The 57,671-nt window shown below is 73.9% G+C and carries 27 protein-coding genes and 2 pseudogenes (2 of these 29 cut by a window edge); 15 read left to right on the forward strand and 14 right to left on the reverse strand.

Translation table 11 applies throughout. The features are described from left to right. Positions 1–76, reverse strand: the beginning of a protein-coding gene (locus tag ACFUUZ_RS00580) for a TIGR03086 family metal-binding protein (RefSeq protein WP_378690715.1). 551 nt of this gene lie to the left of the window's left edge; 76 of the gene's 627 nt are visible here — the first part of the coding sequence; it begins with the start codon at positions 74–76; its stop codon lies beyond the left edge, outside the window. Between the two features lie 78 nt (positions 77–154). Between ACFUUZ_RS00580 and ACFUUZ_RS00585 the strand changes: the two genes are divergently transcribed. The 5 genes and pseudogenes from ACFUUZ_RS00585 (at position 155) to ACFUUZ_RS00605 (ending at position 3,869) form a co-directional block, all read left to right on the forward strand. Next, complete coding sequence (locus ACFUUZ_RS00585) at positions 155–586, forward strand: MarR family winged helix-turn-helix transcriptional regulator (RefSeq protein ID WP_378690717.1); 432 nt, start codon at positions 155–157, stop codon at positions 584–586. Between the two features lie 75 nt (positions 587–661). Continuing rightward, a pseudogene (locus ACFUUZ_RS00590) lies at positions 662–757 on the forward strand (LysR family transcriptional regulator); the annotation flags it as partial. A gap of 448 nt (positions 758–1,205) precedes the next feature. Then, positions 1,206–1,565 (forward strand): LysR substrate-binding domain-containing protein, encoded by a 360-nt coding sequence (locus ACFUUZ_RS00595; RefSeq protein ID WP_378690719.1) that lies wholly within the window; start codon positions 1,206–1,208, stop codon positions 1,563–1,565. A gap of 57 nt (positions 1,566–1,622) precedes the next feature. Next, positions 1,623–2,759, forward strand: coding sequence for a TDT family transporter (locus ACFUUZ_RS00600; protein ID WP_378690721.1), 1,137 nt, complete (start codon positions 1,623–1,625; stop codon positions 2,757–2,759). Between the two features lie 165 nt (positions 2,760–2,924). Then, entirely contained in the window at positions 2,925–3,869 is a 945-nt protein-coding gene (locus tag ACFUUZ_RS00605; RefSeq protein WP_378690878.1) for an alpha/beta hydrolase, read from the forward strand. Here the strand turns inward: ACFUUZ_RS00605 and ACFUUZ_RS00610 are convergent. From ACFUUZ_RS00610 to ACFUUZ_RS00620, 3 genes are all read right to left on the reverse strand, one after another. Then, positions 3,866–5,029 (reverse strand): SpoIIE family protein phosphatase, encoded by a 1,164-nt coding sequence (locus ACFUUZ_RS00610; RefSeq protein WP_378690881.1) that lies wholly within the window; start codon positions 5,027–5,029, stop codon positions 3,866–3,868. The genes ACFUUZ_RS00605 and ACFUUZ_RS00610 overlap by 4 nt on opposite strands. Positions 5,030–5,097: 68 nt before the next feature. Further along, entirely contained in the window at positions 5,098–5,928 is an 831-nt protein-coding gene (locus ACFUUZ_RS00615) for an alpha/beta fold hydrolase (RefSeq protein WP_378690722.1), read from the reverse strand. Between the two features lie 100 nt (positions 5,929–6,028). Further along, entirely contained in the window at positions 6,029–6,676 is a 648-nt protein-coding gene (locus ACFUUZ_RS00620; protein ID WP_378690724.1) for a TetR/AcrR family transcriptional regulator, read from the reverse strand. A 75-nt stretch (positions 6,677–6,751) separates the two neighbouring features. On the opposite strand from ACFUUZ_RS00620, the gene ACFUUZ_RS00625 reads away from it, so the two are divergent. Then, positions 6,752–7,240, forward strand: a complete 489-nt coding sequence (locus tag ACFUUZ_RS00625; RefSeq protein ID WP_378690726.1) for a nitroreductase family deazaflavin-dependent oxidoreductase — start codon at positions 6,752–6,754, stop codon at positions 7,238–7,240. Here ACFUUZ_RS00625 and ACFUUZ_RS00630 read toward each other — a convergent pair. Together ACFUUZ_RS00630 and ACFUUZ_RS00635 are read right to left on the reverse strand one after the other, a co-directional pair. After that, positions 7,231–8,181, reverse strand: a complete 951-nt coding sequence (locus ACFUUZ_RS00630) for an adenylate/guanylate cyclase domain-containing protein (protein ID WP_378690884.1) — start codon at positions 8,179–8,181, stop codon at positions 7,231–7,233. The two genes, ACFUUZ_RS00625 and ACFUUZ_RS00630, sit on opposite strands and share 10 nt — an antisense overlap. Before the next feature lie 139 nt (positions 8,182–8,320). Continuing rightward, positions 8,321–9,355, reverse strand: a complete 1,035-nt coding sequence (locus ACFUUZ_RS00635; protein ID WP_378690727.1) for a helix-turn-helix domain-containing protein — start codon at positions 9,353–9,355, stop codon at positions 8,321–8,323. 94 nt (positions 9,356–9,449) lie between these two features. Here ACFUUZ_RS00635 and ACFUUZ_RS00640 point away from each other — a divergent pair, with 94 nt between their 5' ends. The 4 genes from ACFUUZ_RS00640 to ACFUUZ_RS00655 all read left to right on the forward strand — a co-directional run bounded on the left by ACFUUZ_RS00640 (position 9,450) and on the right by ACFUUZ_RS00655 (position 14,756). Further along, complete coding sequence (locus ACFUUZ_RS00640) at positions 9,450–10,346, forward strand: alpha/beta hydrolase (protein WP_378690728.1); 897 nt, start codon at positions 9,450–9,452, stop codon at positions 10,344–10,346. Next, on the forward strand, positions 10,343–12,040 hold the full coding sequence (locus ACFUUZ_RS00645) for an ABC transporter ATP-binding protein (protein WP_378690730.1): 1,698 nt from the start codon (positions 10,343–10,345) through the stop codon (positions 12,038–12,040). The genes ACFUUZ_RS00640 and ACFUUZ_RS00645 overlap by 4 nt, the downstream gene beginning before the upstream one ends. Beyond that, positions 12,037–13,737 carry an ABC transporter ATP-binding protein gene (locus ACFUUZ_RS00650; RefSeq protein WP_378690733.1) on the forward strand — a complete coding sequence of 567 codons (1,701 nt, stop codon included), beginning with the start codon at positions 12,037–12,039 and terminating at the stop codon, positions 13,735–13,737. Before ACFUUZ_RS00645 ends, ACFUUZ_RS00650 begins: the two co-directional genes overlap by 4 nt. A gap of 377 nt (positions 13,738–14,114) precedes the next feature. Next, complete coding sequence (locus ACFUUZ_RS00655; protein ID WP_378690735.1) at positions 14,115–14,756, forward strand: MspA family porin; 642 nt, start codon at positions 14,115–14,117, stop codon at positions 14,754–14,756. On the opposite strand, the gene ACFUUZ_RS00660 is transcribed toward ACFUUZ_RS00655, so the two are convergent. Continuing rightward, on the reverse strand, positions 14,749–15,321 hold the full coding sequence (locus ACFUUZ_RS00660; RefSeq protein ID WP_378690738.1) for an NAD-dependent epimerase/dehydratase family protein: 573 nt from the start codon (positions 15,319–15,321) through the stop codon (positions 14,749–14,751). The two genes, ACFUUZ_RS00655 and ACFUUZ_RS00660, sit on opposite strands and share 8 nt — an antisense overlap. Positions 15,322–15,432: 111 nt before the next feature. On the opposite strand from ACFUUZ_RS00660, the gene ACFUUZ_RS00665 reads away from it, so the two are divergent. Beyond that, positions 15,433–16,695 (forward strand): KasA/KasB family beta-ketoacyl-ACP synthase, encoded by a 1,263-nt coding sequence (locus ACFUUZ_RS00665; protein WP_378690741.1) that lies wholly within the window; start codon positions 15,433–15,435, stop codon positions 16,693–16,695. A 54-nt stretch (positions 16,696–16,749) separates the two neighbouring features. On the opposite strand, the gene ACFUUZ_RS00670 is transcribed toward ACFUUZ_RS00665, so the two are convergent. From ACFUUZ_RS00670 to ACFUUZ_RS00695, 6 genes are all read right to left on the reverse strand, one after another. After that, entirely contained in the window at positions 16,750–22,212 is a 5,463-nt protein-coding gene (locus ACFUUZ_RS00670; protein ID WP_378690744.1) for a carboxyl transferase domain-containing protein, read from the reverse strand. A 318-nt stretch (positions 22,213–22,530) separates the two neighbouring features. Beyond that, complete coding sequence (locus tag ACFUUZ_RS00675) at positions 22,531–23,166, reverse strand: hypothetical protein (protein WP_378690746.1); 636 nt, start codon at positions 23,164–23,166, stop codon at positions 22,531–22,533. Further along, on the reverse strand, positions 23,163–23,621 hold the full coding sequence (locus ACFUUZ_RS00680; RefSeq protein WP_378690748.1) for a hypothetical protein: 459 nt from the start codon (positions 23,619–23,621) through the stop codon (positions 23,163–23,165). The genes ACFUUZ_RS00675 and ACFUUZ_RS00680 overlap by 4 nt, the downstream gene beginning before the upstream one ends. Positions 23,622–23,637: 16 nt before the next feature. Continuing rightward, complete coding sequence (locus tag ACFUUZ_RS00685; RefSeq protein ID WP_378690751.1) at positions 23,638–30,318, reverse strand: alpha/beta hydrolase; 6,681 nt, start codon at positions 30,316–30,318, stop codon at positions 23,638–23,640. A gap of 7 nt (positions 30,319–30,325) precedes the next feature. Then, the gene (locus ACFUUZ_RS00690; RefSeq protein WP_378690754.1) at positions 30,326–30,832 is read right to left on the reverse strand and encodes a YbaB/EbfC family nucleoid-associated protein; all 507 of its coding nucleotides are present in this window, start codon (positions 30,830–30,832) and stop codon (positions 30,326–30,328) included. Between the two features lie 10 nt (positions 30,833–30,842). Next, positions 30,843–31,163 carry a hypothetical protein gene (locus ACFUUZ_RS00695; RefSeq protein ID WP_378690756.1) on the reverse strand — a complete coding sequence of 107 codons (321 nt, stop codon included), beginning with the start codon at positions 31,161–31,163 and terminating at the stop codon, positions 30,843–30,845. Positions 31,164–31,379: 216 nt separating this feature from the next. On the opposite strand from ACFUUZ_RS00695, the gene ACFUUZ_RS00700 reads away from it, so the two are divergent. Beyond that, positions 31,380–32,060: a sensor domain-containing protein gene (locus ACFUUZ_RS00700; protein WP_378690758.1), complete on the forward strand. Its 681-nt coding sequence runs from the start codon at positions 31,380–31,382 to the stop codon at positions 32,058–32,060. Here ACFUUZ_RS00700 and ACFUUZ_RS00705 read toward each other — a convergent pair. Beyond that, positions 32,035–32,289: a hypothetical protein gene (locus ACFUUZ_RS00705; protein WP_378690761.1), complete on the reverse strand. Its 255-nt coding sequence runs from the start codon at positions 32,287–32,289 to the stop codon at positions 32,035–32,037. The two genes, ACFUUZ_RS00700 and ACFUUZ_RS00705, sit on opposite strands and share 26 nt — an antisense overlap. A 756-nt stretch (positions 32,290–33,045) precedes the next feature. On the opposite strand from ACFUUZ_RS00705, the pseudogene ACFUUZ_RS00710 reads away from it, so the two are divergent. The 3 genes and pseudogenes from ACFUUZ_RS00710 to ACFUUZ_RS00720 all read left to right on the forward strand — a co-directional run. After that, positions 33,046–34,104: pseudogene (locus tag ACFUUZ_RS00710) on the forward strand (polyketide synthase); the annotation flags it as partial. Positions 34,105–34,203: 99 nt separating this feature from the next. After that, complete coding sequence (locus ACFUUZ_RS00715) at positions 34,204–45,144, forward strand: type I polyketide synthase (protein ID WP_378690887.1); 10,941 nt, start codon at positions 34,204–34,206, stop codon at positions 45,142–45,144. A gap of 72 nt (positions 45,145–45,216) precedes the next feature. Beyond that, positions 45,217–57,671, forward strand: the 5' portion of a protein-coding gene (locus ACFUUZ_RS00720) for a type I polyketide synthase (RefSeq protein ID WP_378690763.1). 7,888 nt of this gene lie beyond the right edge of the window; the window shows 12,455 of its 20,343 coding nt (coding positions 1–12,455); its start codon is at positions 45,217–45,219; the stop codon falls past the right edge of the window.

Below are 57,671 nucleotides of genomic sequence, written 5' to 3' on the forward strand. Positions count from 1 at the left end.
CCGCGCGGTGGTGCGCGAGCAGGTCGGTGCGGGTGGCGAGGGCGTCGCAGGTGTCGAGCGGGTTCGTCATGGTCATGGCGATCCTTCCGGTAATAATAAGCGCACGCCTATCGTGTGCGTACGCTTACGATCTGTCAACCGCTATTTTCGAACGGTGCCCGACCGCCGCCCCGACCTCGCCGCCATGATCGTCCCGCTCGGCCGCGCTCTCATGGCCGCCGAGCAGCCGGTGCTCGACCGGCACGGCATCTCCATGTGGGGCTACGCGGTGCTGCTCGGGCTCGGCGCCGAGCCGGTGTACACGCAGTCCGCCCTGGCCAGGCAGATCGGCGCGGACAAGACCCGGATCATTCCGGTGCTGGACGAACTGCAGCGGCAGGGGCTGATCCGGCGCGACTCCGACCCGGCCGACCGCCGGGTCAACCTGGTCGCGCTCACCGACGCCGGGCGCGCGACCCGCGACCGGGTGCAGGGCGACATCCAGCGGGCGGAGGAGTCGGTGCTCGCCCCGCTCACCGCGGCGGACCGGACGGCGCTGATCCGGGCGCTGCGCGTGCTCTACGAGGCGACCAGGGACCCGGGCTGAGCACCCTTCTGCTTCTAGGATGCTGAGGTGCCGCTACCACCCCATGTCGCCGACCTGACCAGCCTGGAGCTGCTGATGTCGGTGGCCGAGCTCGGGAGCATCGGCGGCGCCGGGCGCGCGCACGGGATGTCCCAGCCCGCCGCCAGCGCCAGAATCAAGGCGCTGGAGAAGCGGGTGGGCGGCCCGCTGGTCACCCGGGGCAGCCGCGGAACGGCGCTCACCGAGCTCGGCGTGCTGGTGTCGAGCTGGGCCGAGCCGGTGCTGCGCGCCGCCGCCGATCTCGCCACCGGAATGGCCGCGCTGCGCGCCGACCGCGCGGGCAGGCTCCGGCTCGCCGCGAGTCTCACCGTGGCCGAATACCTGCTGCCGCGCTGGCTGGTCGAGCTGCATCGGCGCCACCCCGCGCTCGCGCCCGCGCTGGTGGCGGGGAACTCCGCGTTCGTCGCGGACCAGGTGACCTCGGGGCAGGTGCAGGTCGGTTTCGTGGAGAGCCCGGAGCTGCCCGCGGGAACCACGGGCAGGCGGGTCGCGCGCGACGAGCTGCTGCTCGTCGTCGCGCCCGGCCACCCGTGGGCGCGCCGCCCGCCCACCACGGCCGAGCTGGCGGGCAGCGCGCTGGGTGAGCCGGGAGCACGGGTCGGGCACCCGTTCGGCCTACGAGCGGGCGATGACCGCGGCCGAGCCTGCGACCGAACCCGTCGCGCCGATGCTGGAGCTGTCCTCGACGACCGCGATCAAGGCCGCGGTGGAGAACGGGATCGGCGCGGCCGTGCTGAGCTCGCTGGCGGTGACGACCGAGCTCGCCCGCCGCTCGCTCGTCGCGGTCCCCGTCCCCGGCCTGCGCATCACCCGTGCGCTCACCGCCATCTGGCCCACCGGCTCCGAGCCCGCCGGGCCCGCCGCCGACCTGATCCGCGCCGCGCTCGCCGATCCGGGCGACCGGAGCTCGCCCTCCGGCCGGGCCATAACCTCCGCCTAGGGATCCCCAGGCATCCTGGCCTACCGGCTCCGGACCGGCGAGCGAACAGTGGAGACCATGACCGCCACGCTGAACCGGGACCTCGCCGCCGCAGCGCACCGCCCGTCCCCGCCGCCCGGTCCAGGCCTGCTGTTCGAGCACATCACCCCGAATTGGTTCGCCGCGGTGATGGGCACCGGCATCGTCGCCAACGCGGTCGGCACCCTGCCCGCTCGGATCCCGGGGCTGCACGGGTTCGCCACCGCGATCTGGGGCGTGGCGGCGACCGCGCTGGTCGTGCTCACCGCCGCGTTCGGGGCGCACTGGGCCGGGCACCGCGCCAGGGCGCGGGAGTATGCGGCGCACCCGGTGATGGTGCAGTTCTACGGCGCACCGCCGATGGCCCTGCTCACGGTCGGGGCGGGCACCGAGTTGCTGGGCCGGAACCTGCTCGGCGCACACGTCGCGACCGCGCTCTTCGCCGCGCTGTGGACCGCAGGCACCGTGCTCGGGCTGCTGACCAGCGTGCTCGTGCCGTACCTGATGATCACCGCACACGACCACGACACGGCGGTCGCGCTGCCCGCCTGGCTCATGCCCGTCGTCCCGCCGATGGTGTCGGCGTCGACCGGCGCGCTGCTGCTCCCGCACCTCGCGCCGGGGCAGTGGCGGCTGACCCTGCTCGCGGGCTGCTACGCCATGTTCGGGCTGTCGCTGGTCATCGGCATGGTGACCACGACACTGATCTACGGCCGCCTGGTGCACGGCGGGCTGCCGCCGATCCAGGCGGTGCCGACCGTGTGGATCACCCTCGGCATGATCGGCCAGTCCGTCACCGCGGCGAATCTGCTCGGCACGAACGCCGCCCTGGTGTTCACCGGGCGAGACGCAGGCATCGCGAGCGGGCTGCATGTTTTCGGCGTGGGCTACGGGCTGGTCCTCGGCGGGTTCGGGGCCATGGTGTTCGCCCTCGCCGCGGCGCTGACCGTGCACGCGGCCAGGCGCGGGCTGGCCTTCTCGCTGACCTGGTGGTCGTTCACCTTCCCGATCGGCACCTGCGTCACCGGCGCCTCCGCGCTGGGGGCCGCCATCGGATCGGCCGCGGTAAACGCCGTGGCGATCATGCTGTACGCGGTGCTGCTCGCCGCCTGGGCGGCCGTCGCCGCGGGCACCATTCGCGGGGCCGCGCGCGGCCCGCTGCTCCGGCCCGCCTGAGGTCGCGGGCGCCGCGGCTTCCGCACCCGCACCCAGCCGCCCCCGCGGGCCAGCCGAATCCCCTCGCGATTCAGCAGCGAACGAGAGGGGACCTCGACCGTGATCTCACCGCGATCGGCACTCATCCGCCTCGCCCTGGCGGGCGCGCTCGGCGCCGCCGGGCTGATGGGCACCGCGGGCACCGCGGGCGCGGCGCCCGGCGCCCGCGTCGTCGGCGCCGAGCAGGTGAACGACCGGCAGCAGAACGTGCAGGTCTTCTCGCCCGCCATGAACCGGCCGATCACCGTGCAGGTCATCCGCGCCGCGAACACCGGCGCCCCGCGGCCGACGCTGTACCTGCTCAACGGCTCCGGCGGCGGCCCGAACGGCAGCGGCTGGGACGCCCAGACCGACGCCGTCGGCTTCCTCCGCGACCGCGACGTCAACGTGGTCACCCCCTACGGCGGCAGCAACTCCTACTACACCGACTGGATCCGCGAGGACGCCGTCCTCGGCTACAACAGGTGGCAGACCTTCCTCAACGAGGAGCTGCCGCCGGTCATCGAGGCGTACCTGAACGCCGACGGCAACCGCGCGCTGGCCGGGGTCTCCATGAGCGGCACCTCGGTGCTGAACCTGGCCATCGCCAAACCCGGCTTCTGGAACAGCGTCGCCTCCTACAGCGGCTGCGCCCAGACCTCCGACCCGATCGGCCACGAATTCGTCCGGATCACCGTGGAGAACTGGGGCGGCGGGCAGAGCGTCGAGAACATGTGGGGCCCCGCCTCCGACCCGCTCTGGCGCGCGAACGATCCGCTGCTCAACGCCGAGGGGCTGCGCGGGACCGCCGTCTACCTGAGCACCGGCAGCGGCCTGCCCGGCCCGCACGACAACGCCGCCGACCCGCGCGTCCGGGACGGCCGCATCCCGCTCCCGGTGCAGCTCGCCTTCGGCGGCCCCATCGAGGCCGCCATCCGCTACTGCACGATCAACCTGACCAACCGGCTGCGGGAGCTGAACATCCCGGTCACCCTCGACGACCGCCCCACCGGCACCCACTCCTGGGGCTACTGGGAGGACGACCTCCGCACTTCGTGGCCGTTCCTGGCCGGGAGCATCGGAACGCGCTAACCAGCGTCGGCGGGGAGCAGGTGCAGGGCGAGGAGGGCGGTGTCGTCGACGACTCCGGCGCCGAGCGCGGCGACCAGGTCGCGCAGGGCGGCGACGACCTCGGTGGCGCTCGCCGGGGCGAGGTCGCGGACGAAGGCGAGCAGCGCCTCCTCGCCGTAGACCTCGGCGGGCCCGGTGCGGGCCTCGAGCAGCCCGTCGGAGTAGAGCAGCAGGGTGTCGCCGGGGAGCAGCATGGTGCTGACGGTGGTGATGTCGGCCTCCGGCAGCACGCCGATGAGCTGCCCGCCCGCGGTGGGCAGGAAGTCGGCGCTGCCGTCGGCGCGCAGCAGCAGCGCCGCCGGGTGGCCGCCGCCCGCGAGCGCGATGTGCGCGGCGTCCCGGCCGAGCGTGAGCTGGCCGTAGAGCACGGTGCAGAAGCGCGGGTCTTCGGGGTGGTGCGAGTCGAGCATCACCCGATTGAGCCTGCTGAGCACCGAATCCGGCTCCGGGTCGTGGATCGCGGCGCCGCGCAGCGTGTACCGGACCCGGGAGGTGAGCGCGGCGGCTCCGGCTCCCTTGCCGCAGACGTCGCCGAGGAAGAAGCCCCAGCGCCCCGGTGCCAGCGGGAACAGGTCGTAGAAGTCGCCGCCGACCTCGTCCCGCGAGGCGATGTGGTAGTGCGCGGCCACGTCGAGGCCGGGCACCGGCTCCAGCGCGGGCGGCAGCAGCGTGCGCTGCAGGATGGTGTTGACCCGCTGCAGCCGCGCGCGCTCCCGGTCGGCCTCGCGCCGGGCCCGGAGCAGCTCGGCCTCGTAGGCCCGGCGGTCCCTCCCGTCGAAGACGGTGGTGCGGATGAGCTGCGGCTGGCCGTCCGCCCCCGACTTCACCACCGAGCTGAGCAGCACCGGCAGCCGCCCGCCGTCGGCGGTGCGCAGCTCCAGCGCGATGCCGGAGACCTCGCCCCGCATCCGGAGCAGCGGTGCGAAGTGGGTTTCGTGGTAGAGCCGCCCGCCGACGGTCAGCAGGTCGTTGAAGTGCCGCCGCCCGACCAGCTCCGCGCGGTCGTAGCCGAGCCAGTCCAGCAGCGTCGTGTTGACCTTGGCGATCTGCCCGTCCAGCAGCGTGGAGAGGTAGCCGCACGGTGCGTTCTCGTACAGGTCCTCGGTGCTGTCCTCCAGCAGCGCGGAGAACTCCGCCGCGTCCGCGGCGTCCCGCGTGGGGCGGGCACCGGACTCGCCGGCGGCGTCGATCACGACGGCTCGCCCCCCGGCCCGGTCACCCGGTGCACGAAGGCGCGGATGGCCGCCGCCGTCTCCTCCGGCGCGGCCAGCTGCGGGCAGTGCCCGGTGGCGTTCAGCGTGACCAGCGTGCTGCCCGCGATCTCGGCGTGCACGAAGGCCCCGACCTCGGGCGGGGCGATGGCGTCGTTCCTGCACTGCACCACCAGCGTCGGCACCCGCACCGCGGCCAGGTCGCCCCGGTTGTCGGAGAGGAAGGTGACCCGGGCGAAGACGCTCGCGATGGCCGGGTCGGTGCGGCAGAAGTGGCCCTCCAGCTCGGCGGCGAGCTCCGGCCGGTCCGGGTTGCCCATGATCATCGGGGCGGCCGCGCCGGACCACCCCAGGTAGTTGGCGTCCAGCGATTCCAGCAGCTCGTCGATGTCGGCGGCGCTGAAGCCGCCGCGGTACCCGGTGGCCGGATCGTCGAGGAAGCACGGGCTCGGGGCGAGCAGCACCAGTCCGGCGAACAGCTCCGGCGCCTCGGCGGCGGCCAGCACGCCCATGGAGGCGGCCACCGAGTGTCCGACGAAGACCACCGGACCGGGCCCGATCTCGCGGCACACCTGGAGCACGTCCTCGGCGTAGCCGCGCATCTCGCCGTAGCGCTCGGCGCTCCACGCGGAGAGGTCGGAACCGCCCGCGCCGACGTGGTCGAACTTCACCACGGTGAACTCCGGCTCCAGCAGCGGGGCCACCAGCCGCCACATGTTCTGGTCGCAGCCGAAGCCGTGCGCCAGCACCACCACCGGGGCGCCGGTGCGCCCGGAAACCGCCACCCGGTTCCTCGCCACCACGTTCATCCGTCCATCCTGACAGACCGTGCCGCGCCATCCGGCCGCACCGGAGCAACTGTGGGGAAATCATTCGCAGTCAAGCGTTTTCGATCATGCGCGTGTTCGCTCACGGCACTGCGCGGCTTCGTATACCGTCCAGGATGAGCTCCAGGCCGTAGTCGAACTCGTCGCCGTGGTCGTACCCCGCGCGCAGCACGTGGTGCTTGGCGAGCTCGGCGAAATAGGGGTAGTCCCCGGTCGGCACGGCATCCATGATCCGGCCCGCCACCGCGGCGGTCTCGTCCGGGCCGTCGAAGGGCAGCCCGGCCTCCTGCAGCGCGAAGCCGTAGACGTAGCTGTCCAGTACCGAATACGCGTGCGCGGTCAGCTCCAGCGAGAAACCGGCGCGGCGCAGGCAGCCGATGACCGCGTCGTGGTGCCGCAGCGTGGCCTGGCCCGGCGTCGCCCGCGACTCCATCAGCCCCACCGCCCAGCGGTGCCCGGCCAGGGTCGCCCGCGCCGAGCGGGCCCGCCTGCGCATGGCGTCCTGCCAGTCCTCGTCCGCGCTCGGCAGCTCGATCTCGGCGAAGACCAGGTCGACCATGCCGTCCAGCAGGTCGCTCTTGCCGCGCACGTGGTTGTAGAGCGACATCGCCTCGACGCCGAGCAGGGTGCCGAGCCTGCGCATGGTCAGCGAACCGATGCCGTGCTCGTCGGCGAAGGCGACGGCGGTGCGCAGGACGTGCTCGCGGGTGAGCGGTGTGCGTGGGGGCATCGACACCTCGGGATTGACGGTACTTACGGTGTAAGCCTACGATACTTACGATGTAAGTCCGATCCTGGAGGAACCATGAAGGTCGTGCTCGTCGTCGTGCTCGCGCTGGTGGCGGTGGTGGTGCTGCTGCTCGCGGTGCTGTGGGCGGGGCTGCGCTGGCAGATCCCGCCGGTGGTGAAGGGGGTGCGGCAGCTCAACAAGCGGGTCACCAACCGCAGGGTCGTCGGCACGGCGGGCAGCGAGAGCTCGCACACCGCGCTGATCGTGCACGTCGGCCGAAAGTCCGGGCGCGAGTACGCCACGCCGGTGGATGTCGTGCCCGCCGGTGACGACTTCCTGATCGCGCTGCCCTACGGCACCACCGCGGACTGGCTGCGTAATGTGTTCGCCGCCGGGTCGGCGACCGTCGGCGTCCGCGGCGAGCGGATCGCGGTGGACCGGCCGGAGCTGGTCGAGACCGCCGAGGTGCGCGCGCTGCTACCGCGCGGCGCGCGAGCGATGCTCGGGGTGTTCGGGGTGCGGCAGTGCCTGCGGGTGAGCCGGGTGGTCCCCGTTCACGGCTGACCCGGGTGCAGCACGTGCGGGCGCAGCCGGTCGAAGTCGCGCACCCGGACGCTGCGCAGGTTCTGCGTGCGGAACTCCGGCTCGCCGTCCAGCTCGGCGGCCGCGGCGTCGTCGAGCAGGGTGGTGCCGGGGCGGGCGACGCCGGTGAGCCGGGCGGCGGCGTTCACCGTCGAGCCGTAGAGGTCGCCGAAGCGCTGCAGCACCGGCCCGTAGGCGATGGCCACCCGGAGGTCCGGGGTGCCGCCGACCATCATGGTCGACTCCTGCATCGCCACCGCGATCCGCGCCGCCTCCAGCACCGTCTCGGCGGCGAACATGACCTCGTCGCCCACGTTCTTGATCACCCAGCCGCCGTTGTCGGTGACCGCCGCGGCGGTGGTCGACTCGAAAGCCTCCAGCAGCGTGGACAATTCGTCCGGATGCAGGTGGCGGGTGAGCCGGGTGTAGCCGACCATGTCGGCGAAACCGACCGCGAGCGTGCGGATGTGGTCCGCGCCCGCGCTGCCGTCCAGCGAGCGGGTGACCGCGGCGGCCAGGTGCCTGCGCCAGGTGTAGCGCTGCAGCTCCTCGAAGGCATCCAGGGTGGATTCGGTTGCCGTGCGCAGGGATTCGTCCGGCTCGCCGTCCGTGCGCGCGGCCCTGGCCAGGATCTCGGTGGCGACCAGGTCGGCCTGCCACTCGGTGAGCCTGGCCATGCTCTGCCCGAGCGTGCGGGCCGCCGCCGCCACCACCCTGGGGTCGGCCGACTGGAACACCGTCAGGTCGCGGAACAGCCGGACGGCGGCCACGTCCAGCCCGGTGTACTCCACCTCGTCGTCCGAGCCCGCCGGGAAGCCGAGCGCGCTCCAGAGCTTGCGCGACGTCTCCGGCGTCACCCCCGCCTGCTCGGCCACCTCCGCCCTGGTGAAGCGGCGCTCGGCACCGAGCAGATACGACTCCATGATCGAGCGCACCAGCTCGGAGACCTCGGTCGATACCACCCCGACCACCTTACGGTGAACCGGATGGTTTGGGAGCGGGCCGGTTCCACCCGGCGAGATCGCGGGCTCGATCGCCACCCGCGACGGCGCGCCGCGCCGGTCAGCCGTCGAGCAACCGCCACGCCGCGAGCGCCATGCGGGCCCGGAGCAGGCCGTCCGGGTCGGTGAGCCGGATGCCGACGGCGGCCCCGAGCTGCTCGACCCGGCGCGCGACGCTGCTGTGGTGCAGGTGCAGCAGCTCGGCGGCCCGGCGCACCGAGCCGGTGCGGCAGTAGGCGTCGAGGGTCTCCAGGTCGGCGGGGGTGGTCGCGAGCAGGGCGACGGCGGCGACGTCGGGGTTGGCGCGCAGCCGCTCCGGGGCGATCTCGGCGAGCAGCGCGACCGCGCCGAGGTCGGCGTACCGCACCACCGGCCGCCCCGCGGTCGCGAACCGCAGCGCGACCCCGGCCTCCCGCCAGCAGCGGTCCGGCGCCGCGGCGGCGCCGACGCCCGCTCGCACGTCAGCGGGGAGCGCCGCCGGGTCGACGGCCGCCGCCAGCACCACCCCGACCCCGCCGACCGGCGCCGCCTTCGCCGGGCGCCCCGGGCACAGCAGCGCCGCCAGCCGGTCCAGCGGGCGCTCGGAACGCACCGCGACGACGTGCAGGCGCGTGTCCGGGGCGAAGCCGAGCAGCCGCAGCGCGCGCTCCCTGGCGGCGTCCTCGGTGCTCGCGCTCACGACCAGCTCGACCAGGGCGGGGTCGGCCATGGTGGTGCGGGCCGGGCCGTACCGCTCGACCACGGCGGCGACGGCGATGGCGAGCCGGTCGAGCAGCAGCTCGTCCAGCGGGCGCGGCGGGCCGGGGCGCTCCAGCCAGACCGCGCCGATCTCCTCCCCGTCCAGGACGACCGGAACCGCGGTGGAGCGCGGCTGCTCGGTGCCGCTCGCCTCGCGCCCGTCGGCGCCGAACCGGGTGGTCCGGCCGGTGCCGTGCAACAGGATCCCCGCCGCGCACCCGGCCAGCCCGGCGGAGGCGCGGGCCAGCGCGGGCAGGTCGACGCGGCGGCGCATGAGCGTGTCGTAGAACTGCACCACCCGCAGCGCGCCCGCCGCTTCCACATCCAGCTGGGACAGCCGGACGACGAGAGCGTCCATGAATCGACTGTAGGCGCCGATCGTCGCCCGCGCGGCCGGGAGCGCGCGACGGATGGCGGCTGTTCCGCGGCCCTCCGGCCGCGACCATGAATGCATGGACCCCGAACTGGAACCCTTCCTCCCGCTCTTCCCACCCTCCGACCTGAGCGATCCGGCCACCGCGCGGGCCCAGCTCGCCGCGCTCGCCGCCGCGATCCCGGTCGAGCCGCCCGCCGACATGGTGATCGAGGACCGCGCGGTGCCGGGCGACCCGTCGGTGCCGGTGCGGCTCTACCGCCCGCGGGATGCCCGCGGCGCCATCGTCTGGCTGCACGGGGGCGGCTTCGTCATGGGCGACCTGGACACCGAACACCCGTGGGCCACCCGGCTTTCCGCCGACTCCGGCGCGCTGGTGATCTCGGTGGCCTACCGGCTCGCGCCGGAGCATCCCTTCCCGGCCGCCCACGACGACGTGCGCCTGGTGCTGAACTGGGCCGCGGCGAACGCCGCCGAACTCGGCGTCGACCCGGGCCGCATCGCGATCGGCGGGCACAGCTCCGGCGCCGGGATCGCGGCCGCCGCGGCACTGCGGGCGCGGGACGAGGGCGGCCCCGCCCCCTGCTTCCAGCTGCTCAACCAGCCGGGGCTCGACGACCGGCAGCAGACGTGGTCGGCGCGGACCTTCACCGACACCCCGTTCGTGACCAGGGCCAAGATCGCCCAGATGTGGAGCCACTACCTGGGCGGCGCCACCGCTACCGCCTACGCCGCGCCCGCCCGCGCCACCGAGCTCGCGGGCCTGCCGCCCGCCTACATCGCCACCGCCGAGTTCTGCCCGAACCGGGACGAGGACATCGACTACGCGGCGCGGCTGCTTCGGGCCGGGGTGCCGGTCGAGCTGCACCAGTACCCCGGCACCTTCCACGGATCGCAGGCGATCCTCTCCGCCGAGGTGTCGCAGCGGCAGAACGCCGAACTCGCGGCCGCGCTGCGCCGGGCGGTGGCGGGGTGACCGTCGCCGCGGCGGGCAGCCCGGAGCTCGTCCTGCGCCCACACCTCCCGGCCTTCGCCGCGGTGGTGCTGCTCCGGATCGTCGCCGCGGTGGCCGGGCTGGCGCCGCTGCTCGCGGTGGCCGAGATCGGCCGCGCGCTGCTCGCTCCCGGCCCCGCCGACGCCGGGCACCTCCGATCGCTCGTCCTGCTCGGCGCGGCCGGACTCCTGGTGCGGCTCGCCGCCACCGCCGCGTCGTCGGCCGTTGCCCACCTGCTCGACCTCCGCGTGCAGCTGGAGCTGCGCCGCGCGCTCGCCGTCCACCTGGGCCGGGTGCCGCTCGGCTGGTTCGCCGACCGGCGTTCGAACGAACCCGCGCAGGTGGTCGGCCCGGACGTGGCCGCGCTGCACCCGGTCACCGCGCACGCGCCCGCCGAACTGGTCTCCGCCTTCGTGGTTCCGCTGATCTCGCTGAGCTACCTGTTCGCGGTGGACTGGCGCCTCACCCTGATCACCCTGATCCCGGTGTTCGCCGCGGTCGCGCTGGTGCCGCTGCTGATGACCCCCGCCCGCACCCGCGAGCAGGCCGAATTCGACGCCGCGCTCGGGCGGATCGCCGACGCCGTGGTCGAGTTCGTGCGCGGCATCGCCGTGGTCAAGACCTTCGGCGGCGCCGGGCGTGCGCACCGCCGGTTCACCGACGCCGCCGACGCCTTCGTCGCGGTCTTCCTGCGCTGGGTGCGCGCCGTCGCCGCCGTCGCCGCCGGGATGCAGCTGGCGCTGGCGCCGCCGGTGGTGCTGCTGACCGTGCTGGCGGGCGGGGCCGCGTTCGTCGCGAACGGCAGCATGGCACCGGCCGACATCCTGCCGTTCCTGCTGCTCGGGATCGGGCTCACCGCGCCGGTCGCCGCGCTCGGGCACGGCTTCGATGACCTGACCGCCGCGGGCCGCGCGCTGGACCGGATCAGGGCGGTGCTCGCGGTGCCGCCGCTGCCCGAGCCGGACCGGTCGAGCCTGCCCGCGGACAACCGGATCGAGCTGCGCGGCGTCCGGTTCGGCTACGAACCGGAGCACGAGGTGCTGCGCGGCGTCGACCTGGTGCTGGAGCCCGGGACCGTCACCGCCGTCACCGGTCCATCGGGCAGCGGCAAATCGACGCTGGTGCAGCTGCTCGCGCGCTTCCTCGAGCCCACCGCCGGGACCATCACCCTCGGCGGCGTCGGGCTGCGCGACCTCGGCAGCGCCGAGCTGTACCGGCGGGTGTCCTTCGTCTTCCAGGACGTGCGCGTGCTGCGCGCCTCGGTGGCCGAGAACATCGCGCTCGCCGTGCCGGACGCCTCCCGCGCCGCGATCGAGCGGGCCGCCGCGGCGGCCCGGCTGCACCGGCGGATCCTGGCGCTGCCGCGCGGCTACGACACCGTGCTCGGCGCGGAGGCGCAGCTCTCCGGCGGGGAGGCGCAGCGGCTCGCGCTCGCCCGCGCCCTGCTCGCCGATGCTCCGGTGCTGGTGCTCGACGAGGCGACCGCCTTCGCCGACCCGCGCACCGAGCGGGCCGTGCGGGACGTGCTGGCGGCAAGGTCGGGGGCGCGCACCGTCCTGGTGATCGCGCACCGGCCGGAGACCGTGGCCGCGGCGGACACCGTCGTCGCGCTGGCGGACGGGCGCATCGCGTCCCGCGACACCCTCGAAGCCGTTGCCGTGGAGGAGCTCCGATGATCCGAACCCTGCTCCGGGTGCTCGGCCCCGGCTACGCCGGGCCGCTGCGCCGCACCCTCGCCCTGGTGCTGCTCGCCGCGGTCGCGGAGGGCGCCGTCTGCGCGCTGCTGGTCCCGCTGCTGCGGGCGCTGTTCGGCGACCGGCCCGGCGATGCCGGGCCGTGGGTGCTCGCCCTCGCCGCCGCGGTCGCCGGGTACGCGGTGCTGCGGTACGCCGCGGACCTCTCCGGATTCAAGGTCGGCGCCACCATGCTGCGCGGCCTGTACCACCGCTTCGGTGACCACCTCGCCCGACTGCCGCTGGGCTGGTACGGCCGCGGCCGGGTCGGCGAGGTGTCGGTGCTGGCCGGTCCCGGTGTGCTGCAGGCGATGAGCGTGGTCGCCCACCTGCTCGGGCCGCTGGTCTTCGCGATCGTCACCCCGCTGACCGTCCTGGTGACCCTCGCCGTCGTCGACTGGCGGCTCGGGCTCGCCGCCGCGGCCGCCGCCCCGCTGCTCGCCGCGGTGCGGATCGGCACCGATCGCGCCGAGACCGCCGCCGACGCCGAGCGCCTCGCGCGCGACCAGGCCGCCGCCGACCGGATCGCCGAATATCTGCACGCGCAACCGATCCTGCGCACCGCGGGCCGCACCGGCGCGGGTTTCGACCTGCTCGACGCCGCGCTGCGCGAGATCGCCGCGGGCGGGCGCCGGGCAGCCGGGGCCGCGCTGCCCGCCGTCGCAGGGACGGCGCTCGCCGTGCAGGCCGTCTTCACCGCGCTGCTCGCCCTCGGCGTCCACCTCGCCCTCGACGGCACGCTCGGCGCGGCCGACCTGCTGGTGGCGCTGGTGCTCGCCGCCCGCTGCGCGGAGCCGCTGCTCTCGCTCGCCGAACTCGGCAGCAAGCTGCGCGGCGCCCGCACCGTGCTGAACGCGCTCGACGCCGTGCTGCGCACGCCGCCGCTGCCGGAGCCCGCCCGGCCGCGCACCCCGGCCGGGCACGCGCTCGCCGTCGAGCACGTCACCTTCCGGTACGACGGGCACACCGTGCTGGACGACGTCTCGCTCACCGTCCCGCAGGGCGGGCGGCTCGCGATCGTCGGCCCGTCCGGAGCGGGCAAGAGCACGCTGCTGCACCTGCTGGCCCGCTTCCACGACGTCGACGCGGGCGCGATCCGGATCGGCGGGGCGGATCTGCGCGACGTTGCCGCGGAGACGCTGGCCGCGCAGTTCGCCGTCGTCTTCCAGGACGTGTACCTGTTCGACGGCACGCTGGAGCAGAACGTGCGGGTCGGCCGCCCCGGCGCCACCGACGCCGAGGTGCGGGCCGCCGCCCGCGCGGCCAGGGTCGACGCGGTGGTGGCGCGGCTGCCCGGCGGCTGGTCGACCCGGGTCGGCCCGGGCGGCGCCCGGCTCTCCGGCGGCGAGCGGCAGCGCGTCTCCATCGCGCGCGCCCTGCTGAAGGACGCCCCCGTCGTGCTGCTCGACGAGGTGTCCGCGGCGCTCGACGCGGAGAACGAGTCCGCCGTGCACGCGGGCATCGAACGCTTGGCGGCGGGGCGCACCGTGGTGACGGTGGCGCACCGGCTCGACACCGTGCGCACGGCCGACCACATCGTGTTCCTCGACGGCGGCCGGATCGCGGAGCAGGGCAGCCACGACGAGTTGCTGCGGCTCGGCGGACGCTACGCCGACTTCTGGGCGGTGGCCGGAACATAGACCGCCGTCACACCGTGGCCCGGCTCACACCGCACCGGCTCGGCCCGGAAACGCAGACCCCGCCCCCATGATCTGAAACACGGGTCTCCGATTTACTCCTTACGCCGGCCCGGCGGGCCCGACCTGGGTGAACGAAAGCGTTCGGCAATCACCCGGCGAGCGCGGGTTCCGCTCCTGTGGAAGGGTGATCGCCCGGCGCACCGCGTGGTCGCGCGCACCGTTTCCGAGCCCCGTTCGGGCCGGTGCGGCGTGCGCGGACGGCCGGATTTCGGCACGCTGCCTGTGGTGATCGCACTCCGCGAACTCCGGGCAAGCCGGCTCGGCGCTGCCGCCTCGGTCACCGCACCGCGCACGACGAAGAACGGATACGACAACTCATGACACGAGTCACCGCGAACTCCACCCACCGGGCCGGGCTGCTCGCCGCGGGCACCGCCGCGGCGCTGGCCATGACCTTCGGGGCGGGCACCGCCTCGGCCGAGGTGGACAGCACCGACCGGGTGATCGACGGCAAGGACCGCACGATCAGCGCCATCCAGGCCGACACCGTCATCCGCGGGGTGCCGCCGCTGGACCGCAACCCGCTCACCCGGCAGTGGTTCCACGACGTGACCGCCGAGTTCACCGTCGAGGGCGACGCGGCCGACGAGTTCGCGGGCACCATCAAGATCGGGTACCTGGTCGGCTTCCCGGCCACCGTCGACGGCCGGATCCGCTTCGGCTACACCTCGCCGCGGGTCGGCATCGAGACCGACAACGGCATCCCCGGCCCCAAGCTCGACGTCGACCTGGTCCCGACCGTCACCGGTGAGATCGAGACCGGCTTCGGTCCGGGCGTGCGGCAGATCGAGGCGGTCAGCGGGCGGATCACCGGCAGCGAGGGGAGCGTCCGGCTCACCAACTCGGTCGGCACCGTCACCGGCGTGATCGGCACCGCGACCGTGCAGCCGTACGTGACCGTGGTCAGCGACACCGGCGACTCGGTCACCACCCTCGGCAAGCCCTACGAGGTCAACTGACCTCGGTGAGCAGCACGATCCCGGACGGGGCGGCGAGCAGCGCGGCGGTGCGCGCCGCGGCCTCGTCCACGTGGATCCGCGGGTGCGCGGGCGGCTCGGCCTCGTAGTAGGTGCCCGGCCCGTAGAGCTGCCCGTACCGCAGCACCACGCCGCCGGCCTCGAGCACCGCCCGCTCGTGCCCGGCGATCACCGCCGCCCGCCCCGCCGGGGTCCAGGCGATGCTCTGGGCCATAACCCGGGCCTGCCCCGCGGCGGCAACCAGATTGGCGGTGCCCTCGGTGCGCATCCGGTCGTTGGCCGCCGCGCTCGCCGGGAGGTCGGCGGCGGCGTCCGGCAGGTCGGTGAGCTGGTGTAGCACCAGGTCCGGGTGGAACCCGGCGACCGCGGCGGCGAGCGCGGCCGCGTCGTAGACGTCGACCACCACCGGCTCGGCACCCGCCGCCGCGATCGGCGCGGTGCGCGCCGCCGACCGGGTGGTGCCTGCGACCTCGTGCCCGGCCGCGATCAGCAGCGGGAGCAGCCGGATGCCGAGCACGCCGGTGGCCCCGGCGAGGAAGATGCGCATCGCCCCACCCTAGAACTCCGCCGCATACCGGATGCGCCGACCGGTGCGCGGAGGGTGCGCGCCGCGCGTGGGCGTCCGTAGGGTGGCGGGGGTCGGGTGGGAGAAGGGGAGTTGACTGTGACGGTACGCAATCCGTTCGCCGCGGACGGCAGCTGGCCGGACGTGGTCGTCACCGCGGTGGCGGCGACGACCTCGCTGGCGGGCACCGCGGACGAGACCTGGAGCAGGCTGCTCGCGGGCGAATCCGGGATCACCGAGCTGGACCGGCCGTGGCTGGCCGAGCACGAGCTGCCGGTGCGGATCGGCGGTTCGCTCAAGGTGCCGCCGGAGACCCAGCTCTCCCGGGTGGAGCTGCGCAGGCTGGCCTACGTGGAGCAGCTGGCGACGGTGCTCGGCAGGCAGGTGTGGGCGGCCGCGGGCAGCCCCGAGGTGGATCTCGACCGGCTGGCGGTGGCCATCGGCACGGGGCAGGGCGGCGGCGACGCGGTGGTCGCCGCGCGGGACGCGCTGGAGCAGCACGGGTATCGCAAGGTCTCGCCGCTGGCGGTGCAGATGATGATGCCGAACGGGCCGTCCGCGGTGGTCGGGCTGGAGCTGAAGGCGCGGGCGGGGGTGGTGACGCCGGTGTCGGCCTGCTCGTCCGGGTCGGAGGCGATCGCCAACGCCTGGCAGATGATCGCCATGGGCGATGCCGACATCGTCGTCACCGGCGGCGTCGAGGGGTACATCGACCCGGTGCCGATCGCGGCCTTCTCCATGATGCGGGCCATGAGCACCCGCAACGACGACCCGGCGGCGGCCTCCCGGCCGTTCGACGCCGACCGGGACGGTTTCGTCTTCGGCGAGGCCGGGGCGCTGCTGGTCCTGGAGACCGAGGCGCACGCCCGCGCGCGCGGGGCCACGATCCTGGCGCGGCTGCTCGGTGCGGGCGTCACCTCGGACGGCTTCCACCTGGTCGCCCCCGACCCGGAGGGCGCGGGCGCGGCGCGCGCCATCACCAGGGCGCTGCGCCGGGCCGGGCTCGCCGGGTCCGACATCGGGCACGTGAACGCGCACGCCACCGCTACCCCGATCGGGGACACCGCGGAGGCGGCGGCGATCGCGCGCGCGGTGGGCACGCACCCCGCGGTGTACGCGCCGAAATCGGCGCTCGGCCACTCGATCGGCGCCTCCGGCGCCCTGGAGTCGGTGCTGACCGTGTTCAGCCTGCGCGACGAGATCATCCCGCCGACGCTGAACCTGGAGCACCAGGACCCGGCGATCGACCTGGACGTCGTCGCGGGCGCGCCGCGCCGCGGCCGCTTCGACTACGCGGTGAACAACTCGTTCGGGTTCGGCGGGCACAACACGGCCCTGGTCTTCGGCCGGGCCTGAGAACGACCGAGGGCCGCCCGCTGGAGTCAGCGGGCGGCCCTCGGCGTCGGCGGGTCAGCCGTTCAGCTTGGCCTCGATCGCCTCGATGATCTTCGGCCGCAGCTCGGCGGCGGAGATGATGGCGTCGACCGAGCCGACCTGCACCGCGCGCTGGATGCTGTGCACCCCGTCGAACTCCGAGGCCACCTCACCCAGCTTCTCGGCGCGCACCGAGGAGCGGGTCTCGTCCAGCTCGGCGGCGAGCGCGGCGCGCTCGGTGCCCGCGAGCGCGCCGAGCTGCTCCTCGCGCTCGCGCACCCGGGAATCGGCGGCGGTGCGCTTGTTCACCTCGTGCGAGAACACCACCGCCGCGGCGGGGGCGCCGCCGAGCACGGAGGCGAAGGAGCCCTCCAGCGCCAGCACCGTCATGTTCGGGTTCAGCGTCTTGGAGAACACCACGAACGCGCCGCCGTGGTAACGGGAGATCACGGTGAAGACGATCGGGCCGTCGAAGTTGACGATGGCCCTGCCGATCTCGGCGCCGTACTCCAGCTGCAGCTTGCGCATGGACTCCGGGGAGCCGTCGAAGCCGGAGAGGTTGGCCAGCACCACCAGCGGCCGGTTGCCGCTGGCCGCGTTGATCGCCCGCGCGGTCTTCTTGGACGACCGCGGGAACAGCGTGCCCGCGGTGTAGGTGTCCGGCCCGTCGGTGGACGGGAAGCCGCGCCGCGGCACGCCGTGCGACTCGATGCCGATCAGGCACACCGGGATGCCGCCGATCCGCGCGTCCTGCACCACCGAGGTCTCGGCGTCGGCCATGCCCGCCCAGCGCTCCAGCACCTCGTGGTCCTGGTCGGCGAGGGCCCGCATGACGGTGCGGATGTCGAACGGCTTCTTGCGATCCGGGTTCTTGGCCGCCGAGAAGATCTCGCCGACGGTCGCGAAGTCGCTGTCCGCCGCGGTGTGCGGGAAATCGGAGATGTCGCGGCCGATCGGGTCGGTCGTCGGCACCCGCCGCGGGGACTGCTCGCCCGGCGCGATGTAGGTGTGCTCGTAGTGCGCCATCAGGATGTCGCGGGCGGCGGTCAGGTTCGGCGCCCAGTACTGCGCCTGGCCGTTCGGGCCCATGACCCGGTCGTAGCCGCCGATGCCGAAGTTGTCCTCGGCCGAGACGCCGCCGGAGAAGTCCAGCGACTGCTTGCCGGTGAGCACCATGGCCGAGTCCGGCGTCATGATCAGCACGCCCTTGGTGTGCATGAGCATCGTGGCCTCGGCGTTCCAGTACGGCTGCGCGCCGACGTTGATGCCCGCGACCACGATGTTGATCTCGCCGCCGTCCTGGGTGAACTCGACGATCCGCTTGAGCGCGGCCGCCACCCAGTCCATGTTCTCGGTGCCGGAGTCCATCGAGATCCGCGCGCCGGAGGAGAGCGCGTACCACTCCAGCGGCACCCGCAGCTGCTCGGCCAGGTCCAGCGCCGCGATCACCCGGCGGCACTCCGGCTCGGAGAGCGCACCCAGCGACTTGGTCGGGTCGCCGAGCAGGACCACGCGGGTCACGCCGTCCGGGTGCTGCTCGGTCCTGGTGCTGACCACGCCCGCCACGATGGCGGCCCTGTTGCGGCCCTTCGGGCGCTCGACCGGGACCAGCGCGTGCGCGGCGTCCAGGTCGTACTCGGCGAACTCGCCGAGCAGCCCGGTGAGCTCGTACGGGTAGACGGTGTTGCGGCTCGCGGCGCGCAGCACCTTCTGCCGGTACTCGTCCAGCGGCTCGACCGCCTCGTCGGTGCGCTCGCCGATGCTGACGGTGGTGCCGGTCTGGTCGAAGCCGATCTGCACCGCGACCTTGACCAGCTCGCCGGTCTTCGCCGACCGGTGCCGCGCGATGACCAGGATCTCCTCGATCCCGGCGCCCGCCGCGGTGGGCTGGATGCGCTCGACGATGGTGTCGAACTCGGCCCTGGTCAGGTCGACCGGCGGCCAGATGTACATGACGATCCGGTTGGTGTTGAACTTCGACGCCGAACGGCGCAGCGCGTGCGCCCTGCGGATCGAGTCCAGGCAGGCGGCCACGGTGTTCTCCACGGTGGGCAGCGCGAGCAGCCTGCCGTCGTGGTCGCGCAGCGCGGTGAGGTCGCGCACCTGGGTGAAGGCGACCAGCCGCTCGTCGGCCGGGTTCTCCTTGGCCACGCAGCGGAACAGGTACACCTCCTCGTCGGAGGAGGGCTGGCGGGTCAGGTCGAACTTGCGCAGCCTGGTCATCTGCATGCGCTGCGCGATGTAAGGGTGCAGGCCGCGGATGAGCCGTTCCTCGGTCATGCCGGTGGCCGACGGGCGGAACGTGAAGTGGTGGTGCATGACCGCACCGCCGCTGCCCGCGACGGTGAGGGTGATCCGGTGCACCTGGTTCGGCAGCGCCCGCCGGGAGAGCACGTCCTGCAGGACGGCGGCGGTGGCGTCGAAGTCCTCCGGCTGCCCCTCCCAGCTCAGGTAGACGTCGGCCTCGATGGAGGCGGCGCCGCCCGCGAGCTCGGTGAGCCCGGCCAGCGCGGCGTCCAGCGCGTCGAACCGCACCGCCGCCGAGACCAGGCTGAGCCCCTTGCGCTCGGCGACCACGAAGGTGCTGCCGCCCGCCTGCTCGGTGCGGACCCCGGTGAGCCCCTTGTTGCCGTAGTAGCGCCTGGTCAGCACCTCGAGCATGACGGTGTTGTCCAGATCGCCGCGGACCAGCCGCTGGCCGAGCAGCCGGACCAGCGGCTCGGTGCTGCGCACCATCTCGGCGATCCGGTCGGCGCGGTCGGCGGCGGCCGGGTCGGCGTCCAGGTGCCGCAGGTGCTTGCGCACCTCGGTGTAGACCTCGGCGCGGTTGCGGCGCAGCAGCGGCTGGCCGTACCAGGAGTAGACCAGGCCGCGGGCCAGGTCGGCGATGACCGGGAAGCGCACCTGGGTGGCGCCGACCAGCCGCTCCAGCGCCAGCCCGACCGGCTCGCGCAGCGCGCGCTCCGGGGTGGGCTCGGCCAGCCACTCGCGCAGCAGCGCGGTGACCACCTCGACGGTGTCGGCCGGGCGCTGCTGGGCCAGGAAGATGCGGAAGACCGCGGCCTCCAGGTCCGGCGTGCGGTCCAGCTCGGCGACGCCGTAGTGGCCGAGCGCCTTGGCCAGCTTGACCCGGTACGGCTCGGGCAGCCCGGCGCGCTCGACGTCCAGGCTCTGCATGTAGGTGTGGAAGTACTCGCGGGCGCTGTGCACGTGGCTGTGCCCGCCGCCGTCCTCCTCCCAGGACCGGTTGTGCCCGAGCTCGGCGATGTCGGCGAAGACGTCGATGAGCTCGACCTCCTCCGACAGCGGGCGCCGGTTGTCGGCGACCGCGGCGCGGCGGGCGGTGAGGTACTCGGCGAGCACGCGGCGGTCGTCGTGCGGGTCGACGTCGAAGCCGAGCAGCAGGCTGCGCAGATCCTGCAGCCCGCGGCCGACCCGCTCGTGCGGCGCGGCCGGGACCGGCTGCGCGGGCAGGTCGAGCTCGACGGTCTGCTCCTCGACGGCCTCGGCCTCGTCGCCCTCCTCGGCGAGCGGCTCCAGCCGCAGCAGCGGCGCGCCGGTCTCGACCTGGGTGCCGACGCTGACCGATGACTCCTTGAGCCGGGCCCGGAACGGCGCGCGCAGCACCGTCTCCATCTTCATGGACTCCAGCACCAGCACCGGGGCGCCCGCCTCGACCTCGTCGCCGACCTGCAGCGGGGTCGCGACGACCAGCGCGGGCGCGGGGGAGCGGACGATGCCGCCCTCGGCCCGGCTGATCCGGTGCGTGACGCCGTCGACGTCGACCAGGTGCACGGGGCCGTGCGTGCCGGTGGTGAGCCGGTAGCGGGTGCCGTTGACCACGATCTGGCCGGTGTGGTGGTCGAAGCGCTCCAGATCGACGTCGGCGGTGCGCAGGTCGTCACCGGCCTCGACGCCGACCCGGAAGCGGTGCGCGCCGATCCGCGCGACCCGCACCCGGTAGGCGACGCCGCGCAGCTCGAGATCGTGCGGGCGGCCGCTCTGGTGCTGGACCTGCGGGCGCCCGCCCGCGGCGGTGGAGAGCAGCCGGTCGCGCTCGACCCGCTCCTCCTCCTCGTAGGCGTCGATCGCGGCGGCCGCGACGGCGACGGTGGAGTGCCGGTGCGAGACCAGGCGGCCCTCGGTGCGCACCCGGTCGATCCAGCCGGTGTCGGCGCTGGCGTCGATCACCTCGGGCTGGGCCAGCAGGTCCAGTACGAAGCTCTTGTTGGTGGCGCCGCCCTCGATCACGACGCGGGTCTGCTGCATGGCCCGGCGCAGCCTGCCGAGCGCCTGCTCGCGGTCGCTGCCGTAGGCGATGATCTTGGCGATCATGGAGTCGAAGTCGGCGGGGATGGTGTCGCCCTCGCTGACGCCGGTGTCGACCCGGATGCCGGGGCCCGCGGGCAGGTCGAGGCGGGCGATCCGGCCGGGGGCGGGCGCGAAGTCGCGATCCGGGTCCTCGGCGTTCAGCCGCGCCTCGATGGCGTGGCCGCGCTCGGCGGGCGGGGTGCCCTCCAGCTTGCCGCCGGAGGCCACGTGCAGCTGCGCGCGGACCAGGTCGAAGCCGGTGGTGGTCTCGGTGATCGGGTGCTCCACCTGGAGCCGGGTGTTCACCTCGAGGAAGGCGAAGAGCCGGTCGCCCGGGTGGTACAGGAACTCGACGGTCGCCGCGCCCCGGTACCCCACCCGGACGGCGAGCCGCTCGGCCGAGGACTTGAGCTCGGCGGCCTGCTCGGCCGAGAGCACCGGCGAGGCCGACTCCTCGATGATCTTCTGGTTGCGCCGCTGCACCGAGCAGTCGCGCACGCCGAGCGCCCACGCCGTGCCCTGGCCGTCGGCGATGACCTGCACCTCGACGTGCCGGGCGCCGGTGACCAGGCGCTCCAGGAAGACGACGCCGCTGCCGAAGGCGCGCGCGGCCTCCTGCCTGGTGCGCTCGTAGGCGTCGACCAGCTCGGCCTCGTTGGTGATGACCCGGATGCCGCGCCCGCCGCCACCGGCGGTCGCCTTGAGCATCAGCGGGTAGCCGATCTGCTCGGCGGCGGCGATCGCCGCCTCGACCGAGTCGACCGCGCCGCGGCTCCACGGCGCCACCGGGACGCCGACCTCCTCGGCGATCAGCTTGGCGCCGATCTTGTCGCCGAGTTGGCGCATGGCGTCGGCGTTCGGGCCGATGAAGGTGATGCCGATCTGGTCACACAGCTCGGCGAAGGCCGGGTCCTCGGCCACGAAGCCCCAGCCGACCCAGGCGGCATCCGCCCCGGTGGCGCGGAGCGCCTGCTCGAGGACCTTGAGGTCCAGGTAGGGGCGGGCAGCGGCCGGTCCGAGGTCGTAGGCGATATCGGCTTCGCGCACGAACGTCGCGTTCCGGTCGACATCGGTATACAGAGCGACGGTCTCGATGGGTACCGCCGTCTCCGCGGCCAGGTCCCGGACGGCGTGGATGAGGCGCATGGCGGCCTCGCCCCGGTTCACGATGGCGATGCGGCTGAACACTCGACGAATCCTTCCTCTCCTGAGATCGGTACGGTGGGCGAGGGGGACGCGCCTCCCGAGTGCGCCCAGTGTGCACCCTACGGTGCCGTAACCGCACCCCGATCTGCGGTTACCCGTGCGTACGGTGCTCTGGTCATCGTCAAAACGAGACTTTCGCAGCGTAGGCACGCGGCAATTCGGCCACAAACGGCGCCGGCTGCACCGCGTGTCGACGCTCTTCTTCTCACCGGCACCGTACCCGGGGTGGAGGGGCGGATCGGCGGCCGATCGGTGCTGTCGATCGCACCGGCCCCGATGGCGAAGTGCGGCGCGGGCGGCTCAGCTCTCCGCGGGGCGGTCCAGCGCCGGGTACTGCGCCCGCGCCGCGCTGCTCAGCTCCGCGATGGCGAGCTGCCCCGCGCCCGCGCAAACGGGGCAGGTGCGCGCGCCGTGGCACTCCACGCACCTGGTCCGGCGCTGCCCGGCGTCCAGGATCCAGCCGCGGCCGAAACACTCCGGGCAGGCGCCGAGCCCGTCGCACTCGTAGCAGAGCAGGTACCCCGAGCGCAGCGTCTCCGCCGTCACCACCGGCTCCGGCCGGGACCACTCGGTCGCTGGGAAGAGCACGAACCCGGGGGTGTCGCCGCCGATCGAGAGGCCGTCCCGGCCGTGCGAGCGGATCCGCAGCCGGAACCCGGCGCGCTCGGCGACCAGTCCGTCGTCGGTTCCGGTGAGCTCCCAGCCGCCCGCCGCGAGGAGTTCGGCGGCGCGCGGGAGCGCGGCGGGGACGTGCAGGGTGGCCCGGTAGTGGTAGCGCAGCGGTTCCCGCCACTCCAGCACGGCCGGTTCCGGGAGCACGGTGAGCCCCGGCGGATGTCCAGGGGCCAGTTCGGCGGCGAGCGCGAGCAGGTCGGCGCGCAGCACCTCGGCCGCCTCCTCCAGCCGCCGCCTCGCTGGTTCGTCGGGGGGCGTCATGCGGGATCGATCCGGTCCGGGAACGGTTCGGCCGCGCCGGGATCCGCGGGGAAAGGCGGGGTCGAGCCCGCGACGCTGAGGTGCCCGCGCACGCCCTGCCGGATCGCGAGCCGGTAGCCGTCGGGGGTGGCGACGGCACCGGTGCGCGGCCGGGCGTCCCGGTCGCGCACCGGCGTCAGCCCGCGCTCCCGCCAGCCGCGCAGGACCCCATCGAAGCAGGCGTCGGCGGCATCGAGGTCGGGGCCGAGCACCCAGTACGCGATGTCGACGAACGCCGTGGCATCGCCGGGATCGCTGTCGTTCCAGGGCAGCGTGACCCCGCCGTGGAATTCGGCGTTCGGCAGGTCGGGGTGGCGCAGCACCAGCGCCGAGCCCGCGGGCAGGGCGCCGAGCACCTCCGCCAGGTACTCCCGCAGCCGGGCGCGGACCGCGGCGGCGCCGATCACCTCGGGCATGGCTCCTCCTTCGCGCTCATCGAAGCAGATACCCCAGCCCGTTGATGATCTGCCCCAGCGCGGTGTACGAGGGGTGGGTGGAGTCGAGGTAGTTGGGCGCCGTGTGGTCGTCGGGGTTCCAGCCGAGCAGGGTGTTGCTGGGCCGGGAGGCGGATTCGAACACCGTGGCGCCGAAGGCGGGCGTGGCGGGCGGTGGGCCGTGCGTGCTCGGCATCAGCAGGATGGAGTCGTAGCGGGCCATGGTGGCGAAGACGTGGTTCGGCAGCTCCGCCGGGTCGACCCCGGTCAGCCGCAGCTCGCCGAGGTGCGGCACCCCGGTGCCCCAGCTGCCGACGAAGACCAGCGCGTCGGTGTCGAGGGCGTGGCCGTGCCCGGCCGCGTGGCCGCCCGCGACGCCGCCGTAGGAGTGCGCGATGGTGGTGATCCGCACCGGCCCCTGATGCGTGGCGCGCAGCCCCTCGTGCAGCCTGCGGATGGTCGGCGCCCCCTCCTCTGCCGGTACCGAACTCAACGCGGTGGCCAGCGAATTCGGGTTGTCGTAGGCGCCGAAGAGCAGCGTCGCGGTGGCCGCCTCCGGGTCGACCGCGAGCGCGGCCTGGCGCAGCTGCGCCAGCGTCTGCACGGCGTAGCCGACGCCGCTGCGCCGCCGGAAGGCGCCCGCCAACTCGACCACCACGTTCCGCGCGGTGTCCGGGTCGCCGAGCGCGTAGACGTAGCGCAGCTCGGCGTCGAGGTAGGAGAGCAGGTAGGGCGGGCCGTCGCGCCGGGGTGCGTCCAGCAGCGTCAGCATGTCCGTGATCACCGACAGCCGCTGCTTCGCCTGCTCGGCCGCGTCCTCCCGGCCGTCCCGCTTCGCCGCGGCGAAGCGCTGCGCGGTCTCGGTGTGCAGCGCGGCCAGGGTCTGCCGGTTGTAGTGGTCGCGGTCCAGGTGCGGGATGCCGTCGCGGTTGCCGAGGAAGCGGTCGGTCCGGTACCAGGCGTCCCGCTCGGCCGGGGTGAGCCGCGACCACCGCTCGTGCAGCGCCTCCGGGCCGGTCGGCAGCCCGATGTCCGGCGGCGCGGCGGCCGGGGTCACCTCGGCGTGCGGCGGCCACCGATACCAGCGCGCGTCCGCCTCCTCGACCAGGTCGACGGTGGCGCCCGCCGCCGCTGCCTGCCGCCGGAAGGTCACGTGCGCCCTGGTGGTCGCGATGTGCGATCGCAGGGTCAGGAAGTCGAGCGCGTTGGCGGTGCGGATCCCCTCCCGTGCCTCCGTGATCAGCGCGCGATCCGCCTGCGGCAGCGCGGTCTCCGCCCTGCCGACATCGGCGAGCAGCAGCTCGACCCGGGCCAGGGCGGGGCCGGTGAGGTGTTCGAGGACGAGCTGCCTGCGCCGCCCGCTGCCCGGCGTGCCGTCCCGCAGCCCGAGCGCCTCGACCACGAGCACCGCCTCCCAGCGGTCGGCGCCCGCCCAGTCCGCCTGCTCGGCCAGGACGCGCAGCTCCTGGACCCGGCCGCGGTCGTTCGCCGTGAGGGTGGCGTCCGCGGCGGCCGGCCCGGGCCGCAGCACGCCGCCCTGCGTGTGCTGCACCAACTCGCCCGCGGCGAACCGGCGGCGGAACTCCACGGTCTCGCCGAGCACCCGCGCGAGCGAGCGCTCCACCTGGTCCGGCCGCAGCCGCTCGTCGACCTGGACCAGGTACTCGCCCTTCCCGGGGTGCGCGAAGGCCTGCGCGGCGGTGGGGGAGTCGAGCCGCGCCGTCTCCACCCTGACCTCGAAGGTGCCGTTCGGGTCGGTGATGCGGTAGCGGCCGGGGCCCGCCGCCTCGTGGGTCAGGTCGCCGTGGCCACGCACCGCCCGGTCGACGGCGTCGGGAAGCTGTTCGTGCAGCGTGTCGAGGTGCTCGGCCGGGAACGGGCCGTACACCACCGAGCGGTCGGAGCCGGGGAGCACGATGTCGGTGATCCGGTGCGTGCCCGGTTCGTAGACGATCACCGCGCGGTGGTCCGGGATGGGCGGCGCGAAGCGGGCCATCGCCTCCGCGCTGATCACATTCCGCACCCCCGCGTCGATGGAGTACGCGTAGTTCTCGGTGCCGGGGTGGCCGAAGACCTGGCTCTCCGTGATCCGGAAGGCGTCCGCGACGGCGGGCGGGTGTACCCGCCGCAGCGCGTCGAGCAGCAGGTCGGCCCGGATGTGCCCGCGGTCGCCGGGGTGCCCGGTGCCGTCCGCCTGCTCGGACTTCATGTCCCACTGCACCTCGATCCTGGCGCCCGGCGCCAGCGCCGCGGGCAGCCTGCGGGCGAGTGCGTCGTAGTCGGCGTCGGTGAGGTGCGCGCTGACATTGTTGACGAAGATCCGGCCGATGCCGCCGTTGTCGCCCGCGTTCAGGAACGCGCCGCCGCCGAGCAGGTCCGCGTACACCGTCACCGCGCCGGGCACCGGCAGCGCGCCGGGGTCGAGCACGCCGAGGTCCCGGCGGCGCTGCCCGGCATCGGCGTAGTCGCCGGTGAGCTCGGTCTGGATCACGATGCCGCCGCCACCGCGGTCCGCGTCCGGCGTCAGCTCTGCGGCGAAGGCGCTGCGCCCGACGCCGACGTCCACGGTGTGCGCGCCCGCCGCGGCGGCCGGGGCGGAGGGCAGCGGGTGCCGCTCGAACGGGGCGCCGTCGGTGTGCCGCAGGTTCTGCTCCAGCGGCAGCCGGTGCTGCGGTTGCGGGCGGGGGAGGAGCTGCAGCGTCGAGTGGTCGCCCACCCGGTCGTGCACGATCAGGACGTAGTCGACGGCGAGGCCGTTGGCGACGGCGCCGCGGTTGGCGTCGTCGATCAGGTGCAGCAGATCGGTGGCGGACAGCTCGCTGCCGCGCGGGCGGCCGGGTAGCTCCTGCTCCAGGCGGACCGTTCCGGTGGTGTGGTCAAGGACGGCGGCGATTCGGGTCGGCGCCGCCGCGAAGGCGTCCGCCGCGCGGTGCATGGCCTCGACATCGAGCACGGCGCGCAGCGCGGGGGCGGCCGTCTCGGAGTTCGCCAGTGCGTCGATGGCGGCGTGCATGGCGGCGGCGCGCCGGGCCGGTGGGAGGTCGGGGGCGTTGATCGCCCGGGTGATCGGGGCGAGCAGTTCGTCCAGCGCGGCCCGGATGGGCTTGCGGGCGGCCGCCGTCGACCGGTCGAACACCGGGTCGAAGATGCGGCGGGCCAGCTCCTCGTGCATGCGGCCGTGCAGCCCGAGCTGTTCGGCGGCGCGCAGGGCGGGGGCGTGCTCGCCGACGAGGTGCTGCTCCAGGCGGGCCAGGTGCTCGGCGGTGGCGGCGTCGAATTCGGCGTCGGTGAGGGCGGGGGAGAACTGCGGGCGGACGGCGAGTGCGTCCTGCTGCTCCAGCCGGAGGCGCTGTGCCAGTCCCGGGGCTGCCCGGTGCACGGCGTCGCCGACGTGTTCGACGAGCTCGGCCAGGGCCGCGCGGCGTGCGGGCAGCTGCTCGGCCCGGGTGGGGTCGGCCAGGGCGCGGTCCACCTCGGTGGCGAGCACCCTGAGTTCGGCGACGCGGCCCGCCGGGCCGGGGGTGGTGCCGTGCTCGATCGCCTGGATCTGGGCGAGCAGGTTCGCCACAGTCCGCGTGATGTCGGCGTCCCTGGTGCCGGGCGAGAGGATGATGTCGTAGCCGGTGCCGTCCGGGCGGGTGGTGTAGGTGCCGCGGTGGTTGTCCGGGACCGGGCCGGTCCCCAACCGGATGGTGCGGCGGGGCTCGCTGCCGGGGAGTTCGAAGGCGTTCGCCCTCGGGTTCCAGATCAGGCCGTCCGGCGTCACCAGCCGCAGGTCGGGGACGACGCGCGCCGGAATGTCGGTGTCGGCGAGCGGGGGGCCGACCCGGGCGGAGCCGTGCGCGTCGCCCACCGCCTCGACGACGCCGGTCGACGGCTGCGGCGCGCCGATCCTGGCCATCGGTCCGGCGGTGTCCGCGGTGACCGGGTGCAGTGGGGTGCCGTCGGCGGCGTAGGAGAGGGTCAGGGTGCGGGCGACCGGGTGGGCCGGTGCCCAGTCCGCGAGCGGGCGGGTGCCGCCGAGGGCAGCCCGGTCGTGCACGGTGACGACGCCGTTGTCCAGGGTGAGGGTGTAGGCGTGGGCGCCGACGCCGTTGCTGTTCGCCGGGCCCTGGTACTCGTCGACGACGATGACGGTGGCGCCGTCGCCGAGCGCCATGAGGTCGGCGATCACCTGGTCGTGCGAGGGTGCCTCCCGGAAGCCGGTGCCCGCGTGCTGCTGCATGGTTTCCGCTGTGAGGCCGGCCGGGCCGGGGTCGTCCGGGAGGGTGACGGTGCCCGGCGGTGTCCGGGCGGCGGCCACCGCCAGGGCTTCGGGGCCGCAGTTGCCCGGTGTCGGTGCGCGTTCGGGCGCGGGGGTGTCGATGGTGGTGTGCGGGACGCTGCCGTCGCCGTTGCCGACGGTTGTGGTGGTCCGGGGTCGGGGTGCCTGCGTTTCCGGGAGGAGGACCGGGGCGAGTTCCGGGCCGGTATCGGCCGGGTGCTGTTGCGGGACCTCCCGACCGGTGGAGGTGGCGTCGATGGGGGAGGCGAGGTCCGGTGCGCCCGGGCGGGCGTGCGGGGCGGCGGTGTCGCCGGGCAGACCGGTGCGCGGAAGCTCCGATGCCGCCGAGGGCGGGGAGGTGGGATGTGCTCCGGTGCCGGGTGCGGTCCCCTGCGTCGGGCCCGCGCCGGTCGCACTGTGTGCACCGAGGGCCGCAGGGCCGGCCTTCGGCATCGGGCTCGCTTGCGCGGGCGGTCCGGTCCCGGCGCTCGCTGGGTGACCGCTCGCGGAACTCGCACCGGTAGCGCCACTCGCGCCGACCGACGAAGTCGCGCTGGTCGACGAAGTCGCGCTGGTCGACGAATTCGCGCCGGTCGAAGTAGTTGCGCCGGTCGAAGTAGTTGCGCCGGTCGAAGAAGTCGCGCTGGACGAAGAAGCTGCGCTGATCGCCGACCCGCCCGCGGAGCCCGCCGCGCCGGGGAGCGCCCCGGCGGGATTGCCATCCCGCGCTGGGGAACCACTGCCGTTCTCAGCACGGGAACCGCCGTCGCCCGCGCGACCGGCACCACCGCCGTCCCTCTCCGCCGTCCCGTCGGCGCGCACTCCGGAGTCCCCCTCCGCCGTGGCGACGCCCGGCTCGGCGCCACCGTCGCGCGACGGATCGCTCCCCACGTTCGCCGCCTGCACGCCGGTGTCGGCGCCGTCCGTGCCCCTCGTGCCCGGATCCGTCCCACCGTCGTGCCTACCCCCGGGCGCCCCGTCGTGCCGTCCTTCGGGATCACCGTTCGTATCGCTACCAGGTTGTCCGGCGGATTCGCCTTCCACTCCGCCGCCGTCCCGCACTCCGGCGGCAGGATCGTCCCGTACTCCGTCCTCGACCGGTGCGCCGGTGCTCCCGTCACCCTCGCGCACGCCCCCGGTACCGGCACCGTCGCTCGCGGCGGCAGCCACGACGGGCGAACCCGCAGCACCGTCCGCGACCTGGGCTCCGCGGTTGCCCTCGACCAGCGGCGCACCCGAACCCGCGTCCCCCGATGGGACGTCCCCGGCGTGCGCCGACCCCGGGCCGCCTGCGTCGGCGTCCACGCCGCCATCGGCGCCGCCCTGCGCCGCCGAATCTCCGGCCACCGCCGACGATTCCGCAGCGGAGTCCCCCGCGGTGGCAGGCTGCCCGTCCGCACCGAACTCCGAATTCCCCGGTCCCGCGGTACTTCCGTCCGCACCCCCCGTCCCCCGACCGAGAGCATCCGCCCCCGACATCGGCGCCCCGGAGAAATCCGACGAATTCCGCGCCCCGTACACCGCGCTCGGCCCCATCCCGCCGATCACCCCGCCGGTGAGCATTCGGGGATCGAACTCCCAGTTCCCGGTGAACAACCCGGTAGCCCCGTAGGCTCCACCCGCACCGATGGCCCCGGCCCCGGCCCCGACGAGCGCCCCCCGCACCGCCCCCGGCATCCCGGTCGGCAGCACGTGGTGCAGGAAACCGCCACCGGCACCACCGGCCGCGCCCGCCACGGCGGAGATCCCGGTATTGAGCCCGACCTGGCCCCAGTCGAAGCCGTCCTTGTGCCCGCCGCCGACCTGGATCGCCTGCACCGAGAGCTCCTGCGCCGCACCCTGCAGCGCCTCGACGAAGGCCTCCTGGGTGATCTCGTACACCACGCGGGTCGTGATGGTCCGCGCGACCTGATTGGCGATCAACCGGGCGACCGCGCGTTGGATCAGGTTGAGCAGCCGCATACCGAGCCAGCGGAACGCGGTCTGCGCCACCGCGATCGCGGCCGCCTGCGCGAACGGCGCCCCCGGCCCGAGGAAGAGCGCGTACATCAGCTCGGCGGCGAGCAGCACCAGCCCCGCGATGACGTTCAGCTTCGCGGCCTGGAGTTGATCGCCCATCTGATCGGCGGACTCCGCGAGCGCCGTGTAGTTGTCGGCGAGCTGCTGCAGCGAGCTGTCCCCGGAGCGCAGGCCGCCGAGGAACTCGGCCATCCGATCCCGGCCCTGGCCCGCCGGGTAGACCGCCATGGTGGCGCGGGTCGCCTCGTCCAACTCGTCGAGCAGCCGCTCGACCTCGCCGCCGATGGCGCGCAGTTCGCGCGACATCGCCCACATGGCGTCCTCGTTGCCGTGCGGCCAGTCGCTGCCCGCGACCCACTCGACCCACTCGAGCCACGGGGGGATGGAGAGAGGCATCCGCCGATCACCAGCTGGAGTCGGTGACCCCGCCGGAACCCCGCCCGGTGTCCTCGACGTCGCTGTAGGCAGCGGCCGCGGCCCGCTCGGCGGCGTCGACCCGCTCGGCCGAGTTCGGTGGCGTGATCGGCGCGGGCGGCAGCGGCGGGACCTCGCTCGCGAAATCCGGCATGCCCTCGACCAGCTCGGAGATCCTCGGCAGCCGGGCGCGCTCGTCCAGCAGCGGCGCCACCAGCTCCTTGGTCTGCCTGGCGACGTCGGCCGCCGCCTCCTGGGCGGCCGCGATGACGGCCTTGGCGATCTCCTCGTACCGCAGTTCGTCGATGGACGGCGAGAACTTGAGCTCGATCGGCACACCGTCGGCATTGACCGTCACCGAGATCCGTTTGCCCCGCGCGGTCGCCGTCGCGGTGAGCTGGGCGCGCCGCTGCTGCGCGAGCGCGAGCGCGGTCATCCGGCCGCGGAGGTCGGCGAGCAGCGCGGCCGTGCTCGCCTCGGCGTTGTGATTCGGCACCGGCGCCCTCTCAGAAGCTGTCGGCGGACGCCTGCTCGTTGTTGCGCAGCGCGCCCGCGGCCTGGACCTGCCCGTCGGAGACCGACTCGAGCGTCGCCCCCAGATTCCCGGTGCTGAGCGCGGTGCTGTCCGCGCCCGCCGCGAAACCGGCCGAATCCCCGCTGGCCATGGCGAATTTCGCACCGAACCTGTCATCACCCCAGGCGGCCGACCCCGGCGCGAGCGCGTCCTCCGCGCGCGCCGCGAGGGCGCGGAGCTGGTCCCCGAGATGCCCGATCTGGTTCGCGACGCGCTGCAACCCCTCCGGATCGACTTCGACTCTGCCTGCCATCACGACCCCTTCGATCCACTTCCGGCGCACGGGCTCCGCCGAAAGATACGGCTCCAGTCACTCGACTGTGCACGATTATTCGGTTGTCGGCAAAGGGGGCGTTGCCGAAATGTCAGGAAGGCACGGTATTCGCCGCCTCCTCACCCTCCGGAACCAGTGCGATCCCATACCCGGGGGTGATTCCGCCGCGACATGGCCGGTCCTAGCGTCGATCCCATGATTCTCCGGCGCCTCGGCCTCGACTTCGCCCACACCGTCCTGGGGCTGCCCCTGGCCGTGCTCGCCTTCAGCGTCACCGTGCCGCTGTTCGCCGCAGGCCTCGGCACGGTGGTCGTCTTCATCGGAATCCCCTTGCTCGCACTGACCCTGCTGCTCGCGCGCGGCTTCGCCGACATCGAGCGCGTCCGCCTCGCGCGACTGACGGGCAGGGCGACACCCCGCCCCCGCTACGCCCCGGCCCCGGAGGGGGCGGGCTGGTTCCGCCGCACGACCGCCCCGATCACGCAGCCGCAGAGCTGGCTGGACCTGCTGCACGCCGTGGCGAACCTGCCCATCGCGATCGTCGCCTTCGTCCTGCCGATCACCTGGTGGGCCATGGCGTCGGGCGGGTTGACGTACTGGTTCTGGGGCCGGTTCATCCCGCGGGGCGACGGCAACGATGTCTTCATCGAGGCGGTGATGGGCGCGGACACGGCGTCGAATCGGACGATCTTCTACACGCTCGTCGGCGTCGCGGCACTGCTCACCGTCTACGTCGTCCAGCGCGGCTGCGCCGCCCTGCAGGCCGCCTTCGCCCAGGTTCTGCTCACCCGGCTCGTCGTGACGCGGGGCCACCTCCAGTACGTGACCACCGGCGAGGCGGCGGCCGGGGTCAGGGCACGACCAGCTCCGCATTGAGGGTGACGACCAGCCGCAGCACCAGCTGGTCGCCGAGGCTGCGCCTGCGCTCGGCGCAGAGCGTGTTCATGACGTCGACGCCGGTCTCCAGGTCGACGTCGTGGGTGAGCAGCGCGTCGATCGCGGCGGGGGCGGCGGCGAGCTCGGTGGCGGCGGCGACCAGTCGGTCGGTGCCGACCCCGCGATTGCCGGTGACGGTGAGGTCGAGCCCGTCGCGCTGGTAGCGCACCGCCGCGGGCGGCCACGGCCCGCCGGTATTGGCGGCGCGGGTGTAGGCCGGGCAGCGTGGCGCAGGTGTCGGCGGTGGCCACCCCGCCCAGCGGATGCACCGCGACGAGCCGCGGCCCGAGCTGCCGCACCGCGCGGTCGACGGCCGCGACGGTGCCGCCGCGGTGGGTGGCGACCAGCAGCGCGACCCGGTCGCCGCAGTCGGCTGATGCATTCCATCGTCAACCCGGCACCGGCCTCCCGCCCCCGGGCGCGCATCATCGCCGTGGTTGCGGATCATGGGCATCGCTGCCTCCGCCCGGCGATCGGCAATCCGTGAGCTATGGCCGTGCCCCGAGAACCATCGGCATCCCCGCGCAACCACCACGGGCGCCCAGGCCCGGACGCGCGTTCCGCGCGGGTAAACCTCCGGCGTCGACAAAGGTGCGCGCCGTGCAATTGCTGTGCATATAGATTTATAGGACGTTTCACCTTCAAATCGAACGAGTGCGGCGTGCAATGAGTCGATGGCAACCAGTAGGGTGCGCCGCGCGGGCACCTCGCAGCCAGGCCAAGCATGCGGCTAATTTCTCGCAATTCCGATCTCGACGCGCCGTAAGGCAAACCTCACTCGGTGACACCTGGAACGGAAGGTCGTTCTTCGCGTCTGCTGCACGATTGCCTCTCCGGTTGACAGCCCCGTAGACCGGGGTTACCGTCGAAGTGGGAAAGGGGAGTTCGAAACAGTATTTGCGGGAATTGCTGCGGTCAGTCGGCTGTGTGCAGCGGTGGAGGAGTTTCTATCTTGCTCGACTCGGGCCCTATCGCTGTAGTCGGAATATCTTGCCGATTCCCCGGCGCCGACGATGTCGATTCTTTATGGGATTTGTTGACGAAAGCGTCGAGCGGGATCGGTCCACCGTCGAATTCGCGTGCCCTGCTCTACAAATCCACCGATTCGGTATTGCCGGACGGGGGTTATCTGAATCGGGTCGACACTTTCGATCCGGAGTTCTTCGGTATCTCGGCCGAGGAAGCCGTGGCGATGGATCCGCGGCAGCGGTTGATATTGGAGACCGCTTGGGAGGCTTTCGAGGACGCGGGTATCGCCCCCGGTGAACTGGCCCGGGAACCGGTCGGCGTCTTCCTCGGCGTCTCCGGTGACGACTACCTGGCCGGGCGTGGCCATCACGCCATAACCGGTGGTAGTAGGGCTGTTATCGCCAATCGGCTGTCGTATCTCCTCGACCTCACCGGGCCCAGCCTGCTCGTCGACACAGCACAGTCGTCGTCGCTGGTGGCCGTGCACATGGCGTGCGAGAGCATTCGCACCGGCGAATCCGACACCGCCGTCGCCGGCGGGGTGAACATCGATCTGACCAGACGAAGACACCGACTGCTCGGCGAACTCGGCGTCATCTCACCCGACCACAAATGTTTCACTTTCGATTCGCGCGCGAACGGTTTCGTGCCCGGCGAAGGCGCCGGGGTCGTCGTCTTGAAGAATCTTGATTCCGCAATCGCAGCCGGTGACCATGTCTATGCCGTCGTTCGCGGCAGCGCCGTCAACAACGACGGCGCCACTTTCGGGCTGACGGCGCCGAGCGTCGAAGGTCAGGAAAAAGTTATCCGGAAAGCGCGCCTGCGTGCCGGGGTCACCGCCGCCGACATCGATTTCGTGGAATTGCACGGAACCGGAACCGCTGTCGGAGATCGTGTCGAAGCAGATGCTCTCGGCGCAGTATCGAGGGATTTCCCGCGGCGTGCCGAACCGTTGCCCGTCGGCTCGGTGAAAACCAATATCGGCCACCTCGACGGTGCCGCCGGAATAGCCGGATTCATCAAAGCGGCGCTCAGTATCGCGAACAGCAAGTATCCCGCGAGCCTCAATTTCGAGAAACCGAATCCGGCGATCGACCTGGCCGGATCCGGCATCGTGGTCGCGCGTTCGGCCGTCGCGCTCGGCGGCGGTGACGCCCCTGTTCACGGCGGCGTGTCGTCGTTCGGCTTCGGCGGGGTCAACTGCCACGTCGTGCTGTCCGGCGCACCCCATGCTCCGGCGCCGGAACCGGTCGAACGTCCCGAAGCCGAGGGGCCTGTGCCGTGGCTGCTCTCCGGGCGGGGGCGGGCCGCGCTGCGCGGCCAGGCGTCGACGCTGTCGGAATGGGCCCGGAAGAATACCGGCACCGATATTCGGGACACCGGATGGTCCCTCGCGTCCACGCGCACGCTGTTCGAGAATCGGGCCGTTGTCGTCGGTGACAGTCATGAATCGCTGACCTCCGGCCTCGCCGCGCTGGCCGCGGGCGAGCCGCACCCAGCCGTGATCACCGGGGCGGTGGTGCCGGATGAACTCGGTACCGTCTTCGTATTCCCGGGGCAGGGCGGCCAGTGGCTGGGCATGGGCCGCGAACTGCTCGCCTCCTCCACGGTATTCGCCCGGCGGATCGCCGAATGCGAATCGGCGCTCGCGCCCTGGGTGTCGTGGTCGCTGACCGAGGTGCTCGCCCACGGCGATGAGGCGACCGTGGGGCAGGTCGATGTGCTGCAGCCGCTGCTGTGGGCCGTCATGGTCTCGGTCGCGGCGGTGTGGGAGGCGCACGGCGTGCGCCCCGGCGCCGTCATCGGGCACTCGCAGGGCGAGATCGCCGCGGCGGTCGTCGCAGGCGCGCTCGGCCTCGCCGACGCGGCCCGGGTGGTGGCCTCGCGGAGCATGGCGCTGCGCGCGCTGCGCGGCACCGGAACCATGCTGTCGATCGCGCTGCCGCTGGACCGGATCCGCGAACACTGCGCGGTTGCGCTGGCCGAGGGCCGGGTGGCTATCGCGGCCGTCAACGGCCCCGCCGCGGTGGTGCTCTCCGGCCCTGAGCCCGAACTGCGCCGGGTCGTGGACGGCCTCGACGCCGAGGTGCGGACCCGGTGGCTACCGGTGGACTACCCTTCACACTCGGCTGCCGTCGAGATTCTGCGCGCCGAGCTGACCCGGACCCTGGCCGGGCTCACGCCCGTCGCGAGCCGGGTGCCGGTGTACTCGACGGTGACCGCGTGCGTGCTCGACACCACCCGGATGGATGCCGAGTACTGGTTCGAGAACCTGCGTGGCACAGTCGCTTTCCACGATGCGGTGACCGCGGCCGCGGCCGCCGGATTCACCAGGTTCATCGAGGTCTCGCCACATCCGGTGCTGGTCGGGGCCATCGACGAGACGCTCGGTGGCGCCGGTGTGGTGGTGGGATCGCTGCGGCGCGACCAGCCCGAGCGCGCGCAGCTGCTGCTCGCGGCGGCACAGCTCTTCGTCACCGGCACTATCGTCGACTGGGCCGCGGCATACGGCCCGGACGCCCACCGGGTGCGGCTGCCGACCTACGCCTTCCAGCGCCGGTCCTTCTGGGCGGAGACCGACGGCGCCGAGCCCGTCCCGGCTCCGGCGCGCCCGGCCGAGAACGATCTGCGGCCGCGAGTGCCGGTGGCCGACTCCGGTGACGCCCTCGAACTCGTCCGCAAGCACACGGCCGTCGTGCTCGGCCACACCGACCCGGGCGTCGTCTCTGTCGGCCTGACCTTCCGCGACCTCGGCTTCGACTCGATCATGGCGACGCGGCTGCAGCGCGCGCTCGCCGAGGCGACGGGCGCGCCGGTGCCTGCCACCCTCGTCTTCGACCACCCGACCCCGCTGGCGGTCGCGGAATTCCTGCGCGGCGGCGCCGAGACCGGCGCGGAGCTCCCGCAGGTCCCCGCCGACGAACCGATCGCGGTGGTCGGCATGGCGTGCCGGTTGCCCGGTGGAATCTCCGACCCCGAGCGGTTCTGGCAGTTCCTGCTGGACGAGGGCGACGCGGTGACCGGCTTCCCGGCCGACCGCGGCTGGGATCTGGCGAACCTGTTCGACTCCGACCCGGACGCCGCGGGCAAGTCCTATGCCCGCGAGGGCGGATTCCTGGCGGGCGCGGGCGATTTCGATGCAGGCTTCTTCGGGATCTCGCCGCGCGAGGCGCTGGCGATGGATCCGCAGCAGCGGCTGATGCTCGAGACGAGCTGGGAGGCGCTGGAGCGCGCCGGTGTCGATCCGGAAACGTTGCGCGGCAGCGATACCGGAGTGTTCGTCGGAGCGATGCCGGAGGACTACGGCCCGCGGCTGGGCAGCTCGGATGTCGAGGACGGCGTCGAGGGCTACCTGCTGACCGGCTCGGCGGGCAGCGTGGTGTCCGGCCGGGTCGCGTACGCGCTGGGGTTGCAGGGCCCGGCGGTGACGGTGGATACCGCGTGCTCGTCGTCGCTGGTGGCGCTGCACCTGGCGGGGCAGGCGCTGCGGTCGGGGGAGTGCTCGCTGGCCGTGGCGGGCGGGGTGACCGTACTCGGCACCCCCGGCATCTTCGTGGATTTCGCGCGGCAGCGCGGGCTGGCCCCGGACGGCCGGTGCAAGTCCTTCGCCGGCGCCGCCGACGGCACCGGATGGGCCGAGGGCGTCGGCGTCCTGGTGCTGGAGCGGCTCTCGGCGGCCATGGCCGGCGGGCGTCGGGTGCTGGCGGTGCTGCGCGGCAGCGCGGTGAACCAGGACGGCGCCTCCAACGGGCTGACCGCGCCGAACGGCCCCGCACAGCAGCGGGTGATCCGCCGTGCGCTGGCCGCGGCCGGGTTGACCGCCGCCGACGTGGATCTGGTCGAGGCGCATGGCACCGGAACGACGCTCGGTGATCCCATCGAGGCGCAGGCATTGCTCGCCACCTACGGGCAGGACCGGGAGGGCGGCGAGCCGGTGCGGCTCGGCTCGGTGAAGTCGAACATCGGCCACACCCAGGCCGCCGCCGGAGTGAGCGGGGTGATCAAGGCGGTGCTGGCGCTGCGGCACGCGGTGATGCCCGCCACCCTGCACGTGAACGAGCCGACGCCGCACGTGGATTGGGGCTCCGGCGCGGTCGAGCTGGTGACGGCGGCGCGGGACTGGCCGGTCACCGGCCGCCCCCGCCGGGCGGCGGTGTCGTCGTTCGGGATCAGCGGGACGAACGCGCACGTCGTGATCGAACAGGCACCGGACATCCCGGAGCCTCCGGTCGCCGATCCCGGGCCGGCCGAGGTGCCGGTGGCCTGGGTGCTTTCCGGCCGCGGCCGTCGGGCGGCCACCGCGCAGGCCGAGCGGATCGCCGCTTGGCTGCGCGGACAACCGGAGACGGTGACGACGCGGGCGTGGCTGGCCGAGGCCGGCCGCGCGCTGCTCGGATCGCGGACGCTGTTCGAGCACCGCACGGTCGTGCTCGGCGCCGACCGCGCCGAGCTGCTGGCGGCGCTCGACGCCGCCGCGACCGAGGTGCCGCACCCCGGCGTCGTCTCCGGTGCCGTGGCAGCGGAGTCCGGGGTCGTGTTCGTCTTCCCGGGGCAGGGGGGCCAGTGGCTCGGCATGGGCCGGGAGCTGCTGACCTCCTCGCCGGTGTTCCAGCAGCGGATGGCCGAGTGCGAAACCGAGCTGGCGCCGTATGTGTCGTGGTCGCTGCGTGCCGCTATCGGCGACGAGGAGCTGCTGGCCAGGGTGGATGTCGTGCAGCCGGTGCTGTGGGCGGTCATGGTCTCGCTCGCGGCGGTATGGCAGGCCGATGGGGTCGAACCCGCGGCGGTGGTGGGGCACTCGCAGGGCGAGATCGCCGCGATGGTGGTCGCCGGGGTGCTGAGCCTGGCTGACGGCGCGCGGGTGGTGGCGCTGCGCAGCGCCGCGCTGTGTGGGCTGGCGGGCACCGGGACGATGCTCTCGATCGGGGTCCCGGAGGCCGAGGTGCGCGCACGGTTCGCCGGTGCGCTGGCCGACGGCCGCGTGGCCCTCGCCGCGGTGAACGGCCCGGCGTCGGTGGTGCTCTCCGGCTCCGGTGCCGCGCTGGAGCAGGTCGTCGCGGAGCTGGGCGCAGGCGTGCGGACCCGGTGGCTGCCGGTGGACTATGCGTCGCACTCACCCGCGGTGGAGGTGCTGCGCCCTGAGTTGGAGCGGGTCCTTGCCGGGATCGTCCCGGCGCGCGGCCGGGTGCCGGTGTATTCGACGGTGACCGCAGGTTTGCTCGATCCGGACGTGGTCACCGGCGAGTACTGGTACGAGAACCTGCGCGCCACCGTCGCGTTCCACGACGCGGTCGGGGCGGCCATCGAGGCAGGCTTCACCCGGTTCGTGGAGGTCTCGCCGCATCCGGTGCTCACCACCGCCATCGGGGAGACGCTCGGCGGCACCGGCGTCGTGGTCGGATCGCTGCGCCGCGACCAGCCCGAACAGCGGCAGCTGCGCACCGCCGCCGCCCAGTTGTTCGTCAGCGGAACACCGGTCGCCCTGACCACCGGCCAGGGCGGCGGCGGGCACCGGGTGGAACTGCCGACCTACGCTTTCCAGCGTCGGCGGTATTGGCTCGAAACGCCGACCGCGACCGTCGAATCCGCGGACGACGCCAGGTTCTGGGAGCTGATCGATCGCGGCGACGTTCAGGCACTGAACGAGACGATCACCGCCGCGGACGCGGGCACCGCCGCCTGGGCTGCGGTGCTGCCCGGGCTGGCCGCCTGGCGACAGACCCGGCGGCGGCGCACGCAGATCGATACCTGGCGGCACCGGGTGGTCTGGAAGCCCGCCCCGGACGCCTTCCCGCCTGCGGTGCTCACCGGGCGGTGGCTGGTCGCCGGAGAACATCTTTCATGGGCCGAGGAGTGCGTGGCCGCGCTCGAACGACACGGCGCGACGGTCGAACGCCTGCGCCCGGCCGGCGCCGGGCGCGGCGACTGGCGTGCCGCCCTCGAGGCCGTCGGCGGTGCTATCGCCGGCGTCGTCTCGCTGCTCGGGCTGGACGAGCAGCCGCACCCCCGGTACCCGGCGGTCCCGGCCGGAGCGGCCGCGACGCTGGCGCTGCTGCAGGGGCTCGGCGATGCCGGTTGCGCGGCTCCGCTCTGGTGCCTCACCGGCGGTGCCGTCGGCACCGGCCCGTCCGATCCGGTCCGGCATCCGGGGCAGGCCCCCGTGTGGGGGCTGGGGCGGGTCGCCGCCCTCGAGCATCCCGGCGGCTGGGGCGGAGCCGTCGACCTGCCCGCCGATCCGGACGCCCCGAGCTGGGATCGGGTCTGCGCGGCCCTGGCAGCTGGCACCGGCGAGGATCAGATCGCCGTGCGGCGCACCGGAGTTCTGGTGCGCCGGCTCGTGCAGGCTCCGCCGCTCGCCGAGCGGACCGCTGATGACGGCTGGACGGCGGCCACGGTGGTGATCACCGGTGGTACCGGCGCGCTCGGTGCGCACCTCGCGCGCTGGGCCGTGCGCCAGGGTGCGCGCAACCTGCTGCTGCTCAGCCGCAGCGGCGAGGACGCCCCCGGTGCCGCGGAACTCCGCACCGACTTGGTCGCCACGGGCTGTGAGGTCCGGATCCGGCGCTGCGACACCGCGGACCGCGCCGCCCTCACCGCCGCGCTGGCCGATCTCCGGATCTCCGCGGTGCTGCACGCCGCGGGCAGCGACTGCGACCTGCCGCTGGCCGACACCGATCTCGACACCTTCGCGAGCACCATGAGTGCCAAAGCACTCGGTGCCTCAATGCTGGACGAGCTGCTCACCGGCCGCCCCGAGCTGCGGCTGTTCGTGCTGTTCTCTTCGGGTGCAGGCGTATGGGGCGGCGCCGGGCAGGGTGCCTACGCCGCCGCGAACGCCTACCTGGACGCCCTGGCCGAACGGCGCAGCGCGGCCGGACTCCCGGCCACCGCGATCGCCTGGGGCCCGTGGGCGGAGCGGGGCATGGCCGCCGGTGCGCGGGGCAGCAGGCTCGAGCGCGGCGGCATGGCGGCCATGCCGCCCGAACTCGCGGTGGAGGCGCTGCAGCAGATCGTCGACCACGGGGAGAGCACGGTCACCGTGGTCGACGCCGACTGGCCCCGGTTCCATGCCACCTTCGCGCTGGGGCGTCCGCGGCCGCTCCTGCACGACCTGCCCGGGGTGCGGCCGGAGCCCGCGCAGCAGCAGCGCGACGGCACAGGATCGGTCCTCGCGGAACGGCTCTCGGGGCTGACCCGCGCCGAACAGGACCGGCGGGTGCTCACCCTGGTCCGCGCCGCGGCGGCGGCCGTCGTCGGCGAGCCGGATACCGAGAGCATCGGCGCCGATCGCGCCTTTCGGGATCTGGGCTTCGACTCGCTGACCCTGGTGGAGCTGCGCGCCACGCTCATCGAGATCACCGGCCTCGAGCTGGCGACCACCGTCGCGCTGGACCACCCGACGCCCGCGGCCGTCACCGCTCACCTGCTCGGCCTGGTCCGCGCCGAGGACACCGCCGAGCCGGAGCCCGCGCCACGCGCCCGCCCGGACGACGAACCGCTCGCCGTGATCGGCATGGCGTGCCGGTTGCCCGGCGGGATCAGCACCCCGGAGCAGCTGTGGCAGCTGGTGCTGGACGGCGGCGACGCCATCACGGCCTTCCCCGCCGACCGCGGCTGGGACCTGGCGAACCTCTTCGACCCCGACCCGGACGCGGCGGGTAAGTCCTATGCAAGGGAAGGCGGATTCCTGCACGAAGCCGCCGATTTCGACGCCGAGTTCTTCGGGATCTCGCCGCGCGAAGCGCTGGCGATGGACCCGCAGCAGCGGCTGCTGCTGGAGATCGGCTGGGAGGCGTTGGAGAACGCAGGCATCGCCCCGGGATCGCTGCGCGGCAGCGATGTCGGCGTGTTCGCGGGGGCGATGCCGGAGGACTACGGCCCGCGGCTCGGCACCGCGGGTGTTTCGGAACAGGTCGAGGGGTACCTGCTCACCGGCACCTCCGGCAGCGTGGTGTCGGGACGGCTGTCCTACGTGCTCGGGCTGGAAGGCCCCGCGGTGACGGTGGATACGGCGTGCTCGTCCTCGCTGGTGGCGCTGCACCTGGCGGCCCAGGCGCTGCGCACGGGGGAGTGCTCGATGGCCATCGCGGGCGGCGTGACCGTCATGGCGACGCCGGGGCCGTTCGTCGATCTCAGCAGGCAGCGCGGACTGGCCGCGGACGGCCGTTGCAAGGCTTTCGATGCGGCCGCCGACGGCTTCGGCCCCGCCGAGGGTGCCGGTGTCGTCGTGCTGGAACGGCTCTCCGAGGCGCGAGCGAACGGCCATCCGGTGCTCGCGGTGCTGCGGGGCAGCGCCATCAACCAGGACGGTGCGTCGAACGGGCTGACCGCGCCGAACGGCCCCGCTCAGCAGCGGGTCATCCGCAGGGCGCTCGCCGTGGCCGGGCTCGGTACGGCGGACGTGGATGTCGTCGAGGCGCACGGCACCGGAACCGCGCTCGGTGATCCGATCGAGGCGCAGGCGCTGCTGGCCACCTACGGCCGGGACCGGGAAGATCCGCTGTGGCTGGGGTCGGTGAAGTCGAATGTCGGCCACACCCAGGCCGCGGCCGGGGTGACCGGCGTGATCAAGATGGTGCTCGCGCTGCGGCACGGGGTGCTGCCCGCGACGCTGCACGTGAACGAGCCGAGCCCGCACGTGGATTGGGCATCCGGTGCGGTGCGGCTGCTGACCGCCGCGCGGGACTGGCCGGAGACCGGCCGCCCCCGGCGCGCGGCGGTGTCGTCGTTCGGGATCAGCGGGACCAATGCCCACCTCGTCCTCGAAGCGGCACCGCCCGACGAGCCCGCCGCGACGGAGGGCTCCGATGGACCGGTGGTCTGGGTGGTCTCCGGGCGCGGCGAGCACGCGGCCGCCGCCCAGGCGGGCCGATTGGCCTGTTGGTTGCGCGAGCATGCCGGGCAGCACCCCGCCGACGTGGGCTGGTCCACAGTGACCAGCCGGTCGATGCTGCCGGACCGGATCGTGGTGCTCGGCCGCGATGCCGAGCAGCTGTCGGCCGCGCTGGACGCCGCCGCTGCGGGCACCCCGCATCCGGCGGTGGTCGCGGGTTCGGTGACCGGGGCCGACCACCGGGTGGCGTACCTGTTCGGCGGGCAGGGCTCGCAGCGGATCGGTATGGGCCGCGATCTGGTGGCCGCCTTCCCGGCCTTCGCCGCCGCGTTGGAGGAGGTCTGCGCGCACCTGGACAGGTGGTTGCCGCGCCCGCTGCGGGAGGTGCTCTCCGCCGCGCCGGATTCCCCTGATGCCCTGCTGCTCAACGAGACCCACTACACCCAGGCGGGATTGTTCGCGATCGAGGTGGCGCTGTTCCGGTTGCTCGAGACCTTCGCCCTCACCCCCGATGTGCTGCTCGGCCATTCGATCGGCGGGCTTGCCGCGGCCCACGTGGCCGGGGTGCTGTCGCTGCCGGACGCGGCGCGGGTCGTCGCCGAGCGCGGCAGGCTCATGCAGCAGCTCAGGGCGGGCGGCGCCATGGTCTCCATCCGCGCCGACGAAGCCGGGGTCGCGGCCTCGCTGCGGGAGGTGCTCGGCGCCGACGCGGCCCGGGTGGCGCTCGCCGCGGTGAACGCGCCGGACGCGGTGGTGGTCTCCGGTGATCTGGACGCGGTGACGGCGGTCGCCGAGCACTGGTCGGCGGCGGGGTACCGCACCAAGCCGCTGACGGTGTCGCACGCCTTCCACTCGCACCGGATGGACCCCATACTCGACGAATTCCGCACGGTGCTGGAGCAGGTCGAGCTGCGGGCGCCGCAGCTCCCGGTGGTCTCGGACAGCACCGGCGCACTGCTCACCGCCGAGCAGGCGACCTCGCCCGAGTACTGGGTCCGGCACGTGCGCGACACCGTCCGGTTCGCCGCTGCCCTCGCCCACCTGGCGGAGCAGGAGGTCACGCACTACGTCGAGCTCGGCGACGGCGCGCTGGCGAGCCTGACCGGCGGTGCCGGGGTGGCGTTGCTGCGCGGCGAGAACGAGGCGGAGGCCGTGCTCGCCGGGGTGGCCCGGCTGTTCACCGCCGGGGTCGAGGTCGACTGGCGCGCGGTCTACGCCGGACGCTCGGTCACCCGGACGGCATTGCCCACCTACGCTTTCCGGCGCACGCGGTACTGGCTCGATTCGACGCCGCCCGCTCCGCCCGCCGCGGGTTCCTGGCGGTACCGGGTGCAGTGGCGGCCCACGACCGCGCCGCTCGGCGACGGCAGGCTCACCGGCACCTGGCTGATCGCGGCGGCGCCCGGGCACGAGCAGTTCGTCGCCGCCTGCGCGCGGGCACTGGCCGCCAACGGCGCGGACACCGTCGTCCGCGTGCTCGAGCTGGACCGGATCGCCGACCGTGAGACGTGGACGCGAGAGCTCACCGCGCCGGTCTCCGGCGTGCTGTCGCTGCTCGGGCTGCTCGACACCGAGCTCGGCACGGTGGCGACGGCGGCGCTCGTGCAGGGGCTCGGGGCCGCCGGGATTCGGGCGCCGCTGTGGTCGGCCACGCGGGGCGCGGTCGCGGTGGGGCCGTCGGACGCGGTGACCGCCCCGTTCCAGGCCATGGTCTGGGGGCTGGGCCGGGTGGTGGCGCTGGAGCATCCGGAGAACTGGGGTGGGCTCGTCGATCTGCCCGCGGTGCTGGATGCCCGCGCCGCGCGGGCCCTGTGCGAGGTGCTCTCGGGCACCGGAGCCGAGGATCAGGTCGCCATCCGCTCGGCCGGGACATTCCTGCGCAGGCTGGTACCCGCGCCGGCGGGCGCCGAGCGCGCCGTGGCACTCACCGGCGGAACCGTGCTGATCACCGGCGGCACCGGCGCGCTCGGCGGGCACGTCGCCCGCTGGGCCGCGGGCGAGGGCGCCGCGCGGCTGCTGCTGCTCTCCCGCGGCGGCCCCGCCGCACCGGGAGCGAGTGAGCTGATCGCCGAGCTGCGGACGCTGGCCCCCGACCTCCGGGCGGAGGTGATCGCCTGCGACATCACCGATTCCGAAGCCGTCGCCGCAGTGCTCGCCGCCATCCCGGACGAGCACCCGCTGACCACGGTGGTGCACACCGCTGGAGTCGGCACCATGGGCACCGTGGCCGAGCTCGACGCCGCGGCCCTGGCGGCGGTGACGGCGGCCAAGGTCGGCGGCGCCGCCGTGCTGCACCGGCTGCTCGGCACGCCGGGCGAGGCACCGCGGCTGGTGCTGTTCTCCTCGGTGGCGGGGGTGTGGGGCGGGGGCGGGCAGGCCGCGTACTCGGCCGCCAACGCCTACCTGGACGCGCTCGCCGAGCACCGCTCCTGGCTCGGGCTCCCGACGACCGCCATCGCCTGGGGGCCGTGGGCCGAGGGCGGCATGGCCGCGGGGGCGGTGGGCGAGACCATGGATCGGCGCGGCCTGCGGTCGATGGCACCGGACGCCGCCGTCCCGGCGCTGGCCGGGGCGCTCGGGGAGACCGCGATCACCATCGCGGACATGGACTGGTCGCGCTTCCACCCTGCCTACGCGATTGCCCGCACCCGGCCGTTCCTGCACGAGATCCCGGCCGTCGCCGCGCTCGCCGCCCGGGACGAACCGACCGGACGGGACGTCCGGACACCCTTCCTCGACGAACTCGGCACCGCGAGCGACCGGCGCACCGCGCTCATCGACCTGGTCCGCACCGAGGCGGGAACGGTGCTCGGGCACAGCGGAATCGCGGGAATCCGGCCGGAGCGCGCCTTCCGCGACCTCGGCTTCGATTCGCTCGCCGCGGTGGAACTCCGCAACCGCATCAATGCGATCACCGGACTGGAACTCGAACCCACGGTCGTGTTCGACCATCCCACCCCGCAGGTTCTCGCCGACTACGTCGGGGAGCAGCTCCGGGGCGGAAAGGAGCCCGTCATGACGGTATTGACGACCCTGGAACGGGAACTCGCGTCGATCTCCGAGGACCGCGAACTCTTCGACGGGGTGCTGGCCCGGCTCGAGCAGCTGCTGTCGCCGCACCGATCCCGCGCCCCGAAACCGGACGCGGACCCCGCCGATCTGATGTCGGCCACCGACGACGAGGTCTTCGACATCCTGGCCGACGAATTCGACATCTCCTAGCCACGGACACCCGCACGGCAACCGGGGCGACCCGGCCGCGCTTTCGTGGCGCGCTATCGAAAGTAGTCTCCGATGTCGAACGACACGTCGAACGAAGAAAAACTGCGGTACTTCCTGCGGAAGGTGACCGCCGACCTGCGTGCGAGCAACCGGCGGGTGGCCGAGCTGGAAGGCCGCGACACCGAGCCGCTGGCCCTGGTCGGCATGGCGTGCCGGTACCCGGGCGGCGTGCGCTCGGCCGAGCAGCTGTGGCAACTCGTGGTCGACGGCGGCGACGCCATCACCGGCTTCCCCGCCGACCGCGGCTGGGATATCGACGCCATCTACCACCCGGAGCCGGGGCGGGCCGGGACGACGTACACCCGCGAGGGTGGATTCCTGCACGATGCCGCGGAGTTCGACCCCGCCTTCTTCGGGATCTCGCCGCGCGAGGCGCTGGCGATGGATCCGCAGCAGCGCTTGCTGCTGGAGACGAGCTGGGAAGCCCTGGAGGACGCCTGCATCGATCCGGTGGTACTGCGCGGCAGCGATACCGGGGTCTTTTTCGGCAGCAATGCCCAGGACTACGAGGCGGTCGCGCAGCGCGCGGCGGACAGCGCCGACGGCTACCTGCTGACCGGAACCGCAGGCAGCGTGCTCTCCGGCCGGGTCGCGTACGCGCTGGGGCTGGAGGGCCCCGCGGTAACCGTCGACACCGCGTGTTCGTCGTCGCTGGTCGCCCTGCACTGGGCGGGGCAGGCGCTGCGCCGTGGCGAGTGCTCGATGGCGCTGGCGGGCGGGGTCGCCATCATGTCGACCCCGACCGGTTTCGTGGAGTTCGCCCGCCAGCGCGGCCTGGCCGCGGACGGGCGGTGCAAATCGTTCGCGGCGGCCGCCGACGGCACGAGCTGGAGCGAAGGCGTCGGGGTGGTGGTGCTGGAACGGCTCGCCGACGCCCGCGCCAAGGGCCACCCCGTGCTGGCGATCCTGCGCGGCAGCGCGGTCAACCAGGACGGCGCCTCCAACGGCCTCACCGCGCCGCACGGCCCCGCGCAGCGGCGGGTGATCCGCCGGGCCCTGGCCGCCGGCGGGCTGACCACCCGCGATATCGATCTGGTCGAGGCGCACGGCACCGGCACCGCGCTCGGTGATCCCATCGAGGCCAGGGCACTGCTCGATACCTACGGCCTGGACCGGGAGCCGGGCAACCCGCTGCGGCTCGGCTCGATCAAATCGAACATCGGCCACACCCAGGCCGCCGCAGGCATCGCGGGCGTCATCAAGGTGGTGCTGGCCATGCGGCACGGGCTGATGCCGCGGACCCTGCACGTGGATCAGCCGACCCCGCACGTGGATTGGCGCGCGGGCGGCGTCGAGCTGCTCACCGAGGCCACCGCGTGGCCGGAGAACGGGCAGCCGCGCCGGGCCGCGGTCTCCTCCTTCGGGATCAGCGGCACCAATGCGCACGTGATCCTGGAGCAGGCACCCGGGGAGGACACCGAGGAGACCGCCAGGCCAGGCTTCGACGGCCCGGTGGCCTGGGTGCTCTCCGGACGCGGCCGGGCCGCGGTCGCCGGACAGGCCGCGCGGCTGCGCGACCGGCTGCTGGCACACCCCGAGCTCGCCGCCGATTCCCGCGGTGCCGCCGATCTCGGCTGGTCGCTGGTGACGACCCGCGCGATCTTCGAGGACCGCGCCGTGGTGGTCGGCCGCGACCGCGAGACGCTGCTGGCCGGACTGGACGCCGTCGCCACCGGCGTGCCGCACCCGAACGCCGTGCTGCCCGCCGACGCGCGGAGCGGGGTCGGCTTCCTGTTCGCCGGGCAGGGCGCCCAGCGCGCCGGAATGGGAAAGGTGCTCGCCGCGGCATTCCCCGTTTTCGCCGATGCGCTCGAGCAGGTATGTTCCGAGCTCGACCGCTGGTTGCCGCGGCCGCTGCGGGAGGTGCTGTTCGCCGAGCCCGGCTCGCCCGACGCCGCGCTGCTGCACGACACCGGCTACACCCAGCCCGCGCTCTTCGCGGTCGAAGTGGCGCTCTTCCGGCTGCTGGAATCCTGGTCGGTCACCCCCGATCATCTGCTCGGCCATTCGATCGGCGGGCTGGTCGCCGCGCACGTGGCCGGGGTGCTGTCGCTGCCGGACGCGGCCCGCGTGGTCGCCGAACGCGGCAGGCTCATGCAGCTGCTGCCCGCCGGTGGCGCGATGGCATCCATCCGGGCCGGGCACCGCGAGGTACTCGAATCGTTCGCCACCGTCGGCGATGTCGGGGACCGGGTCTCGATCGCGGCGGTCAATGCCCCGGACGCGGTCGTGATCTCCGGCGACCTGGACGCGGTCACCGCCATCACCGAGCACTGGTCGGCGGCGAGCCACCGCACCCGACGGCTGACGGTGTCGCACGCCTTCCACTCGCAGCGCATGGAGCCGATGCTCGACGAGTTCCGCGCCGTGCTGGAGGCGGTCGAGCTGCGACCGCCCGCCATCCCGGTGATCTCCGACAGCACCGGCGAGCCGCTGACCGCCGAGCAGGCGACCTCGGCCGAGTACTGGGTCCGGCACGTCCGCGCGACCGTGCGCTTCGCCGACGCCCTCGCCGGTCTCGCCGAGCGCGGCACCGGCCACTTCCTCGAGCTCGGCGACGGCGGCCTCGCGAGCCTCACCGGCCCGGCCGGGGTGGCACTGCTGCGCGGCGAGCGGGAGGCCGAGGCGGTGCTGCTCGGCGTCGCCCGGCTCTTCACCGCCGGCGTCGATGTCGACTGGGCCGCACTGTACTCCGGGTCGGCGCCGCAGCGTGTCGGGCTGCCCAGCTACGCCTTCCAGCGGCAGCGGTACTGGCTCGAACCCGACGGCGCCCCGGCCGAGCCGCGCGACGACGCGGACTTCTGGCGGCTGGTCGAGGCCGGTGCCGTCGGCGAGCTGGCGCCGGGCACCGATACCGATGCGGCGCAGTGGAATCCGGTTCTTCGGGCGCTGACCGAGTGGCGAACCACCCGGCGCGCGCGGTCGCGGCTCGACGCCTGGCGCTACCGGGTGCGGTGGCAGCCCGCCCCCGCGCCGGCCGGGCCCGCCCGGCTCACCGGGACCTGGCTGATCGTCGCCGCACCCGAGCACGATGATCTCGCGGCGACGTGCGCGCGGGCCGTCACCGAGCACGGTGCGAGCGCGCACGTGCTCGACGCCGACCCGGCCGCCGATCGGCACACCTGGGCCGCTCGGCTCGGCGACGTGCTGCAGGACCGGCCCGCCGGGGTGCTGTCCCTGCTCGGGATGCTCGAAGATCCCGCGCCGGGGACCGAGTCGGTGAGCGGGGTCTCGGCGGGGCTCGCGAGCACCGTTGCCCTGGTGCAGGGGCTGGGGGACGCCGGAGTCGGTGCCCCGCTGTGGTCGCTGACCCGGGGCGCGGTGGCGGTCGGTCCAGCCGAGGTCGTCGCGCCGGTGCGGGCCATGGTGGACGGCCTGGGCCGGGTGGTGGCACTCGAGCACCCCGAGCGCTGGGGCGGCAGCATCGACCTGCCCGAGGTGCTCGACACCCGCGCCGAGCAGGCACTGGCTGCGGTGCTCGCGGGCACCGCAGGGGAGGATCAGGTCGCAATCCGCTCGGCGGGGGTCTTCCTGCGCCGCCTGACGCAGGCACCGTCCGCCACCGCACCGGCCACCGAACTGCGCGGCACGGTCCTGATCACCGGCGGCACCGGCGCGCTGGGCGCGCACGTCGCCCGCTGGGCCGCCGCGCACGGCGCGGAACGGCTCGTGCTGCTCTCCCGCCGCGGCCCGGCCGCCCCCGGCGCCGACGACCTGCGCGCCGAGCTGCACACGCTCGCGCCCACCGTGCCGGTGCAGATCGTGGCCTGCGACATCACCGACCGCTCCGCCCTGGCCGCCGTGCTCGCGGCCGTGCCCGCCGACCATCCGCTCAGCACCGTCGTGCACACCGCCGGGGTGCTGGACGACGGCACCGTCGACACGCTGACACCCGAGCGGCTGGCGACCGTGCTGACGGTCAAACGCACCGGGGCGTGGCACCTGCACGAACTCACCGCGGAGCTGCCGCTCGCGGCCTTCGTGCTGTTCTCCTCCGCCGCGGGCGTCTGGGGCTCCGGCGGGCAGGGCGGCTATGCCGCCGCCAACGCCTACCTGGACGCGCTCGCCGAGTACCGCCACCGCGGCGGGCTGCCCGCGACCGCCATCGCCTGGGGACCGTGGGCCGAAGCAGGCATGGCGGCGGGCGATCTCGGTGACAGGTTGGATCGCCGCGGGCTGGCGCCGCTGCCGCCGGACTCCGCGCTGCGCGCCCTCGGGCACGCCATCGACGGCGGGGACGTCACCGTGGCCGTCGCCGATGTCGACTGGCGGCGCTTCCACCCGCACTTCACCGCGCTGCGGCCTTCGCCCCTGCTCGGCGGCATCCCGGAGGTGATGGCGACTCCCGCCGGCGCGGATCGTGCCTCCGGAGCGGGCGGCTCGGAGCAGCTCGCGCACCTTGTCGGAGCCGCCGCGCCGGAACGGCGCCGGGCCGTGCTCGACCTCGTGCGCGCGACCGCCGCCCGGGTACTCGGACACCCGACCCCCGACTCCGTCGGCACCGACCGCACCTTTCGGGAGCTGGGCATCGACTCGCTCACCGCGATCGAACTCGCGGGCGAGCTGAGCCGGGCGACCGGGGTGGCCGTTCCCTCGACGCTGGCCTTCGACTATCCGACCGTGACCGACACCGCGGACTTCGTCATCCGGGCACTGTCCCCGGACGACGGGAACGACCAGATCGCACCACAGCGGCGCACCGCCTCCGACGAGCCGCTCGCGCTGGTCGGCATGGCGTGCAGGCTGCCGGGCGGCGTGGCATCGCCGGAGCAGTTCTGGCGGCTGATCGCCGAGGGCGGGGACGCCATCGGCGGGTTCCCCGAGGATCGCGGCTGGGATCTGGACGCGCTCTACGACCCCGATCCCGAGAGCGCGGGCACCACCTACGCCCGCGACGGCGGATTCCTGCACGACGCCGGAGGCTTCGACGCCCGGTTCTTCGGGATCTCGCCGCGCGAGGCGCTGGCGATGGACCCGCAGCAGCGGCTGCTGCTGGAGATCGGCTGGGAAGCGCTGGAGAACGCGGGGATCGACCCGAAGTCGCTGCGCGGCAGTGATACCGGCGTCTTCGCCGGCGCAAGCTACCACGACTACGCCACCCGGCTGGATGCCGTGCCGCCGGATGTCGAGGGGTACATGGGCACCGGCAACGCGGGCAGCGTGGTCTCCGGCCGCCTCGCCTACGTGCTCGGCCTGGAGGGCCCGGCGCTCACCGTGGACACCGCGTGTTCGTCGTCGCTGGTGGCGCTGCACCTGGCCGGCCAGGCGCTGCGCCGGGGCGAGTGCTCGTTGGCACTGGCCGGTGGCGTTGCCGTCATGTCGACACCGGAGATGTTCGTCGAGTTCTCCCGGCAGCGCGGGTTGGCCGTGGACGGCCGCTGCAAGTCCTTCGCCGGCGCCGCGGACGGCACCGGCTGGGGCGAGGGCGTCGGCATCGTCGTGCTGGAGCGGCTTTCGGATGCCGAGGCCAAGGGCCATCGGGTGCTGGCGGTGCTGCGCGGGAGCGCGGTGAACCAGGACGGGGCGTCCAATGGGCTGACGGCGCCGAACGGCCCGTCCCAGCAGCGGGTGATCCGGCAGGCGCTCGCTGCGGCCGGGCTCACCACCGCGGACGTGGATGTGGTGGAGGCGCACGGTACCGGGACCGCGCTGGGTGATCCGATCGAGGCGCAGGCCCTGTTGGCCACCTACGGCCGGGACCGCGAGCCGGAGCACCCGCTGTGGCTGGGCTCGGTGAAATCCAATATCGGCCACACCCAGGCCGCCGCCGGAGTGGCGGGCGTGATCAAGATGGTGCTCGCGCTGCGGCACCGCGTGCTGCCCGCGACGTTGCACGTGGACGAGCCGACACCGCATGTGGACTGGGGCTCCGGCGCGGTCGAGCTGCTCACGGCGGCGCGGGAGTGGCCGGACGGTGACCGGCCCCGGCGTGCCGCGGTGTCGTCGTTCGGGATCAGCGGCACCAATGCGCACCTCGTGCTGGAGCAGGCGCCCGACGAGGTCGTTCCGGAGCGGCCCGCCGACGCGGCGGAGCCGGTGGCCTGGGTGGTCTCCGGGCGCGGCCCGGATGCCGTCGCCGCGCAGGCCGGGCGGCTGGCGGAATGGCTGCGCGAGCATCCGGAGTCCGGGACGGCCGAGGTCGCGCGGGCACTGCTCGGCACCCGGTCGCTCTTCGAGGACCGCGCGGTCGTGGTCGGCGCCGAGCGTGCGGCGCTGCTCGCCGGGCTCGATGCCGCGGCCGCGGGCGTGCCGCATCCCGGCGTGCTGACCGGCACGGCGGGCGTCGCGTCCGGCGTGGTGTTCGTCTTTCCGGGCCAGGGCGGTCAGTGGGTGGGGATGGGGCGCGAACTGCTCGCCACCACGCCGGTTTTCGCGGACCGCATGGCCGCGTGCGAGGCGGCGCTGGAGCCGTGGGTGGAGTGGTCGCTGCGCGCGGTGATCGAGTCCGGTGACGCGGAGCTGCTGGCCCGGGTGGATGTCGTTCAGCCGGTGCTCTGGGCGGTCATGGTCTCGCTGGCCGCGGTATGGGAGGGACGGGGCGTGCGGCCCGCCGCGGTGATCGGGCACTCCCAGGGCGAGATCGCCGCCGCCGTGGTCGCCGGTGCGCTGACCCTGGCCGACGGCGCGCGGGTCGTCGCGGTGCGCAGCGCCGCGCTGCGGGCGCTCGGCGGCACCGGCGCGATGCTCTCGGTGGCGCTGCCGGTCGAGCGGCTGAGGCTCGACGAGCGGGTCTCGGTCGCGGCGGTGAACGGCCCGGCGGCGGTGGTGCTCTCCGGCCCGGCTGATGCCCTCGCGGAGACGGTGGCCGGGTTCGACGCCGAGGTGCGGACCCGCTGGCTGCCGGTGGACTACGCCTCGCACTCGCCCGCCGTGCAGGTACTGCGCGACGAACTGGCCGAGGCACTGGCCGGGATCACCCCGCGGGCCGGGCTGGTCCCCGTGTACTCGACAGTGACCGCGGAGCTGCTCGACACCACCGCGATGGACCCCGGGTACTGGTACGACAACCTGCGCGGCACCGTCGCCTTCCACGCCGCGGTGACCGCCGCGATCGGCGCCGGGCACACCACCTTCCTCGAGGTCTCGCCCCACCCGGTGCTGGCCGCCCCGATCCAGGAGACCCTGGACGACCTGCCCGGCGGCGGCGTGGTGACCGGATCACTGCGCCGGGACCAGCCCGAACGGTTGCAGTTGCTGACGGCGGCGGCGCGGCTGTTCGTCACCGGAACGCCGATCGAGTTGGCGGATGCCACCGACGGACCGTGGATTCCGCTGCCGACCTACGCGTTCCAGCACGAACGGTACTGGTTGCAGGCCACCGCCGCGGGCGGCGATGCGGGCAGCCTGGGGCTGGGCGCGGTGGCCCATCCGCTGCTCGGCGCGGCATCGGAGCTCGCCGAGACCGGCACACTGGTGCTGAGCGGCCGGATCGCGCCGCGCACCCAGCCGTGGGTGGCCGACCACGTGGTGCACGGCTCGATCCTGCTGCCGGGCACCGCCTTCGTGGAACTAGCGCTCTGCGCGGCCGACCGGATCGGGTACGCGCGGGTGGCGGAGCTGATCATCCACACCCCGCTGGAGCTGAGCACCGCCCGCGATCTCCAGGTCCTCGTCGCGCGGCCCGGCGCCGAGCGCACCGTCGACATCTACTCCCGGCCGCACGAGGACGAGCCGTGGACACACCACGCCACCGGCACTCTGGCCGCCGACCCGGCCGCCGCGCCCGAACCGGCGGGGGAGTGGCCCCCGGCCGGCGCCGTACCGGTGGCGACCGAGGAGCTCTACGACCGGTTGGACGGCGTCGGCCTCGGCTACGGCCCCGCCTTCCGCGGGCTGCGGGCTGCCTGGCGGCACGCCGGGGACATCTACGCCGAGGTGGTCCTGCCCGGTGCTCCCGACGGTTTCGGCGTGCATCCCGCGCTGCTGGACGCGGCGCTGCACGCGATCGGCGAGACCGGCATCGGCGGCGGCGCCGCGCTGCTGCCCTTCGCCTGGACCGGCATCGAGCTGCACGCCACCGACGCCCGCGCGCTGCGGGTCCGGCTGCACCGCACCGACCCCACCGGCGACACCGTCGCGCTCACCGCCACCGACCCCTCCGGCGCCCCGGTGATCTCGATCGAGGGCCTCACGCTGCGCCCCGTCGACGCCGACCGGCTGCCCACCGGCACCACCCGCGACCTCTACACCGTGGCCTGGACCGCCCATCCCGGCCCCGCTCCCGACGACACCGATTCGATCGCGCTGCTGACAATCCCGGATCTCAGTACCGCCGCACCGGGCGAGTGGCCGGTGCACAGCGATCTCGACACCCTGCTCGTCGCGCCCCCGGAGCTGGTGGTGCTACCGCTCACCGGCACCGCCCACCGCGGCCGACCGGCCACGCTGGTCGCCCCCGTGCTCGAACTGGTGCAGCGCTGGCTGCGCACCCCCGAACTCGCGGACACCCGGCTCGCCGTGCTCACCCGGGGAGCGATTGCCGCCGCGCCGGGTGACGAGGTGTGTGATCCGGCCGCCGCCGCGGTGTGGGGGCTGATCCGCAGCGTCGACCTGGAACATCCTGGCCGCTTCCTGCTGCTCGATGCCGATACCGCCGGGTACCCGGCGAGCCTTCCGGCCCACGGCGAATCGCAGCTGGCGCTGCGGGACGGGCAACTGCTGGTGCCGCGGCTCCGCCCGGCAGTGCGCCCGCCGGATGCCGCGGACCGGGACCGGTCGCAGCCGGGAACCGTCCTGATCACCGGCGGCACCGGCGTGCTCGGCGGCGCGCTGGCCGGGCACCTCGTGGCCAACGGCGCCCGGCGGCTGCTGCTCACCGGCCGCCGCGGAATCGAGGCGCCGGGCGCGGGCGCGCTGGCCGACCGGCTGCGCGCCCTCGGCGCGCACGTGGATGTCGTGGCTTGCGATACGGCGGATCGGCAGGCGGTGGCGGCGCTGCTGGACTCCGTTCCGGCCGAGCATCCCCTGACCGCGGTCGTGCACGCGGCCGGGGTACTCGACGACGGCACCGTCGAGGCCATGGACCGGGAGCAGCTGCTCCGCGTGCTCACCCCGAAGGCCGACGCGGCCTGGGTCCTGCACGAGCTCACCGCGGGGATCCCGCTCACCGATTTCGTGCTCTTCTCCTCGGCCACCGGTGCTTTCGGCAACGCGGGCCAGAGCGGCTACGGCGCCGCCAATGCCTACCTGGACGCGCTCGCGCACCATCGCCGGGCCCTCGGCCTGACCGCCACCTCGCTCGGCTGGGGGCTGTGGGCGCAGACCAGCGCCATGACCGGCCGGATGGGCGAGCGGGGCCGGGCCCGGTTGACCGGCCGCGGCGCGGTCGGCCTCGGCACCGAACAGGGGCTCGCGCTCTTCGACGCGGCGACGGCGATGTCCGAGCCGCATCTGCTTCCGGTCCAGCTGGACCGGGGCGCGCTGCGCCGGAATGCCGAGAACGGCTCGCTGCCCTCCGTTTTCCGCGAGCTGGTCCGGGTACCGCGCAGGCGCGCCCGCACCGAGGCCGGCGGCGACGACTTCGGCAAGCGGCTGGCCCGGCTGGCTCCGGCGGAGCGCCACCGGATCGTCACCGAACTGGTGACCGGCCACGTGGCCGGTGTGCTCGGGCATGCCGACCCGGCGGCCATCACGATCGGCAGGCCGTTCCGCGAGCTGGGATTCGACTCGCTCAGCGCCATCGACCTGCGCAACCGGCTCGGCGCCGCGACCGGCCTGCGGCTACCCGCGAGCCTGATCTTCGACTACCCGACCCCGGAGCGCATCACCGGCCACATCCTCGATCAGCTCGGCGGCCGGGACGCACCCGCCGCCGCACCGGCCGCGCCGGTGCTCGCCGTGGACGAGCCGGTGGCCGTGGTCGGCATGGCGTGCAGGCTGCCCGGCGGCGTCGGCTCGGCGGAGGAGCTGTGGCAGCTGGTGCTCCGCGAAGGTGACGGGATCACCCCGTTCCCCGCAGATCGCGGCTGGGACCTGGCGGGGCTGTACGACCCGGACCCGGAGGCCTTCGGCAAGACCTACGGCCGCTCGGGCGGATTCCTCCCGGACGCCGGGCATTTCGATGCCGGCTTCTTCGGGATCTCGCCGCGCGAGGCGCTGGCCATGGACCCGCAGCAGCGGCTGCTGCTGGAGACCGCTTGGGAGGCGATCGAACACGCCGGGATCGACCCGAAGGCACTGCAGGGCAGCGACACCGGTGTCTTCGCGGGTGTCATGTACCACGACTACTCCACCCAGATGAGCGCGGTTCCGGACGGTGTCGAGGCCTTCCTCGGCACCGGCAATGCGAGCAGCGTGGTCTCCGGGCGCATCGCCTACGCGCTCGGACTGGAGGGCCCGGCCGTCACCGTCGACACGGCGTGCTCGTCGTCGCTGGTGGCGCTGCACTGGGCGGGCCAGGCGCTGCGCCGCGGCGAGTGCTCGCTGGCGCTTGCCGGTGGCGTCACCGTGATGGCGACCCCGGGCACCTTCCTGGACTTCAGCAGGCAGCGCGGCCTCGCCGCGGACGGGCGCTGCAAGGCGTTCGGCGCCGAGGCGGACGGCTTCGGCCCCGCCGAGGGCGTCGGTGTCCTCGTGCTGGAGCGACTGTCGGACGCCAGGGCGAACGGGCACCGGGTGCTGGCGGTGCTGCGCGGCAGCGCGGTGAACCAGGACGGCGCCTCCAACGGGTTGACCGCGCCGAACGGCCCGTCCCAGCAGCGGGTGATCCGGCAGGCGCTGGCGAGCGCCGGGCTGACGACCGCCGATGTCGATGTGGTGGAGGCGCACGGTACCGGGACCGCGCTGGGTGATCCGATCGAGGCGCAGGCCCTGTTGGCCACCTACGGCCGGGACCGCGAGCCGGAGCACCCGCTGTGGCTGGGCTCGGTGAAATCCAATATCGGCCACACCCAGGCCGCCGCCGGAGTAGCCGGAGTGATCAAGATGATCATGGCGCTGCGGCACGAGATGCTGCCCGCCACGCTGCACGCGGACGAACCGACCCCGCACGTCGACTGGACGTCCGGCGCGGTCGAACTGCTGACGAGCGCGCGGGAATGGCCTACCAACGGCCATCCGCGGCGGGCGGCGGTCTCATCGTTCGGCATCAGCGGAACCAATGCGCACGTCGTGTTGGAAGAGGCCCCCGACGACCGTCCCGAGCCCGGCCCCGCCGAAACAGCAGGCCCGGTGGCCTGGGTGATCTCCGGGCGCGGCGAGCCCGCCGTGGCCGGGCAGGCGGCCCGGCTGGCCGGATGGCTGCGCGCGCACCCGGGGCTCGGCGTGGCCGAGGTGGGCCGCTCCCTGCTGTCGACCAGGACGCTGTTCGAGAATCGGACGGTCGTGATCGGCACCGACCCCGACGACTTCGCGGCCGGGTTGGAGGCCGCGGCCGAGGGGGTACCACATCCCCGAGTCGTATCCGGTTCGGCGGGTGGGGATTCCGGCGTGGTGTTCGTCTTCCCCGGCCAAGGCGGCCAGTGGGCCGGGATGGGGCGCGGACTGCTCGCGTCGTCACCGGTCTTCGCGGCGCGGATGGACGAGTGCGAAGCGGCGCTGGCGCCGCATGTTTCGTGGTCGCTGCGCGACGTCCTGGGTGACGAGGAAGCGCTGGCGCGGGTGGATGTGGTGCAGCCGGTGCTGTGGGCGGTCATGGTCTCGATCGCCGCCGTGTGGGAGTCGTGGGGCGTGCGCCCCGCCGCGGTGATCGGGCACTCGCAGGGGGAGATCGCGGCCGCCGTGGTGGCCGGTGCGCTGAGCCTGGCGGATGGTGCCCGGGTGGTGGCGCTGCGCAGCGCGGCACTGCGGTCGCTGAGCGGCACCGGCACCATGCTGTCGGTCGCCGCGGCGGTCCAGGAGCGACCGGGAGTCTCGGTCGCGGCCGTGAACGCCGTCGACTCGGTTGTCCTCTCCGGTACGGTCGAGGCACTCCAGCGCGTTGTGGACGAACTGGACGCCGACGTGCGAACCCGATGGCTCCCGGTCGATTACGCCTCGCATTCACCGGCGGTAGCGGCGCTGCGCGACGAGCTGGCCGAGGTGCTGGCCGGAGTCGAACCCGGCCCGAGCCGGGTGCCGCTGTACTCGACCGTCACCGCGAGCGTCCTGGACACCACCGCCATGGACGCGGCGTACTGGTACGAGAACCTGCGCACCACCGTCGATTTCCACGGCGCGGTGACGGCAGCTGGAGCCGACGGCTACGCGACCTTCGTGGAGGTCTCGCCGCACCCGGTGCTGAGTCCCGGGATCCAGGACGGCATCGCCGTCGGCTCGCTCCGCCGCGACCAGCCCGACCGCGAACAACTGCTCACCGCGGCGGCCCAGCTGTTCGTCACCGGAACAACCGTCGACTGGAACGCCGCCAACGACTGGTCCGCGGGCGAGCGCTGGATCGAGCTCCCGACCTACGCCTTCCAGCGCCGCCGCTACTGGCTGGAGTCCGGCCCGAACGGCGATGCGAGCGGGCTCGGCCAGGGCGTGGTGGA

The organism is Nocardia sp. NPDC057353 (assembly GCF_042667085.1).
Classification (GTDB): domain Bacteria; phylum Actinomycetota; class Actinomycetes; order Mycobacteriales; family Mycobacteriaceae; genus Nocardia.

What these genes read in the sequence shown, in the direction of transcription:
- ACFUUZ_RS00600 (WP_378690721.1), top strand. Translation starts at nt 1,623, where the DNA reads ATGACCGCCACGCTGAACCGGGACCTCGCCGCCGCAGCGCACCGCCCG.
- ACFUUZ_RS00605 (WP_378690878.1), top strand. Translation starts at nt 2,925, where the DNA reads ATGGGCACCGCGGGCACCGCGGGCGCGGCGCCCGGCGCCCGCGTCGTC.
- ACFUUZ_RS00615 (WP_378690722.1), bottom strand. Translation starts at nt 5,928, where the DNA reads ATGAACGTGGTGGCGAGGAACCGGGTGGCGGTTTCCGGGCGCACCGGC.
- ACFUUZ_RS00620 (WP_378690724.1), bottom strand. Translation starts at nt 6,676, where the DNA reads ATGCCCCCACGCACACCGCTCACCCGCGAGCACGTCCTGCGCACCGCC.
- ACFUUZ_RS00625 (WP_378690726.1), top strand. Translation starts at nt 6,752, where the DNA reads ATGAAGGTCGTGCTCGTCGTCGTGCTCGCGCTGGTGGCGGTGGTGGTG.
- ACFUUZ_RS00630 (WP_378690884.1), bottom strand. Translation starts at nt 8,181, where the DNA reads ATGGAGTCGTATCTGCTCGGTGCCGAGCGCCGCTTCACCAGGGCGGAG.
- ACFUUZ_RS00635 (WP_378690727.1), bottom strand. Translation starts at nt 9,355, where the DNA reads ATGGACGCTCTCGTCGTCCGGCTGTCCCAGCTGGATGTGGAAGCGGCG.
- ACFUUZ_RS00640 (WP_378690728.1), top strand. Translation starts at nt 9,450, where the DNA reads ATGGACCCCGAACTGGAACCCTTCCTCCCGCTCTTCCCACCCTCCGAC.
- ACFUUZ_RS00650 (WP_378690733.1), top strand. Translation starts at nt 12,037, where the DNA reads ATGATCCGAACCCTGCTCCGGGTGCTCGGCCCCGGCTACGCCGGGCCG.
- ACFUUZ_RS00655 (WP_378690735.1), top strand. Translation starts at nt 14,115, where the DNA reads ATGACACGAGTCACCGCGAACTCCACCCACCGGGCCGGGCTGCTCGCC.
- ACFUUZ_RS00660 (WP_378690738.1), bottom strand. Translation starts at nt 15,321, where the DNA reads ATGCGCATCTTCCTCGCCGGGGCCACCGGCGTGCTCGGCATCCGGCTG.
- ACFUUZ_RS00675 (WP_378690746.1), bottom strand. Translation starts at nt 23,166, where the DNA reads ATGACGCCCCCCGACGAACCAGCGAGGCGGCGGCTGGAGGAGGCGGCC.
- ACFUUZ_RS00680 (WP_378690748.1), bottom strand. Translation starts at nt 23,621, where the DNA reads ATGCCCGAGGTGATCGGCGCCGCCGCGGTCCGCGCCCGGCTGCGGGAG.
- ACFUUZ_RS00685 (WP_378690751.1), bottom strand. Translation starts at nt 30,318, where the DNA reads ATGCCTCTCTCCATCCCCCCGTGGCTCGAGTGGGTCGAGTGGGTCGCG.
- ACFUUZ_RS00695 (WP_378690756.1), bottom strand. Translation starts at nt 31,163, where the DNA reads ATGGCAGGCAGAGTCGAAGTCGATCCGGAGGGGTTGCAGCGCGTCGCG.
- ACFUUZ_RS00700 (WP_378690758.1), top strand. Translation starts at nt 31,380, where the DNA reads ATGATTCTCCGGCGCCTCGGCCTCGACTTCGCCCACACCGTCCTGGGG.